A 55,273-nucleotide genomic window follows, 5' to 3' on the forward strand; every position below is an offset into this window, starting at 1 on the left:
CATTTACTGCCGCTGCACCATCATCGCCGGGCGCAGTTGCTGTATGGCGCCACTGGTGTGATGCAGGTCAGCACGGCGGAGGGCAATTGGGTGGTGCCGCCGCAACGGGCGGTGTGGATTCCGCCAGGCGTCGCCCATGAGGTGTTGATGGTGGGCGTCAGTACACGCAGCCTTTACATCGAACCGGCCGCCGTGACGGCCATGGACGCGCGTTGCCAGGTCATCAGCGTCTCGCCCCTGATGCGTCAGTTGCTGATGGAAGCCGTGGCGCTTGCCCCGGACTATGACGAGGCTGGACGGGACGGCGCATTGATCAACCTGCTGCTGCACGAATTGTTGCGCAGCACCCATTTACCGCTGCACCTTCCATTGCCGAAAGACCCGCGCCTGCTGGGCCTGTGCCAGGCATTCCTGAAACATCCCGACGCCCACGCCTCGCCCGCGCAATGGGCCGCGCAGTTGCCAGTCAGCCTGCGTTCGTTCAATCGGCTGTTCAGTCGGCAAACCACGCTGAGCTTCAGTCAGTGGCGACAACGGGCTTGCGTGATGTCGGCGCTGCCTCGCTTGGCTGAGGGCCATTCGGTGACCCGCATAGCCCTCGATCTGGGCTACGACAGCCCTGCGGCGTTCTCCACCATGTTTCGCCGGGTGCTGGGTCAAGCCCCGAGCGCCTGGCAAGAAGCGGCCGCTGGTCATTGATCAAAAAAATGAGATTGATCCGGATTCAAAACAACTGTACAAAAACACAGTACTTTTGAATCCACAGCTCTGGAGAACTCCCATGGCCTCTCTCGCAATCAAAACCACCCTGCAACGCATCGCTGTCTATCAATTCACCCCCGCCCACAGCGCACAGGCCCGAGCCATGCTCGGCTGGAGTGTCGAGGAGCTGTCGCGGCAGTCCGGCGTTTCGGTCCAGGCCATCCGCCGCTTCGAAGCCGGGGGCGAGTTGCTCGACGTGACCCGCCTGGCCCTGGCCTTTCGGCTGGAATCCGAAGGCCTGGTGTTCTTTCCCGGCTTCGCACCGGGGCGTGGCATGAACATCAAGGGTGCCACGCCGGACCCGATGGAGCGGCCAGACTACGCAATGATCGAATGATCGATGCGTCGGGGGTCAGGCCATGTCGGGCTGGTCCTGGTAAGCCGAGGGCTCCGCATTCAGCCACCAGGCCTGGCCACGTTGCGGCTGTGTCAGGGTGAATGCTTCGCCCATTTGCGGCGTGGTGATGCAGATGTTGCGTTCCCAGGCCAGGGCCAGGATGCGATCGAAGGGTTCATACCAGGCATGCATCGCCAGGTCGAACGTGCCGTTGTGGATCGGCAGCAACCAACGGCCCCTGAGGTCGATATGAGCCTGCAGGGTTTGCTCCGGCTGCATGTGGACATGGGGCCAATCGACGTTATAGGCGCCGGTTTCCATCAGCGTCAGGTCAAAGGGGCCGTATTGCTCGCCGATGCGTTTGAAACCGTCGAAATAGCCGGTGTCGCCGCTGAAGAAAATCCGGGTGGCACCGTCGATCATCACCCATGACGCCCACAAGCTGCTGTTGCTGTCGAACAGGCCGCGACCGGAAAAGTGTTGGGATGGCGTGGCAATGAACTCGATACCCTCGACCTCGGTGCCTTGCCACCAATCGAGCTGACGGACCTTGCTGGCGTCGACGCCCCATTTGATCAGGGTGTCACCCACGCCAAGGGGAGCCAGGAAATGGCGAGTCTTGTCTGCAAGCTTGAGGATGGCCTGATGATCGAGATGGTCGTAATGATCATGGGAAAGGATGACCGCTTCAATCGGCGGCAGCTCTTCCAGGCTGATGGGCGGCTGATGAAAACGCTTCGGCCCGAGCCATTGCACGGGTGAGGCGCGCTCGGAGAAAACTGGATCGGTCAGCCAGAACTTGTCCCGCAGTTTGAGCAGCACGGTGGAATGGCCAAGGCGCCAGACACTGCTGTTCGGCGCTGCCAGCAAAGCGGCGCGCGTCAGCGATTGAACCTCAATGGCGCCCTCGGGCCGGGTGGCGCGTGGCTTATGGAAGGTCATGTTCCAGATGATGCGCAAGGTGGTGCCGAACCCTTGCCGCGGAGTGAATGCGTGATTGCGATACTTGCCCTGTTCATGCCGGGATGAAGGCTGGGCAGACGGGTTGTCGGAAAAGGAGGGAGTGGTCATCGATAACTCCAAGGACGTCGTCGCAATCGCGCTTCGCCGTTGTGGGACGCTGGATGGCCGTTGCATGCACGCTCAGCCGCTTGACTCGCAAACTACACCACTCGGTGTAGTTTCTAGATTGCATGAATCTTGTGAGCAAGTAAACTGCCGAGTGTAAATCCTCCCCTCCCCAACCGACGAATGCCCATGACCGTACCGCTGCGCCTTACCGAGCGAAAACGCGAAGCCATCCTCCAGGCCGCGATTGCCGAATTCCGCAGCAGCGGGTTCGAGATCACCAGCATGGACAAGATCGCTGCGACTGCCGGTGTGTCAAAGCGCACGGTGTACAACCACTTCCCCAGCAAGGAAGCGCTGTTTGCCGAGATTCTGAATCGGTTATGGCACAGCATTACGGCAGAACAGGACGTGTCCTACCGCTGCGAAAAACCGCTACGGGAGCAACTGCAGGCTTTGCTGCAAGCCAAGTTGCGCATGCTGGCGGACGAGAACTTCCTCGACCTGGCACGCATCGCCATCGCCGCAACGATTCATTCCCCCGAGCGGGCCCAGGACATGGTTGGGCGCATGGGCGAGCGCGAAGAAGGCCTGACCGCCTGGATTCGCCTGGCCCAGGCCGATGGCCAGTTGAAGCCCGTGGAACCGGCCTTTGCAGCCCAGCAAATGCATGGATTGCTCAAGACGTTCGCCTTCTGGCCGCAGATTTCCATGGGCCAGCCGAGCCTGACTCAGGATGAACAGACACGGGTGATCGAATCGGCCCTCGACATGTTTCTGGCCCGCTATCAGGCCTGAGCGTCAGGAGCAGCGCAGATTGCGCCCCAACTCATCGAACAATGTCACCACCGAGCGCAAGGCGCGGCAGTCTGGGCGGGTCAGAAGCCAAAGCGCGGTGTCATACCCTGCCAGCGATTCGCCCAAGGGTATCAGGCCCTGGCGCTCGTCGATCAGAAAGTCCGGCAGCGCCGCAACGCCCAAACCAGCCCGCACCAGCTCGGTGACCGAAAGCATGCTGTTACAGCGATAGGCAGGCACTACACCGGGTAGCTGTTGACGGCGCCAGACAACGGTGGGGTGATCGGGGAGGAAGTCGTCCGGGGCGATCCAGGTCATGGAAGCCAGTTCATCGGGATTCGCCGAGCGCATATACGTGGCGCTGGCACACACCCGGTAAGCCACGTCGCCGAGTTTTCGACCAACCAGGTGTTCCGGCGGCGTACGGGTCAAACGCAACGCGATGTCGGCATCACGGCGGCTCAGGTTGGCGAAGTCGTTCGAGGTGCTCAGTTCAAGCGTCAACGCCGGGTAGGCGGGCATGAACCGCGCCAGCGCGGGCAGCAACAAGGCTTGCAGGACCGAGTCCGTGCACGTCAGGCGCACCGTGCCGCTGACAACCTCGCCGCCCTGCTCCACGCCGATACGCGCAGCCTCCAGCGCCTGCTCAGCACGTTCAGCCTGTTCGGCCAAGGCCTGGGCCAGGCTCGTGGGCAAGTACCCGGCACGGCTCTTCTCGAACAAGCCCTGGCCCAGGGCCGCCTCCAACCGACGTACCGAACGGAACACCGTGGACACGTCCACTTTCAGCAACCGCGAAGCCCGAGCCAGCGAGCCGCCACGGACCAGCGCCAGGACCAGGGAAAGATCGGGGTAATCCAGACGATAGTGCGTCGATGCATTGATCACTTGGGCAAACGCCAATATTGATTGCGTGAACGCCAATCTATAGTGGCAACCAGGAATCAACAAGCGGCGAATCTCTCATGGAAAACCAGCGTCCTTTGCACATCGCCCTGGTCGGCGACTACGACCCCCAGGTAACAGCTCACCGGGCGATCCCCATCGCCCTTGAACTCATCGCCAGGCAAACAGGCCAAGACATTCACTTCCACTGGTTGGCAACCGACTCCATCGCTGACCACAACGTGCTGAACGACTACAACGGCGTCTGGTGCGTGCCCAACACTCCTTACCGAAACGAAGACGGCGCCTTGCAAGCCATTCGTTTTGCCCGCGAACAGCGTCGCCCTTTCCTCGGCACCTGCGGCGGTTTTCAGCACGCGGTGTTGGAATATGCCCGCAATGTGATGGGCTGGGCCGACGCCGCCCATGGCGAAACCGCCCCTGAAGCGGAACGGGTGCTGTTGACGCCGCTGAGCTGTGCCTTGATCGAAACCATCGACAGCCTCCAGCTCGAAGCGGATTCCTTGATTGCCAAGGCCTACGGTCGCCAGACGGTATTCGAAGGTTATCGATGCCGCTTTGGGGTCAATCCACAATTTGAACAAGACTTGCTCGGCGAACGCTTGCACGCCGTGGCCCGGGATTCGGCCGGCGACCTGCGAGCGGTGGAACTGCGCGATCATCCGTTTTTTGTGGCGACGCTGTTCCAGCCTGAGCGTGCAGCCTTGGAAGGCCGTGTGCCGCCGCTGGTCAGTGCGTTTGTCGAAGCCTGTGCCAAGTCAATGTCATAGCACCACCCTCGGCAAAAACACAAAACCTGTGGGAGCGAGCTTGCTCGCGATAGCGGTGGACCAGTCAACATTGATATCGACTGACAGTCCGCCATCGCGAGCAAGCTCGCTCCCACAGGGCCTTCTGTTCAATTCAAGAGCGAGGCTCAGCCTTCCACCAACTGCCGCACTGCCATAATTTCCGGCAAATCACTGCGGGCCATGTACACCCGCAAAGGTTCGGTGAGGTTGATCCGGTCGTCGATGTTCTGATCCAGCAACAACTGGATCCGCTCGCGCTTGAGGGCCATGGTGCCGTCCGCCACAGGGACCCAGACAAATTCGCTGGTGGGGATGATGCCGTCATCGGCCACGTCCATGCCAAAGGCGTCTTCGCTGAACCGTACGATGTAGTGGCCGGTCTTGCGGTTCAAGCCCACAAATCCCTTGAGTTGGTCAGCGGCCTGGCAGATGAATGTCGAAGTGGTGCGCATGGTAAACCTCATGGATGCGTCCCTCGGGACGTCTGATCGATGGTTTACACGCTAGGCAAGTAACGCTGCTTCGGGTTTCCCTCTGCCGGGGAAACTGATGCGCTAAGGGTACTGCAAAGCATCCTGAAAATGCGTGGGAAAAATCGCTTTGCACAGGTTTATGTCGGTATAGCGATAGCGCCGATAGCATTCAGTTGTTAAAAGAGAGGTCTTTGCGAAACCTACGAAAGGACCTCGAGTATGCCTCTCACCTTCACCCGTAGCGCCCTGATGCTCAGCCTGTTGCTCGGCTTCGGCCAGACCCAGGCTGCCGAGACCCCAAGCCCCAAGGCCCTGGCAGCCCTTCAGGGCATTCCTCATCCAGCCGTCATCGCCCACCGCGGCGCCTCGTTCGACGCGCCGGAATCCACCGCCGCCGCCTACAAACTGGCCCGCGACCTGGGCGCCGACTATCTGGAACTGGACCTACAACGCAGCAAGGATGGGGTGTTGTTCGTCCTGCATGACGACAGCCTGCTGCGTACCACGGATGTCGCGACAAAATTCCCTGAGCGCAAGGACAGCACCGCCAACGAATTCACCATGGCGGAACTCAGAACCCTCGATGCCGGCAGCTGGTTCAACACCACCTACCCGGATCGCGCTCGACCGTCGTTCGTGGGTTTGAAAATCCTCACCCTCGATGAAGTGATCAACATCGCCGAGGGTAACCCGCAGCACAAACCGGGGCTGTACATCGAGACCAAAGAGCCGAAGCTGTTCCCCGGCATCGAACGCGATCTGAAAGAGAAACTGCAGGACCGCGGCTGGCTGATCCCCTCCGGGTCCAAACTGGCCAAGCGCGCCACCGGGGTCGGTCAAGGCAAGGGCAAAGTGGTCTTGCAGACCTTCGAAAAGAGCAGCCTCGAACTGCTGCATAAAGAAATGCCGAAAGTGCCGAAAGTGCTGCTGTTGTGGGTGGGTGATGGCTACATCGAGTCTAAGTCCAAGGTGACATTTGCCGAGTCCGGCGAGAAGGACAAGGCGGCTTACTACGCCAAGCAGGAACCCAAGGACAGGGCAGAATTCGAGCAATGGGTCCAGTACGCCAAGGCCCAAGGCGCCGCCGGCACCGGACCTTCCGCGGCGTTGACCCATGGCGGCAGCCAGAGTTACTCGGACCTGGTGCAACCGTGGATGAACCAGTACACCCATGACCAGGGCCTGCTGGTGCATGTCTACACCGTGGATGAAGCGGTGGACTTCAAGAAAGTCATGGATGCCGGCGTGGATGGCATCTTCACCAACCGCGCCAGTGAACTGCTCAAGTACTTCAAGCGCCCCGACACGGGCAGCGTGGCCCAGTTGCTGGAGAAGAACGGTTACTGACCCGAACGCGTCCATGGGACAACGGCTTAGTCCCATGGGCTTTTATCCTGGATTTCAAAAGTTTTCCGAATTAAGGGTGAATTAAGTTGCCAGAGATAATCTGAACTCACTTAAACGAAACACGCCTTTAATGACACCAAGGAAAGTACTTATGAAAACGTTGACTGCCCTGTTCACCGCTGCTGCATTGACCCTCACCGCTGGTCTGGCCCAGGCTGACGTTCGAATCGACCAGATTCCGCAACTGGTCAAGGAAGGCAAGATCAAGTCCCTGGAATCAATGAACGAAGAAGCCCTGAAGTTGCACCCAGGGGCCACCATCACCGACACCGACCTGGATAACCACTTCAACGGTTATGAGTATGAAGTGGAACTCAAGACTGCCGATGGCAAAGAGTTTGACGTTGACTTCGACGCGACTACCGGCAAGGTCCTGAGCAACAAGCAAGACACTTGATTCATCTGCACAAAAAAGCCGCGCAACTTTCGAGTTGCGCGGCTTTTTTGCGTTTATAACTACCGCAAACGACCGTCAGGCACTCAACCGTGCGGTCACCTCATTCAACTGCCCCGACAAGTCGTGCAAATCCTGGCTGGCAGCTTCGGTGCGCTGCACGTTGTCCAGGTTGGTGCTGGCAATGCAGGTGATTTCAGTCAGGTTACGTGAGATGTCTTCGGCCACGGACGTCTGCTCTTCCGCAGCAGTGGCGATCTGGCGATTCATGTCGCGAATGGCTTCGACAGCCTGGGTAATGCGTTCGAGCATTACACCGGCCTGGGTCACCTGTTCCACACTTTCCTCGCTACGGGACTGTCCACTCTCAATGGCGTGGGCTGCGTCCACCGCGCCGGTTTGCACCGTCTGGATGATCTGGTTGATCTCGATGATAGATGACGCCGTGCGCTGGGCCAGGCTGCGCACCTCATCGGCGACCACCGCGAAACCGCGCCCCGCCTCCCCCGCTCGCGCAGCTTCGATGGCGGCGTTGAGGGCCAGCAGGTTGGTCTGTTCAGCAATCCCGCGGATTACCTCCAACACCTTGCCAATGCGCCCACTGTCGGTTTCCAACTGACGGATGACCGTGGCCGTGTTGGCGATCTCGCCGCGCATGCGAGTAATGGTGTGGATGGTCCCTTGCATGACCTTCTCGCCCTGCTGCGCCGATTGATCGGCGTCATCGGCCGCCCTCGCAGCGTCAGCGGCGTGGCGGGCCACTTCCTGGGCCGTGGCGGACATTTCGTTCATCGCCGTCGCCACCTGATCGGTGCGCTCGAATTGCTCGCTGGTGCCCTGGCTCATCAGGCTGGCGATGGCACTGAGTTCACCGCTGGCACTGTCCAGCTCCGTGGCACTGCGTTGCAGGCGGGCAAAGGTTTCGGCAAGAAAATCCCGCAGGGTGTTGGCCGCTACCGCCAAATTGCCCAGCTCGTCCTGACGGTTGCTCGTCACACGCTCGGCGAAACGCCCATGACTCAATCGGGTCACGTATTCGATCAGGTTACGGATCGGCTGAACCAAGTTGCGATTGACCAGCCACAGGCTGAACAAGCCAATCAGCACGCCCGACACCAGCATGACCAGGGTGCCCAGCATAATCGTGCGATCGGCACTGGCACTGATCAGCACCGATTGCTCGGTACCCAGCTTGCGCAGCTCCACCACCAGCGCGCTCATTTGCTCACTGGCGGCACGGTCCACGCCCTTGACCGCCGCATCACCCACCGCGGAATCACCACCGGAGGCGACAAATGCATCATGGCCCTTTTGGTAGGCCGTACTTAACTGACGATGTTCATCACGCAGGCCCTCGATACGTGTCTTGATTGGCGCCGGCAGACCTTCACGCTCGCTCAATTCACCAAGGATGCTCTGGACATCATGCTGACGCGCCTCGAACTGCTTCCAGTATTTATCCAGTTCCGCGGGCTGCTTACCGCGCAGCAGGACATTTTTCCATTCCTGTACCTGCACCTTGAACTGCAGGTTAGCCTCGTCGATCAACTGCGAAGCACGCAATGGGCCATCGATCAGATTGCGGTAACTCTGGACACCGCTGGAAAGGAAATGGAAGGACGCAAGGGCGATCAACAGCATGGCCAACAGGCTACCGCTCAACAGAGCCAGAATCTGGGCTCTCAGGGATTTTTGTAGAAACATGGGAGGAAATCTCTAGGCAGAAAAAACAGGGACGACATCCTGACCTCCATGTCCGTAGCACCCAACGTCGGACCCCGAATGCAGGGGATATGAACATAGCATCGACCTGTCGGGGGCATTCTTGAGCCTTTGGCGACTGCCGGTAACACCAGCTTGGCAGCACGAATAGAACTGTCACAAAACCATCAAGAAAGCTTGCGATGATGCCATTCAAGTGAACCTGTAGCCGCCACAGGCACTTCCCGCCAGCGAGATTTCATGAACCACAGCATCGATCAAAGCCACCGCGACCCGGACCTGTTCGGCCTGCTTTACGGATTTCGTTTCCGCCCCGGCGAACGTGGACAAGAGATCGATTCGGCGCAAGCCCTGCAAAGCCTGCAACACCCCCAAGAATCAGACGAGTTCCTCTGGCTGCACCTGAACCTGGCTCATGCCGCGTGCGAGCGCTGGATGAAAAGCCATCTGGCCCTGCCCGAGGAATTTTTCGAAGCCTTGCACGAAGGCTCGCGCTCGACCCGCATCGAGCATGTCGACTCGGCGTTGCTGGCCGTGGTGAACGATGTCGTGTTCAACCTCAGCAACATGGTGTCCTCGGATGTCTCCACCTTGTGGGTGTGCGTTCACAGTCGATTGATTATCAGCGCGCGGTTACAGCCCCTGCACTCGGTCGACAAGCTGCGCTCGTCGGTCAAGGCCGGCGAGTGCTTTCGCTCGCCACTGGAGTTGCTCGTGCATTTGTTGCGCGACCAAGGCGAAGTGCTGACCCAGATCGTGCGCAAGACCAGTCTCAGCGTCGACCAGGTCGAGGATCAGTTACTGTCCTCGCAACTGTCGACCAACCGCACCGAACTGGGCAGCAACCGTCGGGTACTGGTGCGCCTGCAGCGCTTGCTGGCCCTGGAGCCGGGGTCGTTGCTGCGTCTGCTCAATCGCCCGCCGCAGTGGTTGCAGAAAGAAGACGTCAAGGAGCTGCGCAAATCCACCGAGGAATTCGCCCTGATCATCAACGACCTCACCGCGTTGGGCGAACGGATCAAGCTGCTGCAGGAAGAAATCGCCGCCAACCTCAACGAACAAAGCAACCGCACCTTGTTCACCCTGACCGTGGTCACGGTGTTGGCGCTGCCCATCAACATCATTGCCGGTTTTTTTGGCATGAACGTGGGCGGCGTTCCGCTGGCCAGCGATCCCGAAGGTTTCTGGATCCTGGTGGCGCTGGTGGCAACCTTTACGCTGATTGCTGGCCGATGGGCGTTTCGCAAGCGTCGCGACTATTGAGTCGGAGCATTGAACATGACCTGTCCAGACAACCCCTTTTGTCGGCACAGCGGGATTTAAAAGTCTTTTTGTCATTTCTCCTGGGGTATCCTGCCCAGGCTTTTTAAAAGCGCGGATCTACCAGATCTATCCACAGACTTTGCGAGGAGCGCGATATGCACGAGATCCCTAATCTCCCCTTCCCAAGCCTGCACGACACTGAGCAGACGACCACGCTACAAGCCGGGGGGCAACCTGCCCAGCAACCCGAGCCGAAAGAAGCCACTGAACGCCGCCAGGCTGACAGCGAAGACTGATTGACCCGCACCACCAGACCGTGTGGAAAGCGCTAAGATGCGCTTTCCACACTGCCTGAATCCCGAGCCCCGCACCATGACCGACAACACCCCCACCTTCAGCGAAACCCAAGCCAGCGTGCTGATCGGCACCGCCGAGAAAATGGTCGAAATCTGGACACGCCTTTCTCCCGAGAAACAAGCCGCCCTGCTGGCTCGTTTCGGCACCGAAGAAAACGCCCTCGCCGCCCTGGTCACCACGCACCTTGTCGCGGGACAAAACGACCGCTGAATCACCACTGGGCAAATAGTTTTACTTTTCCACGCCCTGCCACCACGGTCGCCGTTATCATAAGCAGCCTATCTATCCAGCTGCTCCGTGGACCTTTTCCCCATGTCAGATTCCCAGCGCCCCCTGGCGGTCACGCTGCAAGTCGTTTCCATCGTCCTGTTCACTTTCATCGGCTACCTGAATATCGGCATTCCCCTGGCCGTGCTACCCGGGTACGTCCATGGCGAGCTGGGTTTCGGCGCGGTGGTCGCCGGCCTGGTGATCAGCGTGCAGTACCTGGCCACCCTGCTCAGCCGTCCGTACGCAGGACGAATCATCGACAACCTGGGCAGCAAGCGTGCGGTCATGTTCGGCCTCGCCGGCTGCGGGTTGAGCGGTGTGTTCATGCTGGTGTCTGCCTGGACGCCCCACCTGCCAACGTTCAGCCTGATCAGCCTGTTGATCGGGCGCCTGGTGCTGGGCAGTGCGGAAAGCCTGGTGGGCTCGGGTTCGATTGGCTGGGGCATCGGCCGGGTCGGTGCGGCCAATACCGCCAAGGTGATTTCCTGGAACGGTATCGCCAGTTACGGCGCGCTGGCGATTGGTGCACCGCTGGGGGTGTGGCTGGTCAATCGCCTGGGGCTGTGGAGCATGGGCGTCAGCATTATCCTGCTGGGTTTGTTGGGGTTGGCATTGGCCTGGCGCAAGGCCGCTGCGCCCATTGTCGTCGGCGAACGCCTGCCGTTCATGCACGTGCTGGGGCGCGTCCTGCCGCACGGCTGTGGCCTGGCCCTGGGCTCCATCGGGTTCGGCACCATCGCCACGTTTATCACCCTGTACTACGCCACCCAGCATTGGGACAACGCGGTGTTGTGCCTGAGCCTGTTCGGCGCCAGCTTCATCGGCGCGCGTTTGTTGTTCGGTAACCTGATCAACCGCCTGGGCGGCTTCCGCGTGGCGATTGCCTGCCTGTCGGTGGAAACCCTCGGTCTGTTGCTGCTGTGGCTCGCACCGGACGCCCATTGGGCCCTGGCGGGCGCAGCGTTGAGCGGTTTCGGCTTTTCCCTGGTGTTCCCGGCGCTGGGGGTGGAGGCGGTCAATCTGGTGCCAGCCTCCAGCCGTGGCGCGGCGGTCGGGGCTTATTCGCTGTTCATCGACTTGTCGCTGGGGATCACTGGGCCACTGGCCGGTGCAGTGGCGGCGGGCTTCGGCTTTGCCTCGATCTTTTTGTTCGCCGCACTGGCGGCCCTTGGCGGATTGGCACTGAGCGTCTATCTGTACCGTCAGGCGCCGAGGTATCGCGAAGAACGGCAGAGACGCTAGAAGTCCACCTTGCCGCGCCCGGCCTTGATCGAGCCGCGCTTGGTCTTGGATTCCAGCCGACGCTTTTTCGAGCCCAGGGTCGGTTTGGTCGGGCGACGCTTCTTTTCCACCTTGGTGGCGCTGAGGATCAGTTCGACCAGGCGTTCCAGGGCATCGGCTCGATTCTGTTCCTGGGTGCGGTATTGCTGGGCCTTGATGATCAATACGCCGTCGCTGGTAATGCGACTGTCGCGCAGGGCCAGCAAGCGCTCCTTATAGAACTCGGGCAAGGATGAGGCAGGAATGTCGAAGCGCAGGTGCACCGCACTGGACACCTTGTTGACGTTCTGCCCTCCGGCACCCTGGGCACGGATGGCCGTCAGCTCGATTTCGGCGTCCGGGATGTGCACAGTGTTGGAAATCGCCAGCATGGGAAAAGGGTCCGCTATCAGGACCCACAGAATACCCCGAATTCCCCAGCCAACACCTATCCCTGTGGGAGCGAGCTTGCTCGCGATTGCAGTGTGTCAGTCACCCTTGATACTGCTGACCCAACGCCATCGCGAGCAAGCTCGCTCCCACAGGGTTTCGTGTTTACTTGGCAGCCGCTGCCACGGCCATTTCATGCCGGGCACTGCGCTTGTTCTTGATCCAATAGCACACCCACATGAACACCAGCCACACCGGGATCGCATACACCGAGATCTGGATGCCGGGGATCAACAGCATCACGCCCAGAATGAACACCACGAACGCCAGGCAGACGTAGTTGCCATACGGATACCACAGCGCCTTGAACAACGGCGTCTGGCGGGTCTGGTTCATGTGTTGGCGAAACTTGAAGTGCGAGTAGCTGATCATCGCCCAGTTGATCACCAGGGTCGCGACCACCAGCGACATGAGCAACTCCAGCGCATGCTGCGGGATCAAGTAGTTCAGCAGCACCGCCACCAGAGTCACGGCAGCCGAAGCGAGGATCGAACGCACCGGCACGCCGCGCTTGTCGATCTTGGCCAGGGCCTTGGGCGCATCGCCCTGCTCGGCCATGCCCAGCAGCATACGGCTGTTGCAGTAGGTGCCGCTGTTGTACACCGACAGTGCGGCGGTCAGCACCACGAAGTTGAGGATGTGCGCCGCCGTGTTGCTGCCCAACATCGAGAACACCTGCACGAACGGGCTGCCACTGTAGGCATCGCCTGAGGCGTTGAGACTGCTCAGCAGGCTGTCCCAAGGCGTCAAGGACAGCAGCACCACGAGGGCGCCAATGTAGAAAATCAGGATCCGGTAGATCACTTGGTTGATGGCCTTGGGGATCACGGTTTTCGGTTTGTCGGCCTCAGCGGCGGTGAAGCCGAGCATCTCCAGACCACCGAAGGAGAACATGATGATCGCCATCGCCATCACCAGGCCGCTGACGCCATTAGGGAAGAACCCACCGTGGGCCCACAGGTTGGTCACCGAGGCTTGTGGCCCGCCGTGACCGCTGACCAGCAGGTAGCTGCCCAAGGCGATCATGCCGACGATCGCCACGACCTTGATGATCGCGAACCAGAACTCGGCCTCGCCGAAGACTTTGACGTTGGCCAGGTTGATGGCGTTGATCAGGATGAAAAACGCTGCGGCCGAGGCCCAGGTCGGAATGTCCGGCGCCCAGTAGTGGATGTACTTGCCCACCGCCGTCAGCTCGGACATGCCCACCAGGATGTAGAGAATCCAGCAGTTCCACCCCGACAGGAACCCGGCGAATCCGCCCCAGTACTTGTGGGCAAAGTGACTGAAGGAACCGGCTACCGGCTCTTCGACAATCATTTCCCCCAACTGGCGCATGATCATGAAGGCGATGAAGCCGCAAATGGCGTAGCCGAGGATCATTGACGGACCGGCTGACTTCAGCACCCCCGCCGAACCGAGGAACAGGCCGGTGCCAATTGCGCCACCGAGGGCGATCAGTTGAATGTGTCGATTGTTCAGGCCGCGTTTCAGCTCGCCTGAATGCGAGTTTTGTCCACTCATGAAAAAGGTCTCACGCAAGGTTTGATGATGCTCGTTGGACGTTGCCGCTCGAATCGGATCTCAAGCAGCGCCGATCAAACCCCAGCGCAGGCACCAGGAATTCAGCGTTTTTACAACGGTCATGCGTCACCTGCTTGTTTTTATCTGTGACGAAATCGAACCCGACACGCTTGTGGCGTGGCGGAGTGAACAAGGCGGATAACCTTGAAAGTGCGTGGGTACGCATAGGGTCACAGAAAAACGCGGCGCATTGTACACCGCCGCCCCCCTGCTACCAGACACTGGGACGCATATCACCCTTCCCGCCGCGTTGAAACAATCGGGCCAGAGCCTCGGTAAGCCCCCTACCGCGGGCGCGGCGGAAGCTTTTTCTTACAACTTCTGAAATTGCCGTTTTGGGTCAACTCGACAAGGGAAATTCGTAAGGATTTCTTTACAACGTGTAACGCATGGTTTCCAAGTAGGAATTTTCCTTCAACTGCCTGCAAATTGACGGTAGGTAGCTACCTAATAAAAAAAATCGCCAGACAGCTGTTTTTGAATGAGTAATTTCCTCGCAAAAAATGGAATAAAAAATTCAAAAGAATAAAATGAAATTATTTTTTTGCATTCCAAAAAACCCTGGACTAGGTTTCAGCGACTTGCCGATGCGTCGTGTCGCCAAGTTTTGCGGTGCAGCTTCCGGTCAGATTTCGCTCGCCGACTCGCTCCGCAATTTTCCGTAAAAGTCATCTAGGAGATTCACTATGCAAGCACTGGACAAAGACTTGGAAACCGAACTGCAACTGGACGAATGGTTTGAAGCACCGACCCATGAAGCCGCCGTTGAAATGATGCAAGCCGACGCCGTCGTTCCGTTCGGCACGGCGATGTGGCCTCTGTAGGCATTGCCCGGCGGAGGCGATCCGGCCGATCGACTCCGCCGCTTTCTGCCGGTTGTCAGGAAAGCCACTCTACTTGTCAGGGAAGAATAAGCATGGACACACAACGAGCCATCTCACATTTCCTTTACTACCTCGAACATCATCCCGCCCTGGCCGGCATCCAGTCCGCCAAGGTGTTGCTCGGCCATACCGCCGACTACGAAGCACTGACCGGTGCCATCGCCGAACAGGCTGGCAGCGGCTCACCCTTCCGGTTCAGCGCCATGCGCCTGGACCTTGAATCCACCGAGCGCCTGTCCAAGGCGATTGCCGACAGCGATCTGTATATTTTTTTCTACGATTCATCCACCTTGCCCAACCCGCGCCCCGACGGCCCGGACTTTGTCCGCGCGCTGCAAGGTGTGATGGCGGACAACTGGAAGAAGTCGCTGTTGTTCAAGGATTACGGCGATTATTTCTACGACACCTTCAGCGTCATTCCCCAGCGTATCGCCGGGCTCAACAGCCACTTGATCCGGCGGATGTCCCAAGCGACAACCCTGAGCTTCCAGGATGACCTGGGCTCGTACTTCGACACCGACCTCAACAGCGTCAAGAAATGGACCGACATCAACGGCCTCGGCAACTATGACCTGGCCCCCGGCGAAATCGCCACCCACAGCGACACCATCAATGGCCAGGTGAAATTCGTCGGTACGTTCCTGAGCACCATCCCGTTCGCCCGCAAGTACGGAGTGCTGCAATCGCCGCTGGAGTTGTGGATCGAAGACTCGACCATCCAGAAAATCGCTACCGACGTGCCGGGCCTGGAACACGACTTCAACAAGTACCTGGACGCCAACCCATCCAACCGTCGCATCGAGGAACTGGGAATCGGCACCAACGAGGGGGTCAAGAGTCTTTATGCCCGCAATGCCGGTTTCGAGGAGCGCCATTGCGGCCTGCACCTGGGGCTCGGAGGCGGGGCCAAGGGCAGCCATCACCTGGACCTGATTTTCGAGAGCGGCGTGTTGGCGCTGGACAATGAACGGATGTTTGATGGGCGGTTTGTACTCTAGGTTGGGGTTTTCGTAAGGCTGATGCCGCCATCGCGAGCAAGCTCGCTCCCACAGTGGGACGGCGTTGAATGCAAATCTTCCATTCGCTGAAGACCCCTGTGGGAGCGAGCTTGCTCGCGATGGCGGCCCCATCTGCGCCACATCACTAAAGCCAGGCCAAAAAAAAACGCCAACCCTAAGGTTGGCGTTTTTCATGGGCGCTCGCCGATCACTCCGGCTTGCGACGCCCAAACCCCGGACGCTGCCCGGAACCTGCCGGTGCGCCACGGCGCTTGCCCGATGGCGTGTCGCGGTCGACCAGGACGATGCCCGGGCGCTTTTTCGGTGCTGGCTTGGCCGGGCGCTTGGTGTCAGCCGGGCGATCGGCCACTGGCGTGCCACGGCCAGCAGGAGCACCGCGACCTTCGCCGCGCTCAGTGCGACCATTGGCCGGACGTGGCGTGCGCGGGCCGCGCTCACCGTCCTGGCGTGCCGCAGGCTTACGGGCCGGGCGTTCGCCTTCGATCTGCGGCTCGCGGGAAGGACGTGGGCCGGTCGGCGCGCCCTCGGCAGCCGGGCGCAGCGTACGCACGCGCTCGGTCTTGCCCATCGGACGCGAAGACTTGCGCTGCATCCGCTCCAGCTTGTCCTTGCTCTTGGCGGTCATCTGCGGCATCGCCACAGGCTGGAGGCCGACTTCGGCCGCCAGGATGTCGACTTCGTACTGGCTCATTTCGCGCCAGCGGCCCATCGGCAGGTCAGAGTTGAGGAACACCGGGCCGAAACGCACGCGCTTCAGGCGGCTGACCACCAGCCCCTGGGACTCCCACAAACGCCGCACTTCACGGTTACGGCCTTCCATCACGACGCAGTGGTACCAATGGTTGAAACCTTCGCCTCCCGGCGCCTGCTTGATGTCGGTGAAACGCGCCGGGCCGTCTTCCAGCACCACGCCAGCCTTCAGGCGCTCGATCATCTCGTCGTCGACTTCGCCCCGCACGCGCACGGCGTATTCGCGGTCCATTTCGTAGGACGGGTGCATCAGGCGGTTGGCCAGTTCACCGTCGGTGGTGAACATCAGCAGACCGGTGGTGTTGATGTCCAGGCGACCGATGTTGATCCAACGGCCTTCTTTAGGACGCGGCATCTTGTCGAACACGGTCGGACGGCCTTCCGGGTCGTCACGGGTGCAGATCTCACCGTCGGGTTTGTTGTACATGATCACGCGGCGCACCGCTTCGGCGGCTTCTTCGCGCTTGATCACCTTGCCATCGATGGTGATAGCGTCGTGCATGTCGACACGCAGGCCCAAGGTGGCATCTTTGCCGTTGACCTTGATCCGGCCCTGGGTGATCCAGGCTTCCACGTCGCGGCGCGAGCCGACGCCGATCCGGGCGAGAACCTTTTGCAGCTTCTCGCCTGCTGGGCCGATTTCCTGGCTGTCGTTCTGGTCTAGGTCTTTCATTCTGGGCACCTCCCGGTGTGGTCGGGTCAGGCGCTTGGCCTGACGCTTTGAAAACGGGTCTTTGGCGAAGGCTTCGCCGAAGGGTCGCGAATCATACGCCTGTTGAGGCGATTGCGCATCAGAGACTAGCTGATCGACGAACGTCCGGTACTTTTTCCGCCGACCGGTGCGGCGCACGACTCCTGTGGGAGCTAGCCCGCTCGCGATTGCCAGCGTTGGCTGTCAGACCGCTATCGCGAGCAAGCTCGCTCCCACAGGGAATTGGGGTGTGCAGGGCTCCTGTGACCATCGCAGATCCATTGTGGGAGCGAGCTTGCTCGCGATAGCGGTGGTCCAGTCACCAAAAAATCGGATCAGTCGTCGAGCTGGCGCCGTTCGTTTTCGATCGCTTCGGCCAAGGCCCGGGCTTCGGCTTCTTCGTCGCTCAGTTCGGGTTCCGGCGGCTGGAGGGCGGCGACGGCGGCCAGCAGTTTCCCCCGGGCTTCGGCAACGCCGAGGATGTCCTCTTCCGGTTCCGGTTCCGCTTCTGGCTCTGGCTCTGGCTCTGGTTCCACCTCGCTGTCGGGCTCCGCCAGCTTATCCGGCTCCCCTTCAAGCCTAGGCCCCTCACGCAGCAGGTCGTCGAAATCGGTCTTCAGGCCTTCTTCCATGGTGTCCAGCTCCAGCAACAACGTGTGGAAGCTGGTCTCCTCCTTGGGTTCTTCCGGTTCTGCGCTGGCATCGGCCAATTCCTGCAGGCCCTGGGGCACCGGCACGTCGTCGAACTCCAGCATCGGTTCGGGTTCCAGCTCCCGCAGTTCGGCCAGGGGCGGCAGGTCATCCAGGTTCTTCAGGTTGAAGTGATCAAGGAAACCCTTGGTGGTGGCGAACATGGCAGGCTTGCCGGGTACGTCGCGATAGCCAACCACACGAATCCATTCGCGCTCCAGCAGTGTCTTGACGATGTGACTGTTGACCGCTACGCCGCGCACGTCCTCGATCTCGCCCCGAGTGATCGGTTGGCGATAAGCAATCAGTGCCATGGTTTCGAGCATGGCGCGGGAATAGCGCTGCGGCCGCTCCTCCCACAGACGCCCGACCCATGGCGCGAACTTCTCGCGAATCTGCAGGCGATAACCGGAAGCCACTTCCTTGAGTTCGAAAGCCCGCCCCTCGCAGGACTTACCCAAAAGAGTCAGGGCTTTCTTGAACACGGCCGGCTCCGGCCGTTCGCCTTCTTCGAAGAGTTCGAACAGCCGTTCCATCGATTGCGGCTTTCCCGAAGCCAACAGGAAAGCTTCAAGCAAGGGCGCCAGCTCGCGGGGTTCAGTCAGATTCATTGATTTGCTCGTTATTCGGCTCGTGCCCGCACGTGGATCGCTGCGAACGGCTCATTCTGCACCAGCTCGACCAAGGATTCCTTGACCAATTCCAAGACCGCCATAAACGTCACCACCACCCCCAACCGCCCCTCCTCGGCGGTGAACAGCTCGACGAAAGGCACGAAACCACCGCCCTTGAGCCGTTCCAGCACATCGCTCATGCGCTCGCGGGTGGACAGCGCTTCGCGGCTGACCTGGTGACTTTCAAACATATCGCCCCGGCGCAGGACCTCGGCCATGGACATCAGCAACTCTTCCAGGCTGACGTCCGGCAGCAACTTGCGCGCCCGAGCCTCCGGCGCATCAAGCTTGGGCACCACCACGTCGCGTCCGACCCGGTCCAAGCCATCGAGGCCTTCGGCGGCGACCTTGAAGCGCTCGTATTCCTGCAAGCGTCGGATCAGCTCGGCACGCGGGTCGTCTTCTTCCGCTTCGACCTCCGCCGAGCGCGGTAGCAGCATCCGCGACTTGATCTCGGCCAGCATGGCCGCCATCACCAGGTATTCCGCCGCCAACTCCAGGCGCACCGACTGCATCAGTTCGACGTAGCCCATGTACTGGCGGGTGATTTCCGCCACCGGGATGTCGAGGATGTTGATGTTCTGTTTGCGGATCAGGTACAGCAGCAAGTCGAGCGGGCCCTCGAAGGCCTCGAGGAACACTTCCAGCGCATCCGGCGGGATGTACAGGTCCAGGGGCATTTCCATGACCGCCTGGCCATAGACCATGGCAAACGGCAGTTCTTGCTGCGCGCCGGCCTGGCTGTCCGCGCTATCCACGGCGGCTTCCACAGCGGACATTCAGGCCTCGACCAGGAACGGCGCCGGATCGCCGCAACCGACGCGTACCACTTGCGGTTCGCCGTCGGCCAGGTTGATCACCGTGGACGCCGCCATGCCGCCGAAACCGCCGTCGATGATCAGGTCCACCTGATGTTCGAGCAACTGACGCATTTCGTAAGGATCGGTCATCGGCTCGGTCTCGCCAGGCATGATCAACGTCACGCTCATCAGTGGCTCACCCAGCTCCGCCAGCAGTGCCAGGGCAATGGGGTGGCTCGGCACCCGCAGGCCGATGGTGCGTTTTTTCGGGTGCAGCAACAGCCGCGGGACTTCCCGGGTGGCGTTGAGGATAAAGGTGTACGGCCCTGGCAAATGGGCCTTGAGCAGGCGGAAGGTACCGGTGTCGATCTTGGCGAACAGACCCAACTGCGACAGGTCGCTGCAAATCAATGCGAAGTTGTGCTTGTCATCCAACTGACGCAGGCGTCTCACCCGCTCCACGGCGTTCTTGTCGCCGATCTGGCAGCCAATGGCGTAGGCGGAGTCGGTGGGATAAATCACGACGCCACCGCCACGGATGATTTCAACCGCCTGTTTGATCAGGCGCGCTTGCGGGTTTTCCGGATGAATCTGGAAAAATTGACTCACATGTTCTACCTGTTCAGACGGCGGCGGTAACGGGATCATGTTTGAATCTACACCAAAGCGGTGGCAGATCTTCCGGCAACGGGCGGTATTCGCCAATCTCGGACCAGCCTCCAGGGCCATGGAAATCACTGCCGGCGGTGACCAGCAGGCCGAACTCACGGGCCAGAATCGCCAGGCTGCCGACCTGCTCGGCCGGCTGATGGCCGTTGACCACCTCGATGGCATGGCCCCCTGCTTGAATATAGTCGCCGATCAGGCGCCGGCGCTTGCTACGAGTGAAGTCATAGTGCCACGGATGCGCCAGGCTGACCCAGGCGCCAGCGGCCCGCAGGGTCTCGACGGTTTCCTCGAGCGTCGGCCAGTGCTGTTTGACGTCCCCCAGCTTGCCAGCGCCCAACCACTTGCGGAACGCTTCAGCGCGGTCCTTGACGAACCCTTCGCGCACCATCCAGTCGGCAAAGTGTGGCCGGGCCGGTGCATTGCCGCTGTCACCCAGTTCCTGCTGGATCTGCCGGGCGCCTTCCAGCGCACCGGGCATGCCCTTGAGGGCCAGCTTGCGGCTGATCTCTTCGGAGCGCAGCCAGCGGCCGTCGCGTAATTGGGCGATAGCCCGAACCAGCGCCGGGGCATTCACATCAAAACCGTAGCCCAGCACGTGGATGGTCGCCCCACCCCAGGTACAAGACAACTCAACCCCATTGACCAACTGCATGCCCAACGCCGTGGCGGCGCTACGGGCCTCGTCGAGGCCTTCGAGGGTGTCGTGATCGGTCAGGGCCAGGACTCGCACGCCGTGCTCGAACGCCCGCGCCACCAGAACCGCAGGCGCCAAGGCGCCATCGGAGGCCGTGCTGTGGCAGTGCAAATCAACATTCACGAGAGTTTGTTACCTCAAATCAGCTGGCCCTATCGCGGCCAAGGATGTTTGTTATTATGCCGCCACATCCTGCTTCTGGCTGCCACTGTGAAACAATTCATCGACTTCATCCCGCTCCTGCTGTTTTTCATCGTCTACAAACTTGATCCACGGACCGTCGATATCGCCGGTCATTCCTTGACTGTAGGCGGCATCTACAGCGCCACCGCGATGCTGATCATCAGTTCCCTGGTGGTCTACGGCGCGCTGTTCGTGTCCCAGCGCAAGCTGGAGAAGAGCCAGTGGCTGACCCTGATCGCCTGCCTCGTGTTCGGTAGCCTGACCCTGGCGTTCCACAGCGAAACCTTCCTTAAATGGAAAGCCCCGGTGGTCAACTGGCTGTTCGCACTGGCCTTCATCGGCAGCCACTTCATCGGTGATCGCCTGCTGATCAAGCGCATCATGGGCCACGCCGTGAACCTGCCCGACCTGATCTGGACCCGGTTGAACATCGCCTGGATCGCATTTTTCCTGTTCTGCGGCGCCGCCAATCTGTTTGTCGCGTTCACGTACCAGGACTACTGGGTCGACTTCAAGGTCTTCGGCAGCCTGGGCATGACGCTGCTGTTCCTGATTGCCCAGGGCATCTACCTGGCCCGTCATCTGCACGATGCAGACACCACCACGCCAAAAACCGAGGACTGACATGCTCTACGCAATCATTGCCACCGACGTCGCCAACTCCCTGGAAAAACGCCTGGCCAACCGCCCCGCGCACCTGGAGCGCCTGCAACAGCTCAAGGCCGAAGGCCGCATCGTGCTGGCTGGTCCGCTCCCGGCGGTAGACAGCAATGACCCGGGCGCCGCAGGGTTCACCGGCAGCCTGATCGTGGCCGAGTTCGACTCCCTCGCAGCTGCCCAGGCCTGGGCCGAGGCCGACCCGTTCGTAGCCTGCGGCGTCTATGCCAATGTCGTGGTCAAGCCGTTCAAGCAAGTCCTGCCCTGAATCCCCAGGGGCGATGAGTCTTGCCGGCTCATTGCGCCCGATTGCTCATTGTTCTCGTTGGCCTGCCGACAACCTGTCTAATCTCGATTGGAATTCAGGAGTTGCAATGCGCAAAGGTCCGTTGTGCCTGTTGTTGGTCACGTTGGCGATCGGGGCTCCCGCCCATGGTGAAGAAAACACCGAGGGCAGCCATTCGGCGCCCTTGTCCCTGAGCGCCGGCAGCCATATCGCCGAGCTGCAGCAACGCTTGAAAGACAGCGAACGCCAGCGCGAAGAGCTGGGCAGACAACTGCAAAACGCCGACAGCGAACGCGAGAGCGCGTTGCTGGCCCGGTTACGCCAGGAGAACCAGCGCCTGAAGCTGCAACTCAAGGAAGCCCAGGCCAGCCCTCTGCCACGCCTGTTGACCGATCAACAGCAATGGTTCGTCATTGGCGCCGGGGTAGCGCTATTGGCCCTGCTCTGCGGTATCTTTGCCAGCGGTGGACGTAGACAACGTCGGCAATGGCTAAATTGAGTGAGTCATGAGCGAGCTGTTACTGATTGATGATGACCAGGAGCTGTGTGAGCTCCTCGGCAGTTGGCTGGGCCAGGAAGGTTTCCAGGTCCGCGCCTGCCATGACGGCCAGAGTGCTCGCAAGGCCCTGGCCGAAACCGCCCCGGCGGCGGTGGTGCTGGATGTGATGCTGCCCGACGGCAGCGGCCTGGAACTGCTCAAGCAGTTGCGCAACGATCACCCGGAACTGCCGGTGCTGATGCTTTCGGCCCGGGGCGAGCCGCTGGACCGCATCCTTGGCCTGGAACTGGGCGCTGACGACTACCTCGCCAAGCCCTGCGACCCCCGCGAACTGACCGCCCGCCTGCGCGCCGTCTTGCGCCGCAGCCATCCGACGGCGGTGTCCAGCCAGATCGAATTGGGGGACCTGACCTTCAGCCCGGTGCGTGGCGTGGTCAGCATCGATGAACAGGAACAGACCCTCACCGTTTCCGAAAGCCGCTTGCTCGAAGCGCTACTCAAGCAACCGGGCGAGCCGCTGGACAAGCAGGAACTGGCGCAGATCGCCTTGGGCCGCAAACTCACCCTGTACGACCGTAGCCTCGATATGCACGTGAGCAACCTGCGCAAGAAAATCGGCCCCCACCCCGACGGGCGCCCACGCATTGTCGCCCTGCGTAGCCGGGGTTATTACTACAGTCTCTAGGACACTGTTTGGACCGAGGGGCATGGCTAACCTGTGGCGAGGGAGCTTGCTCCCGCTCGGTTGCGCAGCGACCGCAAAATCTCGGGGCCGCTTCGCAGCCCAGCGGGAGCAAGCTCCCTCGCCACCTGGTTGCCTTATCTTCAACACAATCGGTGTGCAGGCTTATTGGTTTTGTAAGCCCTGCACCAAGTCGTCTTTACCCAAGCTTTACGCCCCCCTGACCGCCGCTGACCTTGATCTCCGTAATCTGCACACATCCGGAACTGACCGGGAATGAGACAAGGAGATACCCCATGCGCAAGACCCTTATCGCTCTGATGTTCGCTGCCGCCCTGCCTACCGTCGCCATGGCCATGCCCGAGGGCCCCGGCCCGATGGGTCCGATGGACGGCCCGCGCCACGGCGGGATGATGCATGACAAAGGCCCCTTCAGCGAACTGGACCTGAGCCGCGAACAACGCCAGCAGATTCGCAAGATCATGGGCGAACAGCGTCACGAACGCCGCGAATTGATGGAGAAGTACCTGGCCAAATTGTCGCCAGCCGATCAGAAAGCCATGAAAGACGAGGTGGAGGCTCGGCGTGAGAAAGTCGATGCGCAGATTCGTGGGCTGCTGAAGCCTGAACAGCAAAAAGAGTTCGACGCGATTCAGAAGAAGCAAGCCGAGCGTCGGGCCGAGTGGGCCGAGTTCAAGGCCTGGAAAGCGCAACAACCGCAAAAAGCGCAATAATGCGTTGAAGGTACCCAGCCCAACGGCAAATCGCCGTTGGGCTTTCTTTGTTCTCGAGGATTCAACGTGCGTTCATTGTTCTGGCGCATCCTGGCCAGTTTCTGGCTGGCCATCGCCCTGGTCGGGGGGCTTTCGATTCTTATGGGCCACATGCTGAACCAGGACGCCTGGATCCTCAGTCGCCATCCGGGTCTCAACACGCTGCCCGAAGAGTGGACGCAAATCTACGAAAGCCAGGGCGAAGACGCGGCCCAGGACATCCTGCAACAACGCAAGCACCAGTATCACATCGACGTCCAGGTGCTCAACGAAAGCGGCGACCCGGTGGTCCGCGGCACCTTCCCGCGTCGCGCCGCCGCCTTCGAAGCGCGGCAGAACAATGACGACCGGCGCCTGCCCTGGCGGCGACTGACCGACGAGTTCACCAGCGCCAAAACGGGCGACACGTACCTGTTCATCTACCGCATCCCCCATCCCGAACTGGACGCCTGGCACCGCGAAAGCCTGCTCTGGCCCCTCAGCGCATTGGGTATCGCCCTGGTGGTGCTGACCTTGTTCAGCCTGTTGGTGACCCTCTCCATCACCCGCCCGCTGAGTCGCCTGCGCGGTGCGGTGCATGACTTGGGCCAAGCCACCTACCAGCAGAACAGCCTCGCCAAGCTCGCCAACCGTCGGGATGAATTCGGTGTGCTCGCCACCGATTTCAACCGCATGGGCGCGCGCCTGCAAAGCTTGATCGGAAGTCAACGGCAGCTGTTGCGCGACGTGTCCCACGAACTGCGCTCGCCCTTGGCCCGCTTGCGCATCGCCCTGGCATTGGCTGAACGAGCCAACCCCGAGGAACGTGAAAAGCTCTGGCCTCGCCTGACTCGCGAATGCGATCGCCTGGAAGCGCTGATCAGCGAAATCCTGGTGTTGGCCCGGGTCGATGCCGACAACGCCAGCGCCGAGGAGGTGGACCTCAACGGCCTGCTGATCACCCTGCAGAAAGATGCGCAGCTGGCTTCACCCGAACAAAACGTGCAACTGGAAACGGAGCCGAACCTGACCCTCAAGGGCTGGCCAACCATGATCGAGCGGGCGGTGGACAACTTGCTGCGCAACGCCCAGCGCTTCAATCCCGCCGGACAACCGATCGAGATGCGCGCGGTGCATCAGGGCGAACGGATCCTGATCAGCGTGCGCGACCACGGGCCGGGCGTGGAGGCCGAACACCTGGGCCAGTTGAGCGAGCCGTTCTACCGCGCCCCCGGCCAGACCGCCGCCGGCCATGGCCTGGGCCTGGCCATTGCGCGCCGTGCCGCCGAACGCCATGGTGGTGCGCTGGTGCTGGCCAACCATCCTGATGGTGGGTTCATCGCGACTCTGGAGTTGCCATTGGTGCCGGGGGCTGTTGTCCAGCCGTAACCTGCAAATGCACAGTTGATCTGTTGACTCCAGGGCAATGCTGCACTCTGTGGCGAGGGAGCTTGCTCCCGCTGGGCTGCGAAGCGGCCCCAAGATTTTGCGGTTGCTGCGCAACCGAGCGGGAGCAAGCTCCCTCGCCACAGGGAATCAAGCAAGCCTAAGTGAGCGGTGTTGCCGAACCCAATAGCAAGAGAGCCCCCCTCAAACCAAACGATAATTCCTCTTATTCAAACTGCCCCGCCCTGTTAGACTTTGCGCCCTCGTTTCACTCGTCTCCCAGGATGTCCGATGCCGTCGTTGCCTCTTCGTCTATGCGCTCTGTTCATGGCCCTGGGCCTGAGTGCCTGCGATGATGCCCCGCGTTTTACCCAGGCCGAACCCGGTGAAGCCCGCTCCGGTGGTGGCGCGACGGTACGCAAGACCGATCAGAACGCCTTCTCCTTGCCCTCGGCCAACCTGCCGCCCTCGCGGCGCGTGGACTTCAGCGTCGGCAACAGTTTCTTCCGCAGCCCCTGGGTGATCGCCCCTTCGACCACCACCGCGCGCGATGGCCTCGGCCCGTTGTTCAACACCAACGCCTGCCAGAACTGCCACATCAAGGACGGTCGCGGCCATCCGCCGGCGCCGGACGCCGCCAGTGCGGTATCGATGCTGGTACGCCTGTCGATCCCCGATGCGCCGCCTTACGCCAAGATCATCGAGCAACTGGGGGTCGTGCCGGAGCCGGTTTACGGCGGGCAGTTGCAGGACATGTCCGTCCCCGGTGTCGCTCCCGAAGGCAAGGTCCGGGTCGATTACAGCCCGGTCCCGGTACGTTTCAAGGACGGCACCGTCGTGGAATTGCGCAAGCCAGACCTGCGAATCACCCAACTGGCCTATGGACCGATGCATCCGGACACGCGTTTTTCCGCCCGCGTCGCCCCGCCGATGATCGGCCTGGGCCTGCTGGAGGCCATCCCCGACGAAGCGATCCTGGCCAACGCCGAGGCCCAGGCGCGGGAAAACAACGGCATTGCCGGTCGTCCCAACCAAGTCTGGGACGACGTTCAGCAAAAAACCGTGCTGGGGCGTTTCGGCTGGAAAGCCGGCCAACCCAACCTCAACCAACAGAACGTCCACGCCTTCTCCGGTGATATGGGCCTGACCACAAGCCTGCGACCCTTCGACGATTGCACCGAGACCCAGGTCGACTGCAAACGCGCGCCCAGCGGCAACGGCCCGGACGGCGAGCCAGAAGTCAGCGACAACATCCTGCGATTGGTGCTGTTCTATAGCCGCAATCTTGCCGTGCCGGCCCGTCGCGAGGTGAACTCGCCCCAGGTGCTGGCCGGCAAGAATCTGTTTTTCCAGGCCGGTTGCCAGTCTTGCCACACACCGAAATACACCACCTCCGCCAACGCGGCCGAACCGGAGCTGGCGAACCAGGTCATCCGCCCTTACAGCGACCTGCTGTTGCACGACATGGGCGAAGGCCTGGCCGACAACCGCAGCGAATTCAAGGCCGGCGGCCGTGACTGGCGCACACCGCCGCTGTGGGGCATCGGTCTGACCGAAACCGTCAACGGCCATACCCAGTTCTTGCACGACGGTCGCGCCCGCAATCTGCTCGAAGCCGTGCTGTGGCATGGCGGCGAAGCACAAGCGGCACAGCGACAGGTTCTATCGTTCAACGCCGAGCAGCGTGCTGCGTTGCTGGCCTTTCTGAATTCCCTTTAAACGCATTTTCCGAAAACGGGAGCCCGACATGTTCCGTCCCAAGCTGTTGTTCACCAGCCTCGCCGCCCTCGCCCTCGGTGCCTGTTCGCCCCAGGACCCGCAAGCGGTCACCTCGGCGGCCATCGCCAAGCAAGTGATCCTGCCGACCTACAGCCGCTGGGTCGACGCCGACCGGCAACTGGCGACCAGCGCCTTGGCGTTCTGCCAAGGCAAGGAGAACCTGGAAACCGCCCGCGCCGATTTCCTCAAGGCACAAAAAGCCTGGGCCGAGCTGCAGCCGCTGCTGATCGGTCCACTGGCCGAGGGCAACCGCGCCTGGCAGGTGCAGTTCTGGCCAGACAAGAAAAACCTCGTGGGCCGTCAGGTCGAGCAACTGGTCAACAGCCAGCCGCAGATCGACGCCGCTGGACTGGCCAAGTCCAGCGTCGTGGTCCAGGGCCTTTCGGCCTATGAGTACTTGCTGTTCGACGCCAAGATCGACATGGCCGACAGTGCGCAAAAAGCCAAATACTGCCCACTGCTGACCGCCATCGGTGAACGCCAGAAACAACTGGCCGAAGAGATCCTGTCGCGCTGGAACACCAACGACGGCATGCTCGCCCAGATGAGCAAGTTCCCGAACCAGCGCTACGCCGATTCCCACGAAGCCATCGCCGATCTGCTGCGGGTCCAGGTCACCGCCCTTGACACCCTGAAGAAAAAACTCGGCACGCCGATGGGCCGTCAGAGCAAGGGCGTGCCACAACCATTCCAGGCCGATGCCTGGCGCAGCCAGTCGTCCCTGCAAGGTCTGGAAGCCAGCCTGAACGCGGCCAGGACCGTCTGGGCAGGCGTGGATAACAAGGGCCTGCGCGGCCTGTTGCCCAGCGACCAGAAGCCACTGGCCGACAAGATCGATGCCGCCTACGATGCCTCGTTGAAGTTGTTCGCCAGCAGCCAGCGCTCGCTGACCGAGATGCTCAACGACGACGCCGGGCGCCAGCAACTCAACGATTTGTACGACAGCCTCAACGTCGTCCATCGCCTGCACGAAGGCGAACTGGCCAAGGCGTTGGGCATTCAACTGGGCTTCAACGCCAACGACGGTGACTGACCATGTTTCGACGTCAGGCCTTGGCACTGGGCAGCTTGCTGCTCGGCGCCGTTACCCTGGGCGGCTGGACGCTGTTCAAGCAACAGGACAAGCGTCCGCTATTGCTTTCAGCACGGGACGATGGCGACGGCAAGCATTACGCCGTCGGCTATCGACTGGACGGTACCCAGGTGTTCGCCACCCAAGTCGGCCAGCGCTGCCATGACATCATCCATCATCCGACGCAGCCGATTGCGCTGTTCGTCGCCCGCCGCCCAGGTACCGAAAGCTACCTGATCGACCTGCGCGACGGCGCGTTGCTGCAAACCATTACCTCGCTGCCGAACCGGCATTTCTACGGCCACGCCGTGATCCATAACAGCGGCGAATGGCTGTACGCCACCGAGAACGACACCAGCGATCCCGGACGCGGCCTGCTCGGCGTGTACCGTTTCGAAGGCGAGCGGCTGGTGCACAGCGGCGAGATGTCCACCCACGGCATCGGCCCGCACCAGGTGTCCTGGATGCCCGATGGCGAGACGCTGGTGGTGGCCAATGGCGGCATTCGCACCGAAGCCGAAAGTCGGGTCGAAATGAACCTCGACGCCATGGAGCCTAGCCTGGTGCTGATGCACCGCGATGGCACGCTGCTGAGCAAGGAAACCCTTGCCCAATCGATGAACAGCGTGCGCCACCTGGGTATCGCCAGCGACGGCACCATCGTGTCCGGCCAGCAGTTCATGGGCGATGCCCACGAGTCCTCGCAGCTGTTGGCGATCAAACGGCCGGGCCAGCCGTTCCAGGCGTTCCCGGTGCCCGAGCAGCAATTGCAGGCGATGGGGCACTACACCGCCAGCGTCGCCGTGCACAGCGACCTGCGCCTGGTGGCCTTGACCGCTCCCCGTGGCAACCGCTTTTTCATCTGGGACCTGGACAGCGGCGAAGTACGCCTGGATGCGCCGCTGCCGGACTGTGCTGGCGTGGGTGCGGTGGCCGACGGTTTCGTCGTGACATCTGGCCAGGGACGTTGCCGCTACTACGATTGTAGGCAGACACAACTGGTTGCAAAGCCGCTGGATCTGCCGGCAGGGCTCTGGGACAACCATTTGCATCTGGCCTGAGCAAGGGGGCGAAGCCTATCGGCGCTCAGCGCCTTGGTTTTTGGGAAAAATCCCACGCCCCAGCGGCCCATCAGGATCTGGAATACCCCGCACACTCGGAGTAATGTGCCCGCCTGTCTGTCTTTTCTCTCGGCTTTTTTCCAAGGAAGTGGAACATGCTGCGACGCCGCATGCTGATCATGTTGGGTGTTGTCCTGCTGGTGGTGCTGTTGCTCGCCGGCTACAAGGCCTACTCCGTTTACCAGCAGATCCAGATGTTTTCTGCACCCAAGCCACCGGTCAGCGTCGCCGTGGCCAAGGCCGTCGAGCAGCCCTGGCAGGCGCGCCTGCCCACCGTCGGCAGCCTCAAGGCCCTGCAAGGCGTGGACCTGAGCCTGGAAATTGCCGGAACCGTGCAGAAGGTGCAGTTCCAGTCCGGGCAGAAGATCAAGGCCGGCCAACCGCTCCTGCAACTGGACAGTGACGTCGAAAGTGCCCTGCTGTCGACCGCCGAGGCCGACCTTGGGCTGTCACAACTGGATTTCGGTCGTGGCCGACAACTGGTGGGCAGCCAGGCGATCTCCAAGGGGGAGTTCGACCGGCTCTCGGCGCAGTTGAAAAAGAACCAGGCCACGGTCAATCAGCTCAAGGCGTCCCTGGCCAAGAAACACATCCTGGCACCGTTCAGCGGCACCATCGGCATTCGCCAGGTGGACGTCGGCGACTACCTGGCCAGCGGCACGGTGATCGCCACCCTGCAGGATCTCAGCAGCCTTTATGTGGATTTCTACGTCCCCGAGCAAACCGTGCCCAAGCTCGCCGTTGCCCAACCCGTCAACGTCAGCGTCTCGGCCTATCCCGGGCAGACGTTCGTCGGCGCCATCAGCGCGATCAACCCCAAGGTCGAGGACAGCACCCGCAACGTGCTGGTACGTGCCACCCTGGCCAACCCCGACGGCAAACTGTTGCCCGGTATGTTCGCCAACCTGCAGGTGATCCTGCCAGACGTGGCCGCCGGCATCGTCGTGCCGGAAAGCGCTGTGACCTACACCCTCTACGGCAACTCCATGTACGTGGTCACGCAGAAGAAAGACGCCGACGGCAAAGTCGAGAAAGACGACAAGGGCCAGCCGGTCCTGATCGCCGAGCGGCGCTTTGTCGAAACCGGCGAGCGACGCGACGGGCAAGTCCTGGTTTCAAAGGGCGTGCAGAGCGGCGAACAAGTCGTGATCGGCGGCCAGATCAAGCTCGACAACGGTACGCCCATCGCCATCAGCGACGACAAGACCCTGACCGAACAGAACAGCCCGCCGCGCGCGGACTGATCAAGGAACCCCCATGGCTTTTACCGACCCGTTCATCCGCCGCCCGGTGCTCGCCACCGTGGTCAGCCTGTTGATCGTGCTCCTGGGCTTCCAGGCCTGGAGCAAGTTGCCCCTGCGGCAGTACCCGCAGATGGAGAACGCCCTGATCACGGTGACCACCGCCTACCCCGGGGCCAATGCCGAGACCATCCAGGGCTACATCACCCAACCGATGCAACAGAGCCTGGCCAGCGCCGAGGGCATCGACTACATGACCTCGGTCAGCCGCCAGAACTTCTCGGTGATATCGGTCTATGCCCGCATCGGCTCCAACAGCGACCGGCTTTTTACCGAACTGCTGGCCAAGGCCAACGAGGTCAAGAACCAACTGCCCCAGGATGCCGAAGACCCGGTCCTCAGCCGCGAGGCCGCCGATGCCTCGGCGCTGATGTACATCAGCTTTTTCAGCAAGGAATTGAACAACCCGCAGATCACCGACTACCTTTCACGGGTGATCCAGCCCAAGCTGGCGACACTGCCGGGCATGGCCGAAGCAGAGATCCTCGGCAACCAGGTCTTCGCCATGCGCCTGTGGCTGGACCCGGTCAAGCTCGCCGGTTTCGGCCTCACCGCCGCCGACGTGACCGACGCCGTGCGCCAGCACAACTTCCTCTCTGCCGCTGGTGAAGTGAAAGGCGAGTATGTGGTCACCAGCATCAACGCCAACACCGAACTCAAGTCCGCCGAGGCCTTCGCGGCGATCCCGCTCAAGACCGATGGCGACAGCCGCGTGTTGCTGCGGGACGTCGCCCGCGTGGAGATGGGCGCCGAAAACTACGACACCATCAGCTCCTTCGGCGGCACGCCCTCGGTGTACATCGGGATCAAGGCCACGCCCGGCGCGAACCCGCTGGATGTGATCAAGGAAGTGCGCAAGATCATGCCGGAGATGGAGGCCCAACTGCCGACCAACCTCAAGGCCGAGATCGCCTACGACGCCACCCTGTTTATCCAGGCGTCCATCGACGAGGTGGTGAAAACCCTGTTCGAGGCGGTGCTGATCGTCATCGTCGTGGTGTTCCTGTTCCTCGGTGCCCTGCGCTCGGTGATCATCCCGGTGGTGACCATACCGCTGTCGATGATCGGCGTGATGTTCTTCATGCAGTTGATGGGCTACTCGATGAACCTCCTGACGCTACTGGCCATGGTGCTTGCCATTGGCCTGGTGGTGGACGACGCCATCGTGGTGGTGGAGAACATCCACCGGCACATCGAGGAAGGCAAGACCCCCTTTGACGCCGCGATAGAAGGGGCCCGGGAAATCGCCATGCCGGTCGTCTCGATGACCATCACCCTGGCGGCGGTGTACGCGCCGATCGGCTTGCTCGAAGGCCTGACGGGGGCCTTGTTCAAGGAGTTCGCCTTGACCCTGGCCGGGGCGGTGGTGATTTCCGGGATCGTCGCCCTGACCCTGTCGCCCATGATGTGTGCCCTGCTGCTGCGCCACGACGAAAACCCCTCGGGGCTGGCCCATCGGCTGGACATGATCTTCGAGCGCTTGAAGAGCCGTTACCAGCGCCTGCTTCACGGCACGCTCAATGCACGGCCGGTGGTGCTGGTGTTCGCCGGGATCATCCTGCTCCTGATTCCGGTGCTGATCATGTTCAGCAAGTCCGAACTGGCACCCGACGAGGATCAGGGCATCATTTTCATGATGGCCAATGCCCCGCAGACAACCAACCTCGACTACCTGAACGCCTACACCGATCACTTCATCACGATCTTCAAGGAGTTCCCCGAGTACTACTCCTCGTTCCAGATCAACGGCTACAACGGCGTGCAGTCTGGCATCGGCGGTTTCCTGCTCAAGCCGTGGAACGAACGCAGCCGCACCCAAATGGAAATCCTGCCCGAAGTCCAGGCCAGGCTCAAAAGCATTCCGGGCCTGCAGATATTCGGCTTCAACCTGCCCTCCCTGCCAGGCACGGGCGAGGGTCTGCCATTCGCCTTTGTCATCAACTCACCGAAGGATTACGCCACACTGCTTGAAATCGCCGATCGGGTAAAAAAACGCGCGTTGGAATCCGGAAAGTTCGCCTTCATGGACATTGACCTGGCGTTCGACAAGCCCGAAGTGGTGGTCGACATCGACCGCGCCAAAGCGGCCCAGATGGGGGTTTCGATGCAGGACCTGGGCGGCACCCTGGCGACCTTGCTGGGTGAGGCCGAGATCAATCGTTTCACCATTGAAGGGCGCAGCTACAAGGTCATCGCGCAGGTCGAACGGTCCTTTCGGGACAACCCGGACTGGTTGAACAATTACTACGTGAAAAATACCCAGGGTGAGTTACTGCCGCTGTCGACCCTGATCAAGGTCAGCGACCGGGCACGGCCACGGCAATTGAACCAGTTCCAGCAGCTCAATGCAGTCACGATTTCCGGTTTTCCCATCGTGAGCATGGGCGAAGCCATCGAGACCGTCCGCCAGATCGCCCAGGAGGAAGCACCGGTAGGTTTTGCCTTCGATTACGCCGGGGCTTCGCGGCAGTTCGTACAGGAAGGTAGCGCTCTGTGGGTCACCTTTGCCCTGGCCCTGGCGATCATCTTCCTGGTGCTGGCCGCTCAGTTCGAAAGTTTCCGGGATCCGCTGGTGATTCTGGTGACGGTTCCGCTGTCCATTTGCGGAGCGTTGATTCCACTGTTCCTCGGCTGGTCGAGCATGAACATCTACACCCAGGTGGGGCTGGTAACGCTGATCGGCCTGATCAGCAAGCACGGGATCCTGATCGTCGAGTTCGCCAACCAGTTACGCAAGGAGCAAGGACTGACGCCACGGGACGCGGTGGAGCAAGCGGCCTCGATTCGTCTGCGACCGGTACTGATGACCACCGCGGCGATGGTGTTTGGCATGGTGCCGCTGATCCTCGCCACGGGTGCCGGGGCGGTGAGCCGCTTCGATATCGGCATGGTGATCGCTACCGGAATGTCGATTGGTACTTTGTTCACGCTGTTCGTACTGCCTTGCGTCTACACCCTGCTGGCCAAGCCGGACAAAGCCTGAAGGTTGTTTGGACGGGGGACTATGTGGCGAGGGAGCTTGCTCCCGCTCGGCTGCGAAGCAGTCGTCATAGCCCGACTGCGGCCTGACCTTGGAAATCGATGGGGACCGCTTCGCGGTCCAGCGGGAGCAAGCTCCCTCGCCACAGGTTGAGTGTTTGGCGGGGGGCTCGTGGCGGGTATTAGAAAGACCTAAAAAATAAAAGGCCTCGCATAGACGAGGCCTTTATTTGGGCTTCATGATGTTCAACTCTGCGGCCTCATCCCTTGAGAAAGACTGAACATGAACAGCAACAGATCGTTATCCGGTCGGATCGCCTCGCTGGCCTTGACCACCCTTGGCAAAGGGCAATGAGCGCCAGCGTTGGAGGCACTGAGGATCTGCGAGCGGGGCTGCTCCCAAACAGCCACCGCCATCGATGCAACTGCCAGAGCGCCTACTAAAAACACACCTCTAGCAATTTCTAGTTTCATCGCTATAAACCTTTGATAGCGCTGCCAAACGCCGCCTCATAAAAGTAGACGAGTTTTTTCCAATCAGCGTCGCTGAACGACGAATGGCGCCGCAGCTGCTTCATGTCATGGGAGGCCGCTTGCCGGGCGGTCATGCGCTGGCGACATTTCTCCAGATCCAGCAGGGCCACTTCGGCCTTGGCCGCCTCGCCCTCCCCGGCCACGCGCACAAAGACATGCTTGATATAGAGACAGCCATGCTGCCAACGTCCCTTGTGCATGCGAGCCAGGTTCTCGGCCAGTGCCTGGAGAATCTGGTCATGCACCGCTTCGCCATGACGCTCGCGTCCACCACCGGCATACCAATCCTGGATTTCCTCGAAACCTTCCAGCGCATGGGTCACCAGCACCGCGCGCCACTTGTGAACCGGGTCCCGCTGGACGCCACAGAAAATGAGCTGGGGGACGCGGACATCAAGTCGAGTCAACGCCAGGAGCGCGTCTTGTTCCCGCAATACAGTCGGCCGCCCGAAGGGGTGCAGCCAGCTGCGATAAATGTGTCCGGTTTGACGCTTGGCATACAGCAGCTCGCCGTCTCTGCTGCTGATTCGCTGCACACCGCTTTCACCGCCGCGACGCACATTGGGCTCTTCCACCCACTCACCCTGCTGGCTCCAGAAGTGTTCGAAGTTATCGGGGGGAATTGTTGATGTTTCTGCTGCCTGCACACCCATGCCTTTACCTCTTGCGCAATACATAAACTCGCCACATGGCATAGAGCGGTAGAAAATCCAGTCGTTCCTGAATGCTAAACCCGGCCTGCCGAAACTCCTCTTCTACTGTAGCGACCGGTAACACAAATCGATTCTGATAGTTTCTTTGCGCACGAGTTCGCTCCTGACGCTTGCGTTTCCAAGCTTTGAAATTGCCGTCGACCCACAATGAAACGATCACGCTGTCACGACTGACACGCTCGAACTCCCTCAGAATCGCCAGTCGATGCGCGGGCTCACCGATGTGGTGCAGCAGGCGCATACAAAAAATGTTGTCGACGGCGTTATCAGGCAAGGCGATGTCGAACGCAGAAGTGTGCAAGGGTTGTACCCGTTCCACGACATCGCTCGGTTGAGCCTCAACTGCAGTCTTGATCATGGCCTCGGAATTGTCGGCGCCGATGATCACCCGGTTGGGTTTTTCGGCCAACAAGGGCCAAAAGCGCCCGGCGCCACACGGCAGGTCCAGTACCAAGCCTGGGTCGCCTACAAGCGCTAATGCCCGACGGGCCAGTTGTTGATCTCGCTGGTTGGAAAAGCGGCGACTCAAGCTGCTTCGATGCTTATGAAAGTATCTTTTGGCGTGCTTTTCGTCGTACTTTGCGGAGAAATCGAGCTTGATGGGATCGGGCATTGATGGGCGCCTCCATGACTGGGATAGCCCACCTTATGAATTGCCGTGTCAGTGTCAGGTCATCCCTCTGTGAAAACTTTGTTATGTAAACGGCCCAATGTTTACAAGATTTTTCTGACAGAGAGATCAGGTCTGCGGATTCAGTTCCACCTCGAAATGGCACCCGCTGGGTTCCATCGTGCTGAGGCGCACCGTCCAGCCCTGGTTCTCGCAAATCCGTTGCACCAGTGACAGCCCCAACCCAAGCCCCTCGCCACGCTTTTCGTTGCCGCGTACGAACGGCTCGAACATCGCCTCGCGCTTCTCCTCCGGGATGCCCACACCGCTGTCCTCGACCACGAATCCGGTGGCGGTCAACGAGAGGCGGATGAATCCCTGGTCGGTGTAGTGCAAGGCATTGCGCAGTAGGTTGCCCATGACGGCGGTCAGGAACGTGGCGTTATACAGGGTGTCGACGGTTTGGCCCGGCTCGAAGATCAGCGTCAGGCCTTTGGATTCGATTGGGCCACGCCACACCCCCAGGAGGTTTTCAGCCACCGGGGCAAGCGCCAGCCGAGGCGCCATGCCGTTGTCTTCACGCTGGGCCCTGGCGAGCATCAAGAAGGTTTGCACCAACTCGCGCATCTCTTCGCTGGCCCGGTTGATGCGCTCGACCTGCATGCGGCCACGCTGATCCAGGGCCGGGTTTTCCAGCAGCAGCTCACAGGAGCTGGCCAGGATCATCAACGGTGTACGCAACTCATGGCTCACGTCGCTGGTAAACAACCGCTCACGCGTCAAGGCCTGGCGCAGCCGCCCCAGTGTGGCGTCGAACGCCACGGCCAGCTCACCCACTTCATCGGCGGCATAATCCGGGGCAAGCGGCGGAGCGAGCCCGAGTAGCTGGTCGCGATGGCGTACTTGCTGAGCCAGGCGAACCACGGGCGCCATCACCCGGCGTGCCAGGACCCAGCCCAGGAATACCGCCAGCGCCAGACTGAGCACGAAGCCCACCAGCACTACGGCGAACAGCACCCGTTCGCGCTCTTCAAAGTCGCTCTGGTCTTGCAGCAGCACGTAGTGTCGACCGTCGACGACTTCGACCATGGCGTGATACGACAACTGTTCGCGAAACACCTCGTGGAAGCCGCGATCCAGATGGCGCAGGTCCTTGGGCAGCTCGAAGTCACCGGGACCGCCACTGAAGTAAAACAACTGGTCGGGTTCCGGACGATGGCTCCAGTCAGAGACGCTGTCCATCAACAACAGACGTTGCAGGTCGCCCCCAAGCCCGGCGGAAATCAGTTTTTCTTCCACCAGATGGACCGTCGCCACGATGCCCATGGCAAATGCCCCCGCCACCAACGCGCTCATCAGCGCGAAAGCGATAATGATCCGCTGGGCAAGGCTCTGCTTAAACTCCATCTCGGCCCTCGGCCAGGCGATAACCCACGCCGTGCACGGTGTGCAGCAGTGGCTTGTCGAACGGTTTGTCGATCACTTGGCGCAGTTGATGGACGTGGCTGCGCAGACTGTCGCTGTCCGGGCAATCGTCGCCCCACAGCGCCTCTTCGAGGATTTCCCGGCGCAACACGTGGGGGCTTTTCTGCATCAATACCGCCAGCAGTTTCAGGCCTACGGGGTTGAGCTTGAGCAGCTTGCCTTCACGGGTGACTTCCAGGGTGTCGAGGTCGTAACTCAGGTCGCCCACCTGCAAGGCGCGACGGCCACCGCCCTGGGCACGACGCATGACGGCCTCGATCCGCGCCGCCAGTTCCGACAGGGCAAAGGGTTTGATCAAGTAATCATCGGCCCCGGACTTGAAGCCCTGCAGACGATCGTCCAACTGATCCCGCGCGGTCAGCATGATCACCGGCGTATCGCGCCGGGCGTCCTCACGCAGGCGCTTGCACAAGGTGTAGCCATCGATGCCCGGCAGCATGATGTCGAGCACGATCAAGTCGTAGTGTTCGGTAGCGGCCAGATGCAAACCCGACAAGCCGTCCTGGGCACAATCGACGGTGTAGCCCTTGAGCCCCAGGTAATCGGCCAGGTTGGCCAGGATGTCGCGGTTGTCTTCAACCAACAGAATTCGCATGGGCATCTCCTCTGCGCACGTGGACAGTCGTCGTGGCCCGCGCAGCTTAAGGCCAAGTGTGGCCCACGGCTAGAGTTGTATCTGCTCATGTCGTGACAAGCAGCTGGAACAAACCCACGTGAAGCCCGGCAGGCATTGACGAGTTTTTCACCCAGCATTCACGCCTCTCCAACGCAGTACAGACCAGACTTGCGCGCAATCCCCTGCTTACGAAACCCCCACCAAAGGTACTGTCATGGTTTCCACCGCCATCCGCCCTGCCTCCAGACCGCTGAATTTGCGGATCGCCCTGGGTCTGCCCGTCGTTGTCGCGGTCGTCCTGGTGCTGTTGGAACTGACCACACTGGACATGGACCTGGCCAAGCTGTTTTACAACTCGGCCGCCGGGGAATTCATGGGCCGGCACAGTTTTATTCTGGAGGACATCCTGCATGACCGAGCCAAAGAGGTGGTCATCGTATTTTCCTTGCTGGCGGTGCTCGGGTTTATCGGCACGTTTTTCATCGCCCGACTCAAGCCATTCAAACGGGAACTGGGTTGCCTGGTGCTGTCCCTCGCACTGGCGACGTCCTTCGTCACGCCGATGAAAGCGGTGACGGCCGTGCAATGCCCGTGGAGCCTGAAGGAGTTTGGCGGCAAGGAAACCTACAGTGAACTGCTGAGCCCGCGCCCGGCCACCGACAAACCTGGCCGCTGCTGGCCCGGCGGTCACGCTGCCACCGGGTTCACGCTGTTTGCGCTGTTCTTTGTGCTGCGCGACCGCCGCCCACGCCTGGCGCGCCGGGCCCTGATCTTCGCCTTCGGCCTGGGAACCGTGTTCTCCGTGGGCCGGATGATGCAGGGGGCGCACTTCTTTTCCCACAATGTATGGACGGCAGTGTTCTGTTGGCTGATCTGCCTGGGGTGTTACTACTACATCTTGTACCGACCGGCCGCCACGGCTGATCGCATAGCGCTGAGCCAGCCCGCCAACGCCTGAACATGATTTAAATGTGGGAGAGAGCTTGCTCGCGATTACGGTGTGTCAGTTCATGTACCCGGCTCTGACCCACCGCTATCGCGAGCAAGCTCGCTCCCACTGGGGGAATTGGCGCCGTGTCATGAATCCAAGGCATTAAAAAACCCCGCCTGCTTGCGCAGACGGGGTTTTTCGCTACAGGGGTAAGGCTGGCTTACATCATGCCGCCCATGCCACCCATGCCGCCCATGTCTGGCATACCGCCGCCAGCTGGAGCGTCGTCCTTGATTTCAGCGATCATCGCCTCGGTGGTGATCATCAGGCTGGCAATCGACGAAGCCGCTTGCAGAGCCGAACGAGTCACTTTGGCCGGGTCCAGGATACCCATTTCGATCATGTCGCCGTATTCACCGGTAGCAGCGTTGTAACCGTAGTTACCCGAACCCTGCTTGACCTTGTCGACCACAACGCTTGGCTCGTCGCCGGAGTTGGCAACGATCTGGCGCAGCGGCGCTTCTACAGCGCGACGCAGCAGTTGGATGCCCACGTTCTGGTCATCGTTGTCGCCTTTGAGTTCGCTGATGGCTTGCAGGGCACGAACCAGTGCCACGCCGCCGCCAGGTACCACGCCTTCTTCAACGGCGGCACGGGTTGCGTGCAGCGCGTCTTCAACGCGGGCTTTCTTCTCTTTCATTTCAACTTCGGAACCGGCGCCAACCTTGATCACTGCAACGCCGCCGGACAGCTTGGCCAGGCGCTCTTGCAGTTTTTCACGGTCGTAGTCGGACGAAGTCTCGGCCACTTGTGCACGGATCTGAGTCACGCGAGCCTGGATGTCAGTCTCAACGCCAGCGCCGTCGATGACGGTGGTGTTTTCCTTGGTCACGGTGACGCGCTTGGCATTACCCAGGTGTTCCAGGGTAGCGCTTTCCAGGCTCAGGCCGATCTCTTCAGAGATAACGGTACCGCCGGTCAGGACAGCGATGTCCTGCAGCATGGCCTTGCGACGATCGCCGAAGCCCGGAGCCTTGACGGCAACCACCTTGACGATACCGCGCATGTTGTTCACAACCAGGGTCGCCAGGGCTTCGCCTTCAACGTCTTCGCTCACGATCAACAGTGGGCGGCCGGCTTTGGCAACGGCTTCCAGCACTGGCAGCAGCTCACGGATGTTCGAGATCTTTTTGTCGACCAGCAGGATCAACGGGCCGTCGAGCTCGGCGGTCATGGTGTCTGGCTTGTTGACGAAGTACGGGGACAGGTAGCCACGGTCGAACTGCATGCCTTCAACAACCGACAGTTCGTTTTCCAGGCCCGAGCCTTCTTCAACGGTAATCACGCCTTCTTTACCGACTTTTTCCATGGCTTCGGCAATGATGTCGCCGATGGAGTTGTCGGAGTTGGCCGAGATGGTGCCGACCTGAGCGATCGCCTTGGTGTCAGCGCATGGCTTGGACAGGGCTTTGAGTTCTTTGACAATGGCGATGGTCGCCTTGTCGATGCCGCGCTTGAGGTCCATCGGGTTCATGCCGGCAGCGACGGCTTTCAGGCCTTCGTTGACGATCGATTGAGCCAGGACGGTGGCGGTGGTGGTGCCGTCACCGGCGTCATCGTTGGCACGGGAGGCAACGTCTTTGACCAGTTGCGCGCCCATGTTTTCGAAGCGGTCTTTCAGCTCGATTTCTTTGGCAACGGAAACGCCGTCCTTGGTGATGGTCGGAGCGCCGAAGCTTTTCTCGATGATCACGTTACGGCCTTTCGGGCCCAGGGTCGCTTTTACTGCGTCAGCCAGGACGTTGACACCGGCGAGCATTTTCTTGCGGGCGGAATCGCCGAATTTAACTTCTTTAGCAGCCATGATCGATATTCCTTAAATACTTTGTAGTCGCGGGAAAATGAACGGGAAAATCAGCCTTCGACAACAGCGAGGATTTCGCTCTCGCCGATTACCAGCAGGTCTTCGCCATCGACTTTCACAGTGTTGCTACCGGAGTAAGGGCCGAATACAACCTTGTCACCCACTTTCACGGACAGCGCACGTACTTCACCGTTTTCCAGTGCTTTGCCTGGGCCTACAGCGAGGACTTCACCCTGGTTTGGCTTCTCGGCAGCCGAACCTGGCAGGACGATACCGCCAGCGGTTTTCTTTTCTTCTTCGCTGCGACGGACGACGACGCGGTCATGCAGAGGACGAAGCTTCATTGTCGATCTCTCCTAATTGTGGTTTTCATCGGCCGGTGTAGTCCCGGCGGGTTTAACGAATCCGGCTGTGCCGGGTGCGGTTCGTCAAGCGAACCGCGGAAGTCTGTCCAGTGTTGCCACCGGAAACCTTGCGGTGACCCATACATAAGGGCGTACAAGCCGATTACAAGGGCTGGGTGTGAAATTTTTTACTTCTCGGAGCCAAAAACGAACACGGCACCTTAAGGTGCCGTGCCGCTGGTTTTTACTTAGGGTCGCGATGTTCGAATTCGCCTTCGATCACGTTGGGCTCGCGGCCCAGGGGTTCTCGCGGAGGCGGTCCGCCACGGGGCTGCAGGTCATCGGCGAAGGCCCGCTGGCGCATCGCCTGCTCTTCGGCGCGCTGGCGCATTTTATTGGCCAGCAACCGACGGGTGAATGGCAACAGCATGACCAAGCCCAGCACGTCGCTGATAAAACCAGGCAGGATCAGCAGACCGCCCCCCAGGGCCAGCATCAGGCCTTCGAGCATGGTCTGGGCAGGCAGCTCGCCACGGTTCAGGCTTTCACGGGCACGCAATGCCGTGGCGAGGCCGGCAATGCGCAGCACGAACACGCCGAGCATCGTGCCGAGAATGACCAGCAGCAGCGCCGGGAAAAACCCGATCGCACCGCTGACCTTGACGAATACGAACAGCTCCAACACCGGGAACAGCAGAAAGAGCAACAAAAAAGGGCGCATCAAATGGTTCCTCAACGCAAGAATGCCTTGCTATGAAACCCTAAATGACGTCGTCCTTTCGTGAATTCAAGCGTTGGCCTCTGCATTTTTTGGCCATTGCTCGGCGTGAGCCAGATAAACCAGGGCTTCGCGCACTTGTGTCGGCGTGTTGCAAGGCTCTTGAAACGCCAGCCAATGCAGGCCCTGGCCAATACGCAGGTGCATGCCTTCGCTGTCGATCCCCACCAATTGTGCCGGTTCGGTTTTCGGCAGGCCGGCCAGTTCCACATAGTGGGCGATGGCCTTGGCGTGATCGCTGTTCATGTGCTCGATCATGCTCGCCTCAGTCTTGCCGGCGAAGGGGTTGGCCAGGGTGATCTGGTCGATCCAATGAATGGCGCCAAAACCGCCGATGTAGCGATGGCGCACTGGATTGAGCACCCAGAAATCAAAATCATGGGCCTTGTGATAGTTCTGCGAGTCAGGGAAGTAGCGGTAATAACGCTCAGCGGCGGCGTCGATGGCGGCGCGGTCTTCCAGTTTCCGGGCCTCGGCCAGATACGTCAGGCGCCCGACTGCCTGCACGTCTTCAGCACCTCGCTCGCCCACGAGCATCGAGCACTTGGGGTCTTTTTGCAGGTTGTGGGTGTGCTGAGCAATGCGACTGATCAAGATCAATGGCCGGCCCTGCTCATCCAGGCAATAAGGCACCACGGAGCCGAACGGGAAACCGGGCATGGACTTGGAATGGGTGGAGAGCATTCCACGGTATTCCTTGAGCAGTAATTCTCGGGCATGCTTGGCAGCTTCAACGCTCAATTTATGACTCCTTTGATGAAAGCCGTTTTAAAAACGGTCAGGCAGCTGGGCTATGTTCCAGTGCGCCGTCGGGCAGCTCTCGTGCGACCGGGCTATGGCGGCGCAGATCGAGAGGCCTTCAAAAGGACATCCTTCACCGCTCTGCCATCGGGACATGAGAATGCAACTCACCGACAAAGTAATCATTATCACCGGCGGTTGCCAGGGTCTGGGCCGCTCCATGGCCGAGTATTTTGCGGATAAGGGCGCAAAGCTGGCCTTGGTCGATCTCAACCAGGAAAAACTCGATCAAACGGTTGCTGCGTGCGTGGCCAAGGGTGTCGAGGCCCGGGCTTACCTGTGCAATGTGGCCAATGAAGAACAGGTGAGCGACATGGTCGCTCGGGTGGCCGAGGATTTCGGCGCGATCCATGGTTTGATCAACAACGCCGGGATTTTGCGCGACGGCTTGCTGCTCAAGGTCAAGGACGGCGAAATGACCAAGATGAGCCTGGCCCAGTGGCAGGCGGTGATCGACGTCAATCTGACCGGTGTATTCCTGTGCACCCGTGAGGTGGCGGCAAAAATGGTCGAGCTGAAGAACAGCGGCGCGATCATCAATATTTCGTCGATCTCCCGCGCCGGCAACGTCGGCCAGACCAACTATTCGGCCGCCAAGGCCGGCGTGGCGGCCGCTACCGTCACCTGGGCCAAGGAACTGGCGCGCTATGGCATCCGTGTCGCCGGCATCGCCCCGGGTTTCATCGAAACCGAGATGACCTTGGGCATGAAGCCTGAAGCCCTGGAAAAAATGACCTCGGGGATTCCACTCAAACGCATGGGCAAACCCGAGGAGATTGCGCACTCGGCCGCGTACATCTTCGAGAACGACTATTACACCGGTCGGATCCTGGAGATGGATGGCGGGTTGCGGATCTAAAAAACACCGCATAACCCATGTGGGAGCGAGCTTGCTCGCGATGGCGTCAGTTCAGTCAGCCTGATGTGACTGATACCCCGCGATCGCGAGCAAGCTCGCTCCCACAGTGGATCGCGTTTCAACCTATCAATCGTCGCTGACGGTGATGTTCGGCATCATCGGTGACGCTGCCTCTTGCAACACAATCCGCGCGCCCACGTGACGGGCCAGTTCCTGATAGACCATGGCGATCTGGCTGTCCGGCTCGGCGATGACCGTGGGCTTGCCACCGTCGGCCTGCTCGCGGATGACCATCGACAGCGGCAGCGACGCCAGCAACTCGACGCCGTACTGGGTCGCCAGTTTTTCCCCGCCGCCTTCGCCGAACAGGTGCTCGGCATGTCCGCAGTTCGAGCAGATGTGCACGGCCATGTTTTCCACCACACCGAGCACCGGAATGTTCACCTTGCGGAACATTTCCACGCCCTTGCGTGCGTCCAACAGGGCCAGGTCCTGGGGCGTGGTAACGATCACCGCGCCGGCCACCGGGACTTTCTGCGCCAGGGTCAGTTGGATATCGCCGGTGCCCGGCGGCATGTCGATCACCAGATAATCCAGGTCGCCCCACGCAGTTTGCGTCACCAGTTGCAGCAAGGCGCCGGAAACCATCGGGCCGCGCCAGACCATCGGCGTGTTGTCGTCGGTGAGGAAGGCCATGGACATGACTTCCACCCCATGGGATTGGATGGGCACGAACCACTTCTGGTCCTTGATCTGCGGCCGGGTACCCTCGGCAACGCCGAACATGATCCCCTGGCTTGGACCGTAGATGTCCGCATCGAGAATCCCGACCTTCGCCCCTTCACGGGCCAGGGCCAGGGCCAGGTTGGCGGCGGTGGTGGACTTGCCCACCCCGCCCTTGCCCGAGGCCACGGCGATGACGTTCTTGACGTTCGCCAGCCCCGGCACCTGTGCCTGGGCCTTGTGGGCGGCGATCACGCTGGTGATCTCGACCTTGGCGCCCGCCACACCGTCCAGGGACTCGATGGCCATCTGGAGCATCTGCGCCCAACCGCTCTTGAACAGATCGGCGGCATAGCCAATTTCCAGCTGGACGCTGACACGATCGCCCTGGATGTCGATGGCGCGCACGCACCCGGCGCTGACCGGGTCCTGGTTCAGATAGGGGTCGGTGTACTGGCGAAGGACGGCTTCCACCGCTGCGCGATTGACGGCGCTCATGGGCAACTCCGATAGCAAGACTTGAAAACAGGCCGCTATCCTACGCCGAGCCTGCTTCTGTGGCGAGGGAGCTTGCTCCTGCTGGTGGCGAAGCCGCCCCCGACCGGTCACCCCGAACCTCATGGCCTCATTGCGACTGCTGCGCAGTCGAGCGGGAGCAAGCTCCCTCGCCACAGAAGCTCTGCCAGCATCCGGAAACAGGCTCACAGGGTGAAAAAAAGCCGCCAGCGCTTTATAGTGGCCGACCTCCGTTTCATCAAGTAGCCGAGCCCCATGTCCGAGCCACGCAAGATCCTCGTCACCAGCGCCCTGCCCTATGCCAATGGTTCGATTCACCTCGGCCATATGCTGGAGTACATCCAGACCGATATGTGGACGCGCTTCCAGAAACATCGCGGCAACCAATGCATTTATGTCTGCGCCGACGACGCCCACGGTTCGGCCATCATGCTGCGTGCGGAAAAGGAAGGCATCACCCCGGAACAGCTGATCGCCAACGTCCAGGCTGAACACAGCGCCGACTTTGCCGATTTCCTGGTGGACTTCGACAACTTCCACTCCACCCACTCCGTAGAAAACCGTGAGCTGTCGAGCCAGATCTACCTGAAGCTGCGTGACGCCGGGCACATTGCCACCCGTTCGGTCACCCAGTACTTCGACCCGGAAAAGAACATGTTCCTGGCCGACCGCTTCATCAAGGGCACCTGCCCGAAGTGCGGCACCGAAGACCAGTACGGCGACAATTGCGAAAAATGCGGCGCCACCTACGCACCGACCGACCTGAAAGACCCGAAATCGGCGATTTCCGGCGCCACCCCGGTGCTCAGGGACTCCCAGCACTTCTTCTTCAAGCTGCCGGATTTCCAGGAGATGCTGCAAACCTGGACCCGCAGCGGCACGTTGCACGACGCGGTGGCCAACAAGCTCGCCGAATGGCTCGACTCCGGCCTGCAAGAGTGGGACATTTCCCGCGATGCGCCGTACTTCGGCTTCGAAATCCCCGGCGAGCCCGGCAAGTATTTCTACGTGTGGCTGGACGCGCCCATCGGCTACATGGCCAGCTTCAAGAACCTTTGCGACCGCACGCCTGAGCTGGACTTCGACGCGTTCTGGGGCAAGGACTCCACCGCCGAGGTGTATCACTTCATCGGCAAGGACATCGTCAATTTCCACGCGTTGTTCTGGCCCGCCATGCTCGAAGGCGCCGGTTTCCGTAAGCCGACCGGCATCAATGTCCACGGCTACCTGACCGTCAACGGCCAGAAAATGTCCAAGTCCCGCGGCACCTTCATCAAGGCCCGGACCTACCTGGACCACCTGTCCCCGGAATACCTGCGCTACTACTACGCGGCCAAGCTCGGCCGCGGCGTCGACGACCTGGACCTGAACCTCGAAGACTTCGTGCAGAAGGTCAACTCCGACCTGGTGGGCAAGGTGGTCAACATCGCCAGCCGTTGCGCCGGTTTCATCCACAAAGGCAACGCCGGTGTGCTGGTGGCCGGCAATGCCGCGCCGGAATTGACCGACGCCTTCCTGGCGGCTGCGCCCAGCATCGCCGAAGCCTATGAAGCCCGTGACTTTGCCCGTGCCATGCGCGAAATCATGGCCCTGGCCGACCGCGCCAATGCCTGGATCGCCGACAAAGCCCCCTGGTCGCTGAACAAACAGGAAGGCAAGCAGGACGAAGTCCAGGCGATCTGCGCCCTGGGCATCAACCTGTTCCGCCAATTGGTGATTTTCCTCAAGCCGGTGCTGCCCCTGCTGGCCGCTGATGCCGAGGCGTTCCTCAACGTCGCACCGCTGACCTGGAACGATCACCAGACCCTGCTGAGCAACCATCAGTTGAACGAGTTCAAGCCGTTGATGACCCGTATCGACGCCGTCAAGGTGCAAGCGATGACCGACGCCTCCAAGGAAGACCTGACCGCCAGCCAGACCGATACCGGCGGGCCGGCCGGTAATGGCGAACTGATCAAGGATCCACTGTCGCCGGAAATCGACTTCGACGCCTTCGCCGCCATTGACCTGCGCGTGGCGCTGATCGTCAAGGCCGAGGCCGTCGAGGGTGCCGACAAACTGCTGCGCCTGACCCTGGACATCGGCGATGAGCAACGCAACGTGTTCTCCGGGATCAAGAGTGCTTATCCAGACCCGGCCAAGCTCGAAGGCCGGCTGACAATGATGATCGCCAACCTCAAGCCACGCAAAATGCGCTTCGGTGTGTCCGAAGGCATGGTGATGGCGGCGGGCCCCGGCGGTGAAGAAATCTACCTGCTGAGCCCCGACAGCGGCGCCAAGCCGGGTCAGCGGATCAAGTAACGCGACCACACGCTGCACCGATCCCACAGTCGCTTGGCAAAGCGCCTGTGGGATTTTCATATCTGGCCCACCCTCTGCGCGTGCCGGATAATGCCTAATCTTGTAACAGGCCCTTTATTGTCGGCACGCCCATGACCGAAATTGTTCTCGCACTGTTCAGCGCTGCCCTGATCAACAACCTCGTGTTGCATTGGCCGCTGGGTGTCGATCCGCTGCTGGCGACTGAGGGCAGAAGGCAAGTACACGCCCTGGGCCTGGCGACGGTGTGTCTGATGTTGATTGTCGGCGCCCTGGGTTACCTGATGGATCATTGGCTGCTTGCCCCCACCAACCTGTCATCCCTGCGCCTGTTTGCCTGGCTGCCCTTGAGCGTGCTGCTGATCGGGCCATTGCTGCGCCTGCTGGCGCGCTGGCTGCCGGCATGGCCGTTCGAAGGGTTGTGGCCGCTGTTGCTCGGCAATGCCGGCATACTGGGCGTCACGCTGCTCAATAGCCAGGATGATCAAGGCCTGGGTCACGCCGTTGCCTTGAGCCTGGGTGCCGGGCTGGGATTCTGGCTGGTGCTGAGCCTGTTCGAGGATCTGCGCCAGCGTACCTTCAGTAACGATATTCCCTTGCCCTTTCGAGGTCTGCCGATTCAGTTAATCAGCGCCGGACTGATAGCGGTGGCGTTTCTCGGATTGCGCGGGCTGGTCAAAACATGAGTCTGATTCAACGTATCGACGCCCTGCTACCGCAGACACAATGCGGCAAGTGCGGCCATCCGGGGTGCAAGCCCTACGCCGAAGGCATCGCCCAGGGCGAGCCGATCAACAAATGCCCGCCCGGTGGGCGCGAAACCATCGGCGCTTTGGCCGAGCTGATGAAAGTACCGGTGCTGGAGCTGGATGACAGTCGCGGCTCAGCCCCGGCGCAAATTGCCTTTATCCGCGAAGCCGAATGCATCGGTTGCACCAAGTGCATCCAGGCCTGTCCGGTGGATGCGATTGTCGGCGCGGCCAAGCTGATGCACACCGTCCTGGTCGACGAGTGCACAGGCTGCGATCTTTGCGTTGCGCCCTGCCCAGTCGATTGCATCGAGATGCGACCACTGCCAATGGCGACGGTGCTGCCGATTGTGGGCGGCCTGGCCTTCAGCGCTGAAGAGCAGCAGGCTCGAACCGCCAAGCGCAATCACGCCCGGCGACGTTTCGAACAGCGCAATGCGCGTCTGCGTCGTGAGGAAGAACAGCGCCAGGCAGAACGCCTGGCCCGTACCCAGCGCGCTGCCCAGCCGCAGATCCAAACCCTCGATCCGGTACAAGCCGCACTGGAACGTGTCCGCGCGCAAAAAGCCGCCAACGCCGATGTGGCCCTGAAAAAAGCCAAGGTCGACCTGGCCATGAGCCGGGCGCAGTTGAATAAATCCTTGAAAGCCTTCGGCCATCCACCCACCTTTGAGCAGCAGTCGCAATTGATCCTGCTGCAACGCCAGTTCGAAGCGGCGGAGCAGGCCTTGGCCCAACTGGAAAACGCCGCGCCGCCGGCCGCATCAGCTCCTGCTTTGGCACCGGCACCGACGCAAAACGCCGAGCTGAAGCGGGCCAAGATTCAACTGGCAATGCGCCGCGCCGAACTCAGCAAGGCCAGGAGCGCCGGGGCGTCGGATGAACACATGCAAGCGTTGGCGCAAGCGGTGAGCGAGGCAGAACGCCAGGTGGATGCCCATGGCGCTCCCTGATCCTGTAGACGAACGGCTGCGCCCGGCGATGATGCGGGTGCTGCTGGCAACGCTGCCCGGCGTGCTGGCGCTGCTGTGGTTCTATGGCTGGGGCGTGGCGCTCAACCTGCTGTTGTCCGGCCTCACCGCCCTGGCGGTGGAAGCACTGGTGTTGCGCGTGCGCCGCAGGCCCCTTACACCTGACTTGAACGATGGCAGCGCGTTGGTCAGCGCCACGTTGCTGGCCCTGGCCCTGCCGGCGTACTGCCCTTGGTGGCTGACCGTCACGGCGGCGGCCAGCGCCTTGTTGTTCGGCAAGCATCTGTGGGGCGGGGTCGGGACTAACCCGTTCAACCCAGCGATGCTCGGATACGCCCTGGTCCTCGTGGCGTTCCCTTCACAGATGAGCCAATGGCCGGCGCTTCACGGCATGGGTTTTTTCGAAGGCCTGCAACAAGTGTTCGGTGTGCACTCGGCGCCCGACGCGTGGACCGGCGCGACGGCGCTGGACAGTCTGCGGATCAACAAAAGCCTGACCATTGATGAGCTGTTCGCCAGCGACCCCACGTTCGGGCGTTTTGGCGGCCGGGGCGTCGAATGGGTCAACCTGGCGTTCCTCGCGGGCGGCCTGTTTCTCCTGCAACAACGGGTGTTCAGCTGGCATGCACCCGTGGGCATGCTGTCCAGCCTGCTCCTTGTCAGCCTGTTGTGCTGGAACGGTTCGGGCTCTGACTCCAATGGCTCGCCGCTGTTTCATCTGTTCACTGGCGCGACCATGCTCGGCGCGTTTTTCATCGTGACCGAGCCAGTCTCGGGCGCCAAAGCCGCGCTCGCCCGGTTGCTGTTTGGCGCGGGCGTGGGACTGCTGGCCTACCTGATCCGCACCTGGGGGGGTTACCCGGATGGCGTGGCGTTTGCGGTGCTGCTGATGAACCTCGGGGTACCGGCGCTGGATCGCTGTGTCGAGGCCCGACAAAGGCGGCAGCTGACATGACCAACCCCGGTGGCGTTGCGATCCTGATTATTATGACCAGCCTCGGCGTCGGCGCCACTTACGTCACGCAAATCGGCACTGCCGGACGCATCGAGGCGCAGCGACAAGCCCTCGCGAACAGCACCTTGCTCGACGTGCTGCCTGCCGACCGCTATGACAACCAGCCTTTGGCACGATCTGTCGTCGCGACCCCAGTGGCTCTGCCCCATAGCACGCTGCTGAGCGGTTACCTCGCGACCCGCAGCGGCTACCCCAGCGCCGTATTGTTGCGCAGCCAGGCACTGGGCTATGAAGGCAGCATCGAACTGCTGATCGCCATCGACCCTCAGGGCCGGTTGCTGGGCGTGAAAACCCTGCGCCAGTCCGAAACACCCGGCCTGGGTGCGGCAATTGCCGGCTGGCCGAATGCCTGGATGCAAACCTTCAACGGTAAATCGCGCCAGGCCCCTGACGACAAAGGTTGGGCCTTGAAAAAGGATCAGGGGCAGTTCGATCAACTGGCAGGCGCAACGGTCACGTCCCGGGCGGTTATCCAGGCGGTTCACGATGCCCTGCGTTATTTCGACGAGCACAAGGCTCACCTGTTCGGAGGGGCTACCGATGAATAAGCCATGGGGACTGGCCCGAGGCCTGCTGCTCGTGCCCCTGGTCGGCGCCAGCGATTCGCTGGCCAACGCGCTGGGGTTGTGGCTGGCCTGGGCTTTGATCAGCCTCGCCCACGGCTTGGCCATGGGCCTCGTACGGTCTCGCCTGACAGCGTCCCAGCGGCTGCTCGCCTCAATCGTGCTGGCCGCTACCCTGACCGCCTGCGCAGGCCTTGCCGCACAGGCCTGGGTGCTGGAGCTGTATCGGTCGCTGAGCCTTTACATCGGCTGGATCGCCTTGAGCTGCGTGGTACTGGAACACGAAGCTGACGTCATCGAGTTCCGTTTGCCTGGACACCTCAGGCTCGCGGGGCTATTCGGCCTCTGGATGATTGGCCTGGGCGCCCTGCGCGAGCTGATCGGCAACGGCATCCCCTTGGCCCGCCTCGCCCCCGGCGGTTTCATTCTGCTCGGCCTGCTGCTCGCGGCTTACCAGGCCTGGACGGCCGCTAAATCCCATTCATCCGTTGAGGAAACGCCGCGCCCATGAACGCCGCAAAACGCCTGGAAATATTTCGTCGCTTTCACGAAGACAACCCCGAACCGAAAACAGAACTGGCCTATACGTCGCCGTTCGAATTGTTGATCGCGGTGATCTTGTCGGCCCAGTCCACCGACGTCGGTGTCAACAAAGCCACGGCCAAGTTGTTCCCGGTGGCCAACACGCCGGAGGCGATCTACGCCCTAGGCGTCGAAGGGCTGTCCGAATACATCAAGACCATCGGCCTGTTCAACAGCAAGGCAAAGAACGTGATCGAAACCTGCCGACTGCTGATCGAGCGCCACGGCAGTGAAATCCCGCAGACTCGCGAAGCGCTGGAAGCCCTTCCAGGCGTGGGCCGAAAAACCGCCAATGTCGTACTCAATACTGCTTTTCGTCAGCTGACCATGGCGGTCGACACCCACATTTTCCGCGTCAGCAACAGGACCGGGTTGGCTCCCGGTAAAAACGTAGTGGAAGTGGAAAAGAAACTGATGAAGTTCGTGCCCAAGGAATTCCTCCTGGATTCCCATCACTGGCTCATCCTCCACGGACGCTACGTTTGCCTGGCGCGCAAGCCCCGCTGTGGCAGCTGTCGAATCGAAGATTTATGCGAATACAAGCACAAGACCTCTGACGATTGAGGCGCTATTAGCTTTATCGATATATCGATTGAAAAAATCTTTTTTACCCGCCCGTGGTTTATCGATATAAGGAGCGCCAATGGCAGTCTTAGCCTGGAGTCGAACCCATGAGTGCTGGCAAAGAACAACTGGATGTGGAAGACGAATTCATCGCCGTTGAGGCCGACGACGCGGAACCTGTGGTCGTGGAAGTGGCGAAAACCAATCTGAGCAAACGCCGCACCATTGACAACCTACTGGAAGAGCGTCGTTTGCAGAAGCAACTGGCCGATTACGATTTTGACCTCTGACACGTAAAAGCCTCCCTGATGGAGGCTTTTTACTGAATACGCGTGACCAGAAAACTCATACCAGCCCATTACGTTGCGCCAGCTCGATCAGGTCCACCAGCGAGCGAGCATTGAGCTTCAACAACAAGCGCGTCTTGTAAGTGCTGACCGTCTTGTTGCTCAAAAACATCCCATCTGCAATTTCCTTGTTGGTTTTCCCGCGGGCCAGTTGCTGCAGGACCATCATCTCCCGCCCAGACAAACGATCCACCATATCGGACTCACTGGCATTGCCAAGACTCGAACGCACCGTATGCAGTGCCTGGTTGGGAAAGTAGCTGTAACCGGACAGTACCGCCTTTATCGCACTCAACAACTCCGTGAGATCCTGCTGCTTGCATACATAACCGGCCGCCCCTGTCTGCATGCAGCGCATTGAGAAGTGTCCTGGTGCTTGGGAAGTCAGTACCAATACCTTCATCGAGGAAGGGATTGCTGTCAGGCGCGCAATAACCTCCAAACCGTCCAGTTTCGGAATACCAATATCAAGAATGACAATATCGGGCATAAGCTCTCGGGCAAACTGCAATGCATCGACGCCGTTATCTGTTTCGGCAACAACTTCATAACCATGACGCTCCATCAGCAAACGTACAGCTAGACGAATGACGGGATGATCATCCACGATCAGCACTTTATTCATGGGCAAATCCAACTTCGCTGTTCGAATTTTTAGAGCACGCACAATAGCCTAGTCATTTCTACCTTGGCATGCCGTCCCCCCCTGAGTGCTCGCACCGAGAGACGCAACCTACAAGCAATACAGAAAAACCCTACAAATTAGCCGAGAAATAACGTGCCATAAATTTTTTCACGGAGACCGACCACCCTTTCTTAACGACCCGCTCTCCTTCGGAAAACGTGATTTTCTTCGGCTGACCACCCCTGATGCGGAGAGACAAGGTCACTCCCCTCATAAAAAGTAACTGAATTACCTGTCGTTCAAACAACCATTTTTTCGTTATTCAGGCTAAACCTTAAATAACAAGCGGCATTCAATCCAACAACTAAAACAGGTTATAGTCACCCTTCAATACGGCACCTGCATTTAATTAACAAGCGTCTATCCATTCCATCACCGAGTCTAAATAACCATGAGCATTCACCATGAACAAACCTTTGAAGACCATCACCAACCCCATGACCCTTATTGCTATATTTGCAACGTTATCTGAAACCTCCGCGGCGATCTCCCTGCCGTTCCTGGATGACGACGACCGTGAATATTATCTCTGGTTCCTGATCAGTTTCCCGTTCTATCTGCTGCTGCTCTTTTTCATCACGCTCAACTTCAACTATCGCTCGTTATATTCACCGTCCGATTTTCGCAAGAGCAAACACTTTATAAAGACCATGGATGACTCGCCCTGCCGCCGACGACGAGTGTTACGGCGGGCGGACAAGGTCAAACGATTATTGATGCGCCATCATCGGCGCAAACACGATCCGAAACGGGTCATTTTTCTGGTGTACAGCCAACCGGAAGACCTGGTTGAGGCCTATCGGACAAACCCTCTCAAACGGGCCACGGCACACACGGAAATCGTCCTGTACGTCATCTACAGCCGCGACAGCGCTGACGTTATAGCGGACAGACAGGAGGGATGAGCGATCAAGCAATAGCGCTGCATGACAGGAGAGGAGCCAAAAAAAACGGCCTGCTCAAGGCAGGCCGTTTTCATATCGCCAGGATCAGAACAGCTTGCGGCCCTTGTTCGCCGCGATACGCATGCGCAGGGCGTTGAGCTTGATGAAGCCGGCTGCGTCGGCCTGGTTGTAAGCGCCACCGTCTTCTTCGAAGGTTGCGATGTTGGCATCGAACAGTGACTCGTCAGACTTGCGCCCGGTGACGATCACGTTGCCTTTATACAGTTTCAGGCGTACGACGCCATTCACGTGGGCCTGGGACGCGTCGATCATCTGCTGCAGCATCAGGCGCTCAGGACTCCACCAGTAGCCGGTGTAGATCAGGCTGGCATACTTGGGCATCAGCTCGTCCTTGAGGTGAGCCACTTCGCGGTCCAGGGTGATCGATTCGATCGCCCGGTGAGCGCGCAGCATGATGGTGCCGCCCGGGGTTTCGTAGCAACCACGGGACTTCATGCCGACATAGCGGTTCTCGACGATGTCCAGGCGACCGATGCCGTGTTCGCCACCGATGCGGTTCAGGGTCGCCAGCACGGTGGCCGGGCTCATTTCCACGCCGTCCAGTGCGACGATATCGCCGTTGCGATAGGTCAACTCCAGGTATTGCGGGGTATCAGGAGCCTTCTCCGGGGAGACGGTCCAGCGCCACATGTCTTCTTCGTGCTCGGTCCAGGTGTCTTCCAGCACGCCGCCTTCATAGGAGATGTGCAGCAGGTTGGCATCCATCGAGTACGGGGATTTCTTCTTGCCGTGACGCTCGATCGGGATACCGTGCTTCTCGGCGTAGTCCATCAGTTTTTCACGGGACAGCAAGTCCCATTCACGCCACGGAGCGATGACTTTCACGCCCGGCTTGAGGGCATAGGCACCCAGTTCGAAACGCACCTGATCGTTGCCTTTGCCGGTGGCACCGTGGGAAATGGCGTCGGCACCGGTTTCGTTGGCGATTTCGATCAGGCGCTTGGCAATCAACGGACGGGCGATGGACGTACCCAGCAGGTACTCGCCTTCGTAAACAGTGTTGGCACGGAACATCGGGAACACGAAGTCGCGGACGAACTCTTCGCGCAGGTCATCGATGTAGATTTCTTTGACGCCCATGGCCTGAGCCTTGGCGCGTGCAGGCTCGACTTCTTCGCCCTGCCCCAGGTCAGCGGTGAAGGTCACCACTTCGCAGTTATAAGTGTCCTGCAGCCACTTGAGGATCACCGAAGTGTCCAGGCCGCCGGAATACGCCAGAACGACCTTGTTTACGTCCGCCATGCCATCACTCCACGGGTTGTACGGAAAGCCGGGAAGTCTAACGTCCAATGCGGATAATTTACAGGGGCGCGACAGCTTATGACGACGAAGCGACAGATTATGTCGAGTGCGCGACGGTCATCGCCGAATCAGGACGTGCGCGCAGTCGCCGGAGCGGGAGTCTTGGCCGGGGCAGCGGTCGGTGCCGGAACCTTGGCCGGGGCCGCAGCGGGTGCGGTCGGCGCTGTCGGCTGCGAGGCGGGCGCGTCGGTCGGCGCCACACGCTCCAGGAGCACGACCACGCGGCGGTTCTTGGCCCGGTTGGCGGCGTTGGTATTGGGTGCCAGGGGATAACGCTCGCCATGGAACCGCAGGGTGATCTGCGATTCCTGGAAGCCGTTGGCCTTGAAGAAGTCCTGGACCGCCAGGGCGCGACGACGCGACAGCTCACGGTTGGTCAAGCGGTTGCCACTGTTATCGGAGTGACCATCGAGTTCGACATGATTGACGCTTGGGTCGGCCTTGATGAAATCGAGCATCACTTGCAACTGAGCCTTGGCCTGGGCGTCAAGTTCGACCCCTTCGCCGGGGAAGCCAATCTGGGTTTGCTTAATCTGCTCGAAATTCTTCGGTAACAGTTTCGCCACGCAGCCTTGATAGTCACTGAAGGCCTTATTGAAACGCACCGGCAATAATCGGACTTCCGAGACCCGCCCGTCCTCGGTGTTGCGTCGCACCACAGGGCTGCGCCCGTCCATCAGCCCATTGATCAAGCGACCTGCCTGGATCTGGGAGCTGTTGAACAAGACATCGCCACTGCCAATCCTGACCGAGCCCAAGTTGATGTCGCCGCGCCCCGGTTGCCAGGGCGCCGCAGCCGCCAGCAAGGTCGCCGAACCGCCACCGAGCATCGGGTTATAGGCCTTGAGCCTGAATGTGGCCTGCTCGCCCGCCCGACGCACGAACTCGCCGCTGCCGAAATCGGTGATCGGCTGGCTCAGCCGGCACTCGAACTTGTCGCCTTCGACCGTCCACTCAATGCTCTCCAGACGGGTCTGGAAAGTGAGCGCCATGGCGGGAAGGCTGGCAAACACACTGAGCAAGGCTA

The 55,273-nt window shown here is 60.6% G+C and carries 58 protein-coding genes and 1 pseudogene (2 of these 59 cut by a window edge); 34 read left to right on the forward strand and 25 right to left on the reverse strand.

The window, feature by feature from the left end:
* Together QNH97_RS21985 and QNH97_RS21990 are read left to right on the forward strand one after the other, a co-directional pair.
* On the forward strand, positions 1 to 699 hold the 3' portion of the coding sequence (locus QNH97_RS21985; RefSeq protein WP_283553888.1) for an AraC family transcriptional regulator. 78 nt of this gene lie to the left of the window's left edge; 699 of the gene's 777 nt are visible here — the last part of the coding sequence; its start codon lies beyond the left edge, outside the window; its stop codon occupies positions 697 to 699.
* An 82-nt stretch (positions 700 to 781) separates the two neighbouring features.
* Entirely contained in the window at positions 782 to 1,099 is a 318-nt protein-coding gene (locus tag QNH97_RS21990; RefSeq protein ID WP_025215121.1) for a helix-turn-helix domain-containing protein, read from the forward strand.
* 15 nt (positions 1,100 to 1,114) lie between these two features.
* On the opposite strand, the gene QNH97_RS21995 is transcribed toward QNH97_RS21990, so the two are convergent.
* Positions 1,115 to 2,170, reverse strand: a complete 1,056-nt coding sequence (locus tag QNH97_RS21995) for an MBL fold metallo-hydrolase (protein WP_283553889.1) — start codon at positions 2,168 to 2,170, stop codon at positions 1,115 to 1,117.
* A 186-nt stretch (positions 2,171 to 2,356) separates the two neighbouring features.
* Between QNH97_RS21995 and QNH97_RS22000 the strand changes: the two genes are divergently transcribed.
* Positions 2,357 to 2,965: a TetR/AcrR family transcriptional regulator gene (locus QNH97_RS22000; RefSeq protein WP_283553890.1), complete on the forward strand. Its 609-nt coding sequence runs from the start codon at positions 2,357 to 2,359 to the stop codon at positions 2,963 to 2,965.
* Between the two features lie 3 nt (positions 2,966 to 2,968).
* Here QNH97_RS22000 and QNH97_RS22005 read toward each other — a convergent pair whose 3' ends face one another.
* Positions 2,969 to 3,916, reverse strand: coding sequence for a LysR family transcriptional regulator (locus QNH97_RS22005; protein ID WP_283553891.1), 948 nt, complete (start codon positions 3,914 to 3,916; stop codon positions 2,969 to 2,971).
* A 14-nt stretch (positions 3,917 to 3,930) separates the two neighbouring features.
* Here QNH97_RS22005 and QNH97_RS22010 point away from each other — a divergent pair, with 14 nt between their 5' ends.
* Positions 3,931 to 4,641, forward strand: a complete 711-nt coding sequence (locus QNH97_RS22010) for a CTP synthase C-terminal region-related (seleno)protein (protein WP_283553892.1) — start codon at positions 3,931 to 3,933, stop codon at positions 4,639 to 4,641.
* Between the two features lie 146 nt (positions 4,642 to 4,787).
* Here the strand turns inward: QNH97_RS22010 and QNH97_RS22015 are convergent, their stop codons facing one another.
* Positions 4,788 to 5,114: a DUF2025 family protein gene (locus tag QNH97_RS22015; RefSeq protein ID WP_283553893.1), complete on the reverse strand. Its 327-nt coding sequence runs from the start codon at positions 5,112 to 5,114 to the stop codon at positions 4,788 to 4,790.
* 240 nt (positions 5,115 to 5,354) lie between these two features.
* Here QNH97_RS22015 and QNH97_RS22020 point away from each other — a divergent pair, with 240 nt between their 5' ends.
* The gene (locus QNH97_RS22020) at positions 5,355 to 6,482 is read left to right on the forward strand and encodes a glycerophosphodiester phosphodiesterase (RefSeq protein WP_283553894.1); all 1,128 of its coding nucleotides are present in this window, start codon (positions 5,355 to 5,357) and stop codon (positions 6,480 to 6,482) included.
* A gap of 151 nt (positions 6,483 to 6,633) precedes the next feature.
* Positions 6,634 to 6,939: a PepSY domain-containing protein gene (locus tag QNH97_RS22025; protein WP_053124450.1), complete on the forward strand. Its 306-nt coding sequence runs from the start codon at positions 6,634 to 6,636 to the stop codon at positions 6,937 to 6,939.
* A gap of 75 nt (positions 6,940 to 7,014) precedes the next feature.
* On the opposite strand, the gene QNH97_RS29610 is transcribed toward QNH97_RS22025, so the two are convergent.
* On the reverse strand, positions 7,015 to 7,782 hold the full coding sequence (locus QNH97_RS29610; protein WP_502944552.1) for a methyl-accepting chemotaxis protein: 768 nt from the start codon (positions 7,780 to 7,782) through the stop codon (positions 7,015 to 7,017).
* A 165-nt stretch (positions 7,783 to 7,947) separates the two neighbouring features.
* Positions 7,948 to 8,640, reverse strand: a pseudogene (locus QNH97_RS29615) (methyl-accepting chemotaxis protein); the annotation flags it as partial.
* Between the two features lie 258 nt (positions 8,641 to 8,898).
* On the opposite strand from QNH97_RS29615, the gene QNH97_RS22035 reads away from it, so the two are divergent.
* The 4 genes from QNH97_RS22035 to QNH97_RS22050 all read left to right on the forward strand — a co-directional run bounded on the left by QNH97_RS22035 (position 8,899) and on the right by QNH97_RS22050 (position 11,790).
* The gene (locus QNH97_RS22035) at positions 8,899 to 9,921 is read left to right on the forward strand and encodes a transporter (protein WP_283553896.1); all 1,023 of its coding nucleotides are present in this window, start codon (positions 8,899 to 8,901) and stop codon (positions 9,919 to 9,921) included.
* Positions 9,922 to 10,076: 155 nt separating this feature from the next.
* Complete coding sequence (locus tag QNH97_RS22040) at positions 10,077 to 10,217, forward strand: hypothetical protein (RefSeq protein WP_283553897.1); 141 nt, start codon at positions 10,077 to 10,079, stop codon at positions 10,215 to 10,217.
* A gap of 37 nt (positions 10,218 to 10,254) precedes the next feature.
* On the forward strand, positions 10,255 to 10,488 hold the full coding sequence (locus QNH97_RS22045) for a hypothetical protein (protein WP_283553898.1): 234 nt from the start codon (positions 10,255 to 10,257) through the stop codon (positions 10,486 to 10,488).
* Between the two features lie 102 nt (positions 10,489 to 10,590).
* Positions 10,591 to 11,790, forward strand: a complete 1,200-nt coding sequence (locus tag QNH97_RS22050) for an MFS transporter (RefSeq protein WP_283553899.1) — start codon at positions 10,591 to 10,593, stop codon at positions 11,788 to 11,790.
* Here the strand turns inward: QNH97_RS22050 and arfB are convergent.
* Together arfB and QNH97_RS22060 are read right to left on the reverse strand one after the other, a co-directional pair.
* Positions 11,787 to 12,200 carry an alternative ribosome rescue aminoacyl-tRNA hydrolase ArfB gene (gene arfB / locus QNH97_RS22055; protein ID WP_025215135.1) on the reverse strand — a complete coding sequence of 138 codons (414 nt, stop codon included), beginning with the start codon at positions 12,198 to 12,200 and terminating at the stop codon, positions 11,787 to 11,789. The genes QNH97_RS22050 and arfB overlap by 4 nt on opposite strands.
* A gap of 163 nt (positions 12,201 to 12,363) precedes the next feature.
* On the reverse strand, positions 12,364 to 13,782 hold the full coding sequence (locus tag QNH97_RS22060; RefSeq protein WP_283553900.1) for an amino acid permease: 1,419 nt from the start codon (positions 13,780 to 13,782) through the stop codon (positions 12,364 to 12,366).
* 746 nt (positions 13,783 to 14,528) lie between these two features.
* Between QNH97_RS22060 and QNH97_RS22065 the strand changes: the two genes are divergently transcribed.
* A complete protein-coding gene (locus QNH97_RS22065; RefSeq protein WP_003178782.1) occupies positions 14,529 to 14,666 on the forward strand; it encodes a hypothetical protein in 138 nt (45 codons plus the stop codon).
* Between the two features lie 92 nt (positions 14,667 to 14,758).
* Positions 14,759 to 15,724, forward strand: a complete 966-nt coding sequence (locus QNH97_RS22070; protein WP_283553901.1) for a M29 family metallopeptidase — start codon at positions 14,759 to 14,761, stop codon at positions 15,722 to 15,724.
* A gap of 208 nt (positions 15,725 to 15,932) precedes the next feature.
* Here the strand turns inward: QNH97_RS22070 and rluB are convergent, their stop codons facing one another.
* From rluB to QNH97_RS22095, 5 genes are all read right to left on the reverse strand, one after another.
* Entirely contained in the window at positions 15,933 to 17,168 is a 1,236-nt protein-coding gene (gene rluB / locus QNH97_RS22075) for a 23S rRNA pseudouridine(2605) synthase RluB (protein ID WP_283553902.1), read from the reverse strand.
* Between the two features lie 353 nt (positions 17,169 to 17,521).
* The gene (scpB, locus tag QNH97_RS22080) at positions 17,522 to 18,487 is read right to left on the reverse strand and encodes an SMC-Scp complex subunit ScpB (RefSeq protein WP_283553903.1); all 966 of its coding nucleotides are present in this window, start codon (positions 18,485 to 18,487) and stop codon (positions 17,522 to 17,524) included.
* Between the two features lie 11 nt (positions 18,488 to 18,498).
* The gene (locus QNH97_RS22085) at positions 18,499 to 19,329 is read right to left on the reverse strand and encodes a segregation and condensation protein A (RefSeq protein WP_502944407.1); all 831 of its coding nucleotides are present in this window, start codon (positions 19,327 to 19,329) and stop codon (positions 18,499 to 18,501) included.
* Positions 19,330 to 19,959: an L-threonylcarbamoyladenylate synthase gene (locus tag QNH97_RS22090; RefSeq protein ID WP_123346552.1), complete on the reverse strand. Its 630-nt coding sequence runs from the start codon at positions 19,957 to 19,959 to the stop codon at positions 19,330 to 19,332.
* A gap of 13 nt (positions 19,960 to 19,972) precedes the next feature.
* The gene (locus QNH97_RS22095) at positions 19,973 to 20,836 is read right to left on the reverse strand and encodes a PHP domain-containing protein (protein WP_283553904.1); all 864 of its coding nucleotides are present in this window, start codon (positions 20,834 to 20,836) and stop codon (positions 19,973 to 19,975) included.
* Between the two features lie 87 nt (positions 20,837 to 20,923).
* On the opposite strand from QNH97_RS22095, the gene QNH97_RS22100 reads away from it, so the two are divergent.
* The 11 genes from QNH97_RS22100 to QNH97_RS22150 all read left to right on the forward strand — a co-directional run bounded on the left by QNH97_RS22100 (position 20,924) and on the right by QNH97_RS22150 (position 33,414).
* Entirely contained in the window at positions 20,924 to 21,520 is a 597-nt protein-coding gene (locus QNH97_RS22100; RefSeq protein ID WP_283553905.1) for a septation protein A, read from the forward strand.
* 1 nt (position 21,521) lies between these two features.
* Complete coding sequence (locus QNH97_RS22105; RefSeq protein ID WP_283553906.1) at positions 21,522 to 21,821, forward strand: YciI family protein; 300 nt, start codon at positions 21,522 to 21,524, stop codon at positions 21,819 to 21,821.
* 106 nt (positions 21,822 to 21,927) lie between these two features.
* A complete protein-coding gene (locus QNH97_RS22110; protein WP_283553907.1) occupies positions 21,928 to 22,338 on the forward strand; it encodes an SH3 domain-containing protein in 411 nt (136 codons plus the stop codon).
* Between the two features lie 7 nt (positions 22,339 to 22,345).
* Positions 22,346 to 23,023 carry a response regulator transcription factor gene (locus QNH97_RS22115; protein ID WP_283553908.1) on the forward strand — a complete coding sequence of 226 codons (678 nt, stop codon included), beginning with the start codon at positions 22,346 to 22,348 and terminating at the stop codon, positions 23,021 to 23,023.
* Positions 23,024 to 23,316: 293 nt separating this feature from the next.
* Positions 23,317 to 23,754: a Spy/CpxP family protein refolding chaperone gene (locus QNH97_RS22120; RefSeq protein ID WP_283553909.1), complete on the forward strand. Its 438-nt coding sequence runs from the start codon at positions 23,317 to 23,319 to the stop codon at positions 23,752 to 23,754.
* A gap of 66 nt (positions 23,755 to 23,820) precedes the next feature.
* Positions 23,821 to 25,161: a sensor histidine kinase gene (locus tag QNH97_RS22125; protein ID WP_283553910.1), complete on the forward strand. Its 1,341-nt coding sequence runs from the start codon at positions 23,821 to 23,823 to the stop codon at positions 25,159 to 25,161.
* A gap of 288 nt (positions 25,162 to 25,449) precedes the next feature.
* A complete protein-coding gene (locus QNH97_RS22130; RefSeq protein WP_283553911.1) occupies positions 25,450 to 26,877 on the forward strand; it encodes a di-heme oxidoreductase family protein in 1,428 nt (475 codons plus the stop codon).
* 28 nt (positions 26,878 to 26,905) lie between these two features.
* Positions 26,906 to 27,970 carry an imelysin family protein gene (locus tag QNH97_RS22135; RefSeq protein WP_283553912.1) on the forward strand — a complete coding sequence of 355 codons (1,065 nt, stop codon included), beginning with the start codon at positions 26,906 to 26,908 and terminating at the stop codon, positions 27,968 to 27,970.
* 2 nt (positions 27,971 to 27,972) lie between these two features.
* The gene (locus QNH97_RS22140; protein ID WP_283553913.1) at positions 27,973 to 29,070 is read left to right on the forward strand and encodes a DUF1513 domain-containing protein; all 1,098 of its coding nucleotides are present in this window, start codon (positions 27,973 to 27,975) and stop codon (positions 29,068 to 29,070) included.
* 155 nt (positions 29,071 to 29,225) lie between these two features.
* The gene (locus QNH97_RS22145) at positions 29,226 to 30,374 is read left to right on the forward strand and encodes an efflux RND transporter periplasmic adaptor subunit (RefSeq protein WP_283553914.1); all 1,149 of its coding nucleotides are present in this window, start codon (positions 29,226 to 29,228) and stop codon (positions 30,372 to 30,374) included.
* A gap of 13 nt (positions 30,375 to 30,387) precedes the next feature.
* Positions 30,388 to 33,414, forward strand: coding sequence for a multidrug efflux RND transporter permease subunit (locus QNH97_RS22150; protein ID WP_283553915.1), 3,027 nt, complete (start codon positions 30,388 to 30,390; stop codon positions 33,412 to 33,414).
* A gap of 242 nt (positions 33,415 to 33,656) precedes the next feature.
* Here QNH97_RS22150 and QNH97_RS22155 read toward each other — a convergent pair whose 3' ends face one another.
* The 5 genes from QNH97_RS22155 to colR form a co-directional block, all read right to left on the reverse strand.
* The gene (locus tag QNH97_RS22155; RefSeq protein ID WP_283553916.1) at positions 33,657 to 33,884 is read right to left on the reverse strand and encodes a hypothetical protein; all 228 of its coding nucleotides are present in this window, start codon (positions 33,882 to 33,884) and stop codon (positions 33,657 to 33,659) included.
* A 2-nt stretch (positions 33,885 to 33,886) separates the two neighbouring features.
* Positions 33,887 to 34,597 (reverse strand): lipopolysaccharide kinase InaA family protein, encoded by a 711-nt coding sequence (locus tag QNH97_RS22160; protein ID WP_283553917.1) that lies wholly within the window; start codon positions 34,595 to 34,597, stop codon positions 33,887 to 33,889.
* Positions 34,598 to 34,601: 4 nt separating this feature from the next.
* Positions 34,602 to 35,270 (reverse strand): class I SAM-dependent methyltransferase, encoded by a 669-nt coding sequence (locus tag QNH97_RS22165; RefSeq protein ID WP_283553918.1) that lies wholly within the window; start codon positions 35,268 to 35,270, stop codon positions 34,602 to 34,604.
* Positions 35,271 to 35,396: 126 nt separating this feature from the next.
* Positions 35,397 to 36,674: a sensor histidine kinase gene (locus QNH97_RS22170; protein WP_283553919.1), complete on the reverse strand. Its 1,278-nt coding sequence runs from the start codon at positions 36,672 to 36,674 to the stop codon at positions 35,397 to 35,399.
* Positions 36,664 to 37,347, reverse strand: a complete 684-nt coding sequence (gene colR / locus QNH97_RS22175; RefSeq protein WP_025215158.1) for a two-component system response regulator ColR — start codon at positions 37,345 to 37,347, stop codon at positions 36,664 to 36,666. Before colR ends, QNH97_RS22170 begins: the two co-directional genes overlap by 11 nt.
* Before the next feature lie 235 nt (positions 37,348 to 37,582).
* Between colR and QNH97_RS22180 the strand changes: the two genes are divergently transcribed.
* The gene (locus tag QNH97_RS22180; RefSeq protein WP_283553920.1) at positions 37,583 to 38,326 is read left to right on the forward strand and encodes a phosphatase PAP2 family protein; all 744 of its coding nucleotides are present in this window, start codon (positions 37,583 to 37,585) and stop codon (positions 38,324 to 38,326) included.
* A gap of 193 nt (positions 38,327 to 38,519) precedes the next feature.
* Here the strand turns inward: QNH97_RS22180 and groL are convergent, their stop codons facing one another.
* The 4 genes from groL to QNH97_RS22200 all read right to left on the reverse strand — a co-directional run bounded on the left by groL (position 38,520) and on the right by QNH97_RS22200 (position 42,026).
* Entirely contained in the window at positions 38,520 to 40,163 is a 1,644-nt protein-coding gene (gene groL / locus QNH97_RS22185; protein ID WP_283553921.1) for a chaperonin GroEL, read from the reverse strand.
* A 50-nt stretch (positions 40,164 to 40,213) separates the two neighbouring features.
* Entirely contained in the window at positions 40,214 to 40,507 is a 294-nt protein-coding gene (locus tag QNH97_RS22190) for a co-chaperone GroES (protein ID WP_024619193.1), read from the reverse strand.
* A 244-nt stretch (positions 40,508 to 40,751) separates the two neighbouring features.
* Positions 40,752 to 41,228 (reverse strand): FxsA family protein, encoded by a 477-nt coding sequence (locus tag QNH97_RS22195; RefSeq protein ID WP_283553922.1) that lies wholly within the window; start codon positions 41,226 to 41,228, stop codon positions 40,752 to 40,754.
* A 66-nt stretch (positions 41,229 to 41,294) separates the two neighbouring features.
* Entirely contained in the window at positions 41,295 to 42,026 is a 732-nt protein-coding gene (locus tag QNH97_RS22200; protein ID WP_283553923.1) for a HugZ family pyridoxamine 5'-phosphate oxidase, read from the reverse strand.
* A 160-nt stretch (positions 42,027 to 42,186) separates the two neighbouring features.
* Between QNH97_RS22200 and QNH97_RS22205 the strand changes: the two genes are divergently transcribed.
* Positions 42,187 to 42,945, forward strand: coding sequence for an SDR family oxidoreductase (locus tag QNH97_RS22205; RefSeq protein ID WP_283553924.1), 759 nt, complete (start codon positions 42,187 to 42,189; stop codon positions 42,943 to 42,945).
* 126 nt (positions 42,946 to 43,071) lie between these two features.
* Here QNH97_RS22205 and apbC read toward each other — a convergent pair whose 3' ends face one another.
* The gene (gene apbC, locus QNH97_RS22210; protein ID WP_283553925.1) at positions 43,072 to 44,166 is read right to left on the reverse strand and encodes an iron-sulfur cluster carrier protein ApbC; all 1,095 of its coding nucleotides are present in this window, start codon (positions 44,164 to 44,166) and stop codon (positions 43,072 to 43,074) included.
* Positions 44,167 to 44,439: 273 nt separating this feature from the next.
* Between apbC and metG the strand changes: the two genes are divergently transcribed.
* The 8 genes from metG to QNH97_RS22250 all read left to right on the forward strand — a co-directional run bounded on the left by metG (position 44,440) and on the right by QNH97_RS22250 (position 51,237).
* Positions 44,440 to 46,485, forward strand: coding sequence for a methionine--tRNA ligase (gene metG, locus QNH97_RS22215; protein WP_283553926.1), 2,046 nt, complete (start codon positions 44,440 to 44,442; stop codon positions 46,483 to 46,485).
* A 131-nt stretch (positions 46,486 to 46,616) separates the two neighbouring features.
* A complete protein-coding gene (locus tag QNH97_RS22220) occupies positions 46,617 to 47,189 on the forward strand; it encodes an Rnf-Nqr domain containing protein (protein ID WP_283553927.1) in 573 nt (190 codons plus the stop codon).
* Entirely contained in the window at positions 47,186 to 48,205 is a 1,020-nt protein-coding gene (rsxB, locus tag QNH97_RS22225; protein WP_283553928.1) for an electron transport complex subunit RsxB, read from the forward strand. Before QNH97_RS22220 ends, rsxB begins: the two co-directional genes overlap by 4 nt.
* Entirely contained in the window at positions 48,192 to 49,178 is a 987-nt protein-coding gene (locus QNH97_RS22230; protein WP_283553929.1) for an RnfABCDGE type electron transport complex subunit D, read from the forward strand. Before rsxB ends, QNH97_RS22230 begins: the two co-directional genes overlap by 14 nt.
* Positions 49,175 to 49,786, forward strand: coding sequence for an RnfABCDGE type electron transport complex subunit G (locus QNH97_RS22235; RefSeq protein ID WP_283553930.1), 612 nt, complete (start codon positions 49,175 to 49,177; stop codon positions 49,784 to 49,786). The genes QNH97_RS22230 and QNH97_RS22235 overlap by 4 nt, the downstream gene beginning before the upstream one ends.
* Positions 49,779 to 50,312: an Rnf-Nqr domain containing protein gene (locus tag QNH97_RS22240; protein WP_283553931.1), complete on the forward strand. Its 534-nt coding sequence runs from the start codon at positions 49,779 to 49,781 to the stop codon at positions 50,310 to 50,312. The genes QNH97_RS22235 and QNH97_RS22240 overlap by 8 nt, the downstream gene beginning before the upstream one ends.
* On the forward strand, positions 50,309 to 50,947 hold the full coding sequence (nth, locus tag QNH97_RS22245) for an endonuclease III (protein ID WP_025215171.1): 639 nt from the start codon (positions 50,309 to 50,311) through the stop codon (positions 50,945 to 50,947). The genes QNH97_RS22240 and nth overlap by 4 nt, the downstream gene beginning before the upstream one ends.
* Positions 50,948 to 51,054: 107 nt before the next feature.
* A complete protein-coding gene (locus tag QNH97_RS22250; RefSeq protein ID WP_025215172.1) occupies positions 51,055 to 51,237 on the forward strand; it encodes a PA3496 family putative envelope integrity protein in 183 nt (60 codons plus the stop codon).
* A 55-nt stretch (positions 51,238 to 51,292) separates the two neighbouring features.
* On the opposite strand, the gene QNH97_RS22255 is transcribed toward QNH97_RS22250, so the two are convergent.
* Positions 51,293 to 51,919: a response regulator transcription factor gene (locus QNH97_RS22255; protein WP_283553932.1), complete on the reverse strand. Its 627-nt coding sequence runs from the start codon at positions 51,917 to 51,919 to the stop codon at positions 51,293 to 51,295.
* 464 nt (positions 51,920 to 52,383) lie between these two features.
* Between QNH97_RS22255 and QNH97_RS22260 the strand changes: the two genes are divergently transcribed.
* Positions 52,384 to 52,884, forward strand: a complete 501-nt coding sequence (locus QNH97_RS22260; protein WP_283553933.1) for a hypothetical protein — start codon at positions 52,384 to 52,386, stop codon at positions 52,882 to 52,884.
* Between the two features lie 84 nt (positions 52,885 to 52,968).
* On the opposite strand, the gene QNH97_RS22265 is transcribed toward QNH97_RS22260, so the two are convergent.
* Positions 52,969 to 54,186, reverse strand: a complete 1,218-nt coding sequence (locus tag QNH97_RS22265; protein ID WP_283553934.1) for an argininosuccinate synthase — start codon at positions 54,184 to 54,186, stop codon at positions 52,969 to 52,971.
* Between the two features lie 128 nt (positions 54,187 to 54,314).
* Positions 54,315 to 55,273 carry the 3' portion of a flagellar protein MotY gene (locus tag QNH97_RS22270; RefSeq protein WP_283553935.1) on the reverse strand. 16 nt of this gene lie beyond the right edge of the window, so the window shows 959 of its 975 coding nt (coding positions 17–975); its start codon lies beyond the right edge, outside the window — the gene reads right to left on this strand; the stop codon is at positions 54,315 to 54,317.

It is taken from the genome of Pseudomonas sp. G2-4 (assembly GCF_030064125.1).
Classification (GTDB): domain Bacteria; phylum Pseudomonadota; class Gammaproteobacteria; order Pseudomonadales; family Pseudomonadaceae; genus Aquipseudomonas.

Excerpts from the sequence above, each read along its gene's own strand:
- colR (WP_025215158.1), bottom strand. The coding sequence starts at position 37,347 with ATGCGAATTCTGTTGGTTGAAGACAACCGCGACATCCTGGCCAACCTG.
- metG (WP_283553926.1), top strand. The coding sequence starts at position 44,440 with ATGTCCGAGCCACGCAAGATCCTCGTCACCAGCGCCCTGCCCTATGCC.
- QNH97_RS21990 (WP_025215121.1), top strand. The coding sequence starts at position 782 with ATGGCCTCTCTCGCAATCAAAACCACCCTGCAACGCATCGCTGTCTAT.
- QNH97_RS22020 (WP_283553894.1), top strand. The coding sequence starts at position 5,355 with ATGCCTCTCACCTTCACCCGTAGCGCCCTGATGCTCAGCCTGTTGCTC.
- QNH97_RS22110 (WP_283553907.1), top strand. The coding sequence starts at position 21,928 with ATGCGCAAAGGTCCGTTGTGCCTGTTGTTGGTCACGTTGGCGATCGGG.
- QNH97_RS22135 (WP_283553912.1), top strand. The coding sequence starts at position 26,906 with ATGTTCCGTCCCAAGCTGTTGTTCACCAGCCTCGCCGCCCTCGCCCTC.
- QNH97_RS22045 (WP_283553898.1), top strand. The coding sequence starts at position 10,255 with ATGCGCTTTCCACACTGCCTGAATCCCGAGCCCCGCACCATGACCGAC.
- QNH97_RS22145 (WP_283553914.1), top strand. The coding sequence starts at position 29,226 with ATGCTGCGACGCCGCATGCTGATCATGTTGGGTGTTGTCCTGCTGGTG.
- QNH97_RS22060 (WP_283553900.1), bottom strand. The coding sequence starts at position 13,782 with ATGAGTGGACAAAACTCGCATTCAGGCGAGCTGAAACGCGGCCTGAAC.
- QNH97_RS22220 (WP_283553927.1), top strand. The coding sequence starts at position 46,617 with ATGACCGAAATTGTTCTCGCACTGTTCAGCGCTGCCCTGATCAACAAC.
- QNH97_RS22120 (WP_283553909.1), top strand. The coding sequence starts at position 23,317 with ATGCGCAAGACCCTTATCGCTCTGATGTTCGCTGCCGCCCTGCCTACC.
- QNH97_RS22230 (WP_283553929.1), top strand. The coding sequence starts at position 48,192 with ATGGCGCTCCCTGATCCTGTAGACGAACGGCTGCGCCCGGCGATGATG.
- arfB (WP_025215135.1), bottom strand. The coding sequence starts at position 12,200 with ATGCTGGCGATTTCCAACACTGTGCACATCCCGGACGCCGAAATCGAG.
- QNH97_RS22155 (WP_283553916.1), bottom strand. The coding sequence starts at position 33,884 with ATGAAACTAGAAATTGCTAGAGGTGTGTTTTTAGTAGGCGCTCTGGCA.
- QNH97_RS22140 (WP_283553913.1), top strand. The coding sequence starts at position 27,973 with ATGTTTCGACGTCAGGCCTTGGCACTGGGCAGCTTGCTGCTCGGCGCC.
- QNH97_RS22265 (WP_283553934.1), bottom strand. The coding sequence starts at position 54,186 with ATGGCGGACGTAAACAAGGTCGTTCTGGCGTATTCCGGCGGCCTGGAC.
- QNH97_RS22015 (WP_283553893.1), bottom strand. The coding sequence starts at position 5,114 with ATGCGCACCACTTCGACATTCATCTGCCAGGCCGCTGACCAACTCAAG.
- QNH97_RS22160 (WP_283553917.1), bottom strand. The coding sequence starts at position 34,597 with ATGGGTGTGCAGGCAGCAGAAACATCAACAATTCCCCCCGATAACTTC.
- QNH97_RS22170 (WP_283553919.1), bottom strand. The coding sequence starts at position 36,674 with ATGGAGTTTAAGCAGAGCCTTGCCCAGCGGATCATTATCGCTTTCGCG.
- QNH97_RS29610 (WP_502944552.1), bottom strand. The coding sequence starts at position 7,782 with ATGAGCCAGGGCACCAGCGAGCAATTCGAGCGCACCGATCAGGTGGCG.
- nth (WP_025215171.1), top strand. The coding sequence starts at position 50,309 with ATGAACGCCGCAAAACGCCTGGAAATATTTCGTCGCTTTCACGAAGAC.
- QNH97_RS22000 (WP_283553890.1), top strand. The coding sequence starts at position 2,357 with ATGACCGTACCGCTGCGCCTTACCGAGCGAAAACGCGAAGCCATCCTC.
- groL (WP_283553921.1), bottom strand. The coding sequence starts at position 40,163 with ATGGCTGCTAAAGAAGTTAAATTCGGCGATTCCGCCCGCAAGAAAATG.
- QNH97_RS22150 (WP_283553915.1), top strand. The coding sequence starts at position 30,388 with ATGGCTTTTACCGACCCGTTCATCCGCCGCCCGGTGCTCGCCACCGTG.
- QNH97_RS22025 (WP_053124450.1), top strand. The coding sequence starts at position 6,634 with ATGAAAACGTTGACTGCCCTGTTCACCGCTGCTGCATTGACCCTCACC.
- QNH97_RS22105 (WP_283553906.1), top strand. The coding sequence starts at position 21,522 with ATGCTCTACGCAATCATTGCCACCGACGTCGCCAACTCCCTGGAAAAA.
- QNH97_RS22250 (WP_025215172.1), top strand. The coding sequence starts at position 51,055 with ATGAGTGCTGGCAAAGAACAACTGGATGTGGAAGACGAATTCATCGCC.
- QNH97_RS22195 (WP_283553922.1), bottom strand. The coding sequence starts at position 41,228 with ATGCGCCCTTTTTTGTTGCTCTTTCTGCTGTTCCCGGTGTTGGAGCTG.
- QNH97_RS22240 (WP_283553931.1), top strand. The coding sequence starts at position 49,779 with ATGAATAAGCCATGGGGACTGGCCCGAGGCCTGCTGCTCGTGCCCCTG.
- QNH97_RS22180 (WP_283553920.1), top strand. The coding sequence starts at position 37,583 with ATGGTTTCCACCGCCATCCGCCCTGCCTCCAGACCGCTGAATTTGCGG.
- QNH97_RS22235 (WP_283553930.1), top strand. The coding sequence starts at position 49,175 with ATGACCAACCCCGGTGGCGTTGCGATCCTGATTATTATGACCAGCCTC.
- apbC (WP_283553925.1), bottom strand. The coding sequence starts at position 44,166 with ATGAGCGCCGTCAATCGCGCAGCGGTGGAAGCCGTCCTTCGCCAGTAC.
- QNH97_RS22085 (WP_502944407.1), bottom strand. The coding sequence starts at position 19,329 with ATGTCCGCTGTGGAAGCCGCCGTGGATAGCGCGGACAGCCAGGCCGGC.
- QNH97_RS22010 (WP_283553892.1), top strand. The coding sequence starts at position 3,931 with ATGGAAAACCAGCGTCCTTTGCACATCGCCCTGGTCGGCGACTACGAC.
- QNH97_RS22115 (WP_283553908.1), top strand. The coding sequence starts at position 22,346 with ATGAGCGAGCTGTTACTGATTGATGATGACCAGGAGCTGTGTGAGCTC.
- QNH97_RS22190 (WP_024619193.1), bottom strand. The coding sequence starts at position 40,507 with ATGAAGCTTCGTCCTCTGCATGACCGCGTCGTCGTCCGTCGCAGCGAA.
- QNH97_RS22040 (WP_283553897.1), top strand. The coding sequence starts at position 10,077 with ATGCACGAGATCCCTAATCTCCCCTTCCCAAGCCTGCACGACACTGAG.
- QNH97_RS22130 (WP_283553911.1), top strand. The coding sequence starts at position 25,450 with ATGCCGTCGTTGCCTCTTCGTCTATGCGCTCTGTTCATGGCCCTGGGC.
- QNH97_RS22065 (WP_003178782.1), top strand. The coding sequence starts at position 14,529 with ATGCAAGCACTGGACAAAGACTTGGAAACCGAACTGCAACTGGACGAA.
- QNH97_RS22260 (WP_283553933.1), top strand. The coding sequence starts at position 52,384 with ATGAACAAACCTTTGAAGACCATCACCAACCCCATGACCCTTATTGCT.
- rluB (WP_283553902.1), bottom strand. The coding sequence starts at position 17,168 with ATGAAAGACCTAGACCAGAACGACAGCCAGGAAATCGGCCCAGCAGGC.
- scpB (WP_283553903.1), bottom strand. The coding sequence starts at position 18,487 with ATGAATCTGACTGAACCCCGCGAGCTGGCGCCCTTGCTTGAAGCTTTC.
- QNH97_RS22165 (WP_283553918.1), bottom strand. The coding sequence starts at position 35,270 with ATGCCCGATCCCATCAAGCTCGATTTCTCCGCAAAGTACGACGAAAAG.
- QNH97_RS22255 (WP_283553932.1), bottom strand. The coding sequence starts at position 51,919 with ATGAATAAAGTGCTGATCGTGGATGATCATCCCGTCATTCGTCTAGCT.
- QNH97_RS21995 (WP_283553889.1), bottom strand. The coding sequence starts at position 2,170 with ATGACCACTCCCTCCTTTTCCGACAACCCGTCTGCCCAGCCTTCATCC.
- QNH97_RS22205 (WP_283553924.1), top strand. The coding sequence starts at position 42,187 with ATGCAACTCACCGACAAAGTAATCATTATCACCGGCGGTTGCCAGGGT.
- QNH97_RS22035 (WP_283553896.1), top strand. The coding sequence starts at position 8,899 with ATGAACCACAGCATCGATCAAAGCCACCGCGACCCGGACCTGTTCGGC.
- QNH97_RS22050 (WP_283553899.1), top strand. The coding sequence starts at position 10,591 with ATGTCAGATTCCCAGCGCCCCCTGGCGGTCACGCTGCAAGTCGTTTCC.
- rsxB (WP_283553928.1), top strand. The coding sequence starts at position 47,186 with ATGAGTCTGATTCAACGTATCGACGCCCTGCTACCGCAGACACAATGC.
- QNH97_RS22070 (WP_283553901.1), top strand. The coding sequence starts at position 14,759 with ATGGACACACAACGAGCCATCTCACATTTCCTTTACTACCTCGAACAT.